Here is a 54,559-nt window from a genome sequence, read left to right as displayed (position 1 = left end):
GCCCTATGTTGTCCGGCATGGTGCCCGTGGCGTATGCCGGGTACCGAGACTGTCCGCGCAGCGGTGCGCACGAACCCTTGAGGAAGCCTGATGATCGCGATCCGCGCCGCCGCCATCACGCCGCGTGTCCGCCCCGCTTTGCTCCTGCTCCTGTTCTCCCTGCTGACGACCTTGGGCGGCTGTGCCAGCCGGCCGGCGGCCTCGGTGCTCGATCCCGTATCCCTTTCTCGAGGCACGCCGGGGGATGCGGCGGCGTCCGGCGGCAATGCGCTTACGCTCTTTGCCGTCACCAATCGCGAGCGGGACGGGGACGGCTTCGACAGCGGTCGTGCCCGTACTTTGACCTATGAGCGCTACAGGCTGTCCATACCCGCAGCGCACAAGCCCGCGGCCATCGAGTACCCGTCGAAAAAGGCCGATCCGACACGGGCGATGACGGTGCGCGAACGTCGCGCGCTCGACCAGCGCAGCATGGTGGCCGCCATCGTCTCGCAGCCCGGCTTCGACGGGACGATCGGCCTGTTCGTGCATGGGTTCAACTATCGCTATCAGGAAGGCGTGTTCCGGCTGGCGCAGATGGCCGTGGATTCGCGCAGCAAGGCGACGCCGGTGCTGTTTTCCTGGCCGTCCGAAGGCGCGCTTTCGGGCTACCTCGCCGATCGCGATGCCGTGCTCTTCTCCCGCGATGACCTCGTGTCGCTGATGGCGGCGCTCGCCGAAACCCGCAAGGTCCGGCAGATCCTCGTGTTCGGCCACAGCATGGGCGGCTTCCTCATCATGGAATCGCTGCGCCAGCTGCGCCTGACGGATCGCGGCGATGTGCTCGACAAGCTGACGGTCATCCTTGCGGCACCCGATATCGACGCGGACCTTTTCCGCCGCCAGATGGACGTGGTCGGCCGCTTGCGCTCGCCGCTGGTGCTGCTCGTCTCGCCGAAGGACGAGGCGCTTGCGGCATCGAGCCTGCTCAGCGGTTCCCGGCCGCGTGTCGGTCGGCTGGATGTCGAGGATCCGAAGGTGCGGGAAACGGCAAAAGCCTATGGCGTCCTCGTGGTCGATATCACCTCGCTGAATGCGCCGGACGGGCTCGGCCATGATCGCTATGCGAGCCTTGCGGCCCTTGCGCCGCAAGTCAGCGCGCTCGGCCGGCCCGGCGCGGCGACACCTGGGGATGTCGGTGCCTTTATTCTCGATGCGGCGGGGCAGGTGGTGGCAAGCCCGTTCACGGTCGCCGGCCGCATTCTCGCGCCGAAATAGAGCAATTGCAGCAAAAGTGCGCAGCGGTTTTGCGTCCGGAATTGCGTTGAAACGCTCCGAAGTCGCCAGCCGCGCACCAAACACCACCGGCATCATCGCCCTGAAGAGGTTCACAGCATGCGACTTTTCACGACCCTTGCCACCGGCCTCCTTAGCGCGCTCTTTCTGCTCGTGGCCTTGCTGGCCACCGTGTGGACGGCGCTGGCACTGTGGTATCGCATTCCCGGCGATGGGCTGCTGCGCGGCTTGGCGGTGTTTCTCTGGGTCGTCTTCATCCTCGGCCTCATCGTGTTCGGCCGCCGCTATCCGCTGGCCGCCGCCAGCGTCTTCCTCGTGGGGCTCCTCGCCGTGGGCATTTGGTGGCAGACGATCCGCCCGCGGCTCGATCGCGATTGGGCGCCCGATGTTGCTCGCACTGTGACGGGGACGATCGGCAACGACAATGCGGGGGGCGGAGATGTGGTCACGCTCCGCAACGTGCGCAATTTCCGCTGGACGAGCGACCGGGATGCCGAGCCGCTGTGGGAAACCCGCCGCTACGATCTCGATACGATCACCGGCACGGATCTCGTCCTGTCCTACTGGGGCATGGATGCCATCGCCCATACGCTCGTCAGCTTCAGCTTTGCCGATGGCCAGCGCGTGACCTTCTCGGTCGAAATCCGGCGTGAGAAAACGGAAGAGTTCTCCTCCATCGCCGGCTTTTTCAAGAGCTACGAGCTCGCCTTCATCGCCGCCGACGAGAGCGACATCCTTTATCTCAGAACCAATATGCGCCGCGAGGATACCTATCTCTACCCGCTGGCACTGCCCCGGCAGGCGGCTGCCGCCCTGTTCCTCACTTATGTGCACGCCGCCAACGCGCGCGCCGAAACGCCGCAATTTTACGATACGCTGACCAGCAACTGCACGACCGTCATCTTCGATCTCGCCCGTCTGGTCACACCCGGCATCCCCATGGACTGGCGCATCCTCCTGTCCGGCTATCTCCCGAGCTACCTCCTCGATCAGGATGCGACGCTCTGGAAGCTCCCGGAAAAAGAGCTGCGCGCCAAAGCCGCCATCAGCGCCAAGGCCTTGGCGCAGCCCACCAACGGCCCGCAGTATTCCACGATCATCCGGGCGGAGACTGCGCCGTAAGGGGGCAGGGCCGTAGGCTTCGCCGACGCGTCGGAGAGGGCGGAATCACCGCCACAACCTGCCCGTATATGCTGCGTGATGGACCTTGTGATCTCACCTGCGTCAACATGGCTGATGTTGTACGCAGCGGCCTTGAGGTACTGCTCCCCCCACGCAATACCAGAATGGAATATCCGCAATGTGGGATTGGTTCCCTATCGTCTTTTTTCCGCTCAAGCTTCTCGTGCTGGGTACGGGCATGTTCTTCGCCATCAAGTGGCATCGCGATCAAGCCAAGAAAAAATGACGAAGCGGGATGGCCGTGAGCGGTGGCCGATGTGGTTTGTCACCGCTTTTTGCAATGACCCGGATGATCTGGGAAGCTGCGGGTATTTCGGGGAGGCCGTTGATAGATGACGGTTTTTGTGGTGATGTCTGGAAGACTTTTTGACAGCGTGCCGGCCAGGAAATCAGCCCGATACGGTGATTTTGCCAATTTTGCCGGAGTGGGGAATTGGCCGCTCTCACGCAATTTTAAGAAAGACGGTGCGTCCTCTCTTGGATTTATCACCTCTTTTCATGCGGTTACGCGGAAATCGGCCTAATCTAAGAAGGACGCTGCTTACATCCTGTACCCCGACTGGCGGGAGTTCCCGACCAGCTCCAATGAGCTGGCCGGTGTTGTGCCTTCTGATGCCGCATACAGCTACGCAAGTTCGGCGATGGTCTCCATCTCCTCGTCATTATCGAGCTGCTCTGCATGTAACAGTGCCATATTGATCAAGTAGCTTAACACCACGTCTCCGTTTTGTTTAGCCAAGCACTGCGCTGCTTCTAGTAATTGTGTTAAGTGAATGCGATCATTCATTTCTCTCGCTCCAGTAAACGGTTCTGTCGCGTTATACATCTACAAACTTGCCTGAAACTCACGTTTTTACAACCCCAATTATAGGGCTTGCAATCTCAAGTATCCCAAAAAATGTAGTTATATAATTCTGCTTCTGACTAGAATGCGGAGTTGATAAGCCGCCGGTACTCTTGTTCGGGCAATCCATAACTGCCAGCCGCAGTTTCAATTAGGCCTGCCCTGTTAAGAACAGTAATCGAGGCACGCTCCGCTTTGATCAGATGCTCGCCTTCTAGGATGTGAAGAGTGGTGGTGACACCGGGTCTGCGCACACCTAGCATGAGTGCGAGAAATTCGTGGGTCAGAGGCATCGTGTTACCCACTCGATCTTGGCACATGAGTATCCAGCGCGCCAAGCGCTGCTGCAGGGTAAAGCGCCCGTCAGCAAGAGCTGTCTGCGCGATCTGGGTCGTGAAGACATGGGAAAAGCGTAGCAGCATCCTTCTCAACGTTGCTCGCTGATCCACCAACTGGCGGAGTAGGTCCGAGCGGATGCGTAACGCTGTCCCGCGACCTTGCATGAATGCGTAGTGAGGAGAAGCCTCGACATCCAGAATAACGGAGTGTCCAGAAAAACCTTCACGTCCAACGCAGCCGACTTCGATTTGTGCCCTGCCGCTTCCTGCTATCTCGGATGACAGGCCGCTAAGGAAAAAATGTACGTACTCGATTGGCTCGTAGGAATTGAAGAGCGGTTGTTTTACGTCAAGCTCCACAAGCTCTAGGTGTGGATCAAGAGACGCTCGATCAGCTTCTGACAAAGCTGCCAACAATCCGTTCTCCATCATCCAAACTCCCCGAAAAAGCATACGGTGGTTGAGGTAACCCCTTTTTCTCATTCCTCAATTGTAAGAAGCGTACCGTTCTCAAGTTTTCAGAGCCACGCTCCCCACAGCCGGCCTTTACGTTACTGCAATCGCAACGCGTCACGAAAGAGAACAGTGCGCACGACATGTCCGTCGTCAGTTGTTATCTCAAAACTGGAACCGTCGATGATATCGTTTGCGTAGACCTTCTCTGCGAGGATCTCACGCGCAGCTTTGAAAGCCTCGTCTACGGCGTCATCAACGGTCGGGAAGTCCTCGCCTTCCGGGTCCTTTTCAAAGACGCCAGGTTTGCGGACATGAAAGAAAAATTTCGGCATCGACATCTCCTGACGGGTTCCCTTCGCGAACAGGCGAGTAGCTGCTCAGTTCCCAAGTCGGCTGTCGGCTTGTCAGTTGGTCCGTTCTCGACCCAATGATCTGACTTTTGACGCGACAACTTCCTGACAGTGAAGCTGTCCGTATTGGCCAATGCCAGCGTTCCATAACGGGGAGATATGCGATCCGAGGAGCACCGCACTCGGATCGTTGCTGGTTTCACCGGCGTTTAATCGCGGTCGGCTGATGGAAGCCAACCCCGCGCGAAGCCGACGCTCATCGTTGCGCGTGCGATCGACAGTTGGTCCCGAACATACCTGCAGTCGTTCAGGAGTGTGTCGATCGCGGCTTCGACATCGCCGCCGTGGTACGCAAGGACCTGTTCCAACTCTGACAGATCCGCCGTTTCAGCCTTCTCGGCCTCGATAGAGCAAGGCTTCATTTTACGCGGCCATCTCTTCTATTACGTTCTTTACCTGACCGAATTCCCTGATCAGCCGAGGACTTGTCATGTCGCCGGTTTCTTCATCGACGAGCACAGCAATGGCCGACGCCCCAAGATTGTAGCGGGCCATGCTTTCCGCGATGCGTTCGGCCGAAGCCTCACTGCTCGCTTGCCGTATCTCGCCGAGAATAATCGAGTTTTTCCGGCCTTTCCGGAACGGGATAACGATAAACCTCTCGACGATTTTCATGAAGAACTCCTAACTTTGCGTTGTAGATGTTCTTAGTTTGTTCTCGTAAATCTGGGGAGTCAATCTGCCCAAGAAAAGATTCCTAGTTTCTTTTCGGGAGCGCGATGATCATGCGCTCGACTTGGCCAACGACCTTCGCCGAATTGATCTCATCGTTTTCGAGCCGGATCGGCTGATAGCGCGGGTCGGTGTTGTCGGATTGCCATGTGAGCGAGCCATCATCGCCCCACTGAGCGCGTTTCACAAGCATCTCGCCGTTGATGGAGACGACATACAGCGTGTCGTCCTGGACGTCTCGACGTCTCGTGTTCGCAACGACCGTATCCCCAGACGCAAGGGTCGGAAACATGCTGTCACCGAGGATCTGAAACATTCGAAGCTCGTCAGGCCGTAGGCCCAGAATGCGTTCGGCAAACTCGTCGAGTTCCAGCTCCTCGCCCTCGGTTTCGTAGGGAGAGGTGTTGCCGCCACCCGCGGAGACGTAGTGGTCGGGGAACCACCGAAGGGTTTTCGGCGGGCGTGGCTCTGAGCGAGGAGGAGGGACGCGAGGTCGCCGAGCAGTCGCTTCAGCAATCTCCTCAACCGTATCGACGATGCGCTGCAAGGTATTCTGCTCCACCTCGACAGGAGGGGGGGCTGGGTCGTCTAGAGACTTCGGGCCCAAGCCGGTTAGCACCCAGCCGGGATTGATGCCCAGCTTCTCGAACTGAAGCAGCGTTTCACCGCTAGGCGTGCCTTCTCCCCTTTCGATCTTTTGCCAGCCTCGCAACGACATGCCGAGAACGTCAGCCATCTCTTGCTGCTGAAGCTTTCGCTCTACGCGCACCCCCTTCGCCCGCGATGCCAGATTTTTCGCAGTTTCACTACCCATAAGCGCCAACGGCACTTTTGTGCTTGTATAAGAGCACAATAGTGCTTATACCTTCCTGTGTTCACAGACTGCAACCAACCAAAAAAGAGGCCGGCCAGGGCCTCTCATCTGGATCAAGGATCTCTTATGCATCGCGCACCCAAAAGCGACAAGATCAGCCGCGCCGAGCGCCGCCGATTAGAGGAAGTCGCCCGGATAAAAGGGCGGCTCATTGTAGCCAAACTCACCCTTGCCGGTATCGACAAGGTTTACAATCTCCCGGCCGGCACGGCAGGGAATGCCGTTCACGAGCCGCACCTTGCCGGCGAACGTGCGATCGCTGCGGCGCTCAAGACGCGTCCGCACCTGCTTTGGCAGACCCGGTACTCCAGCGACGGCAGCCGCCTGAGCCCGCAGCCCTCTGAGAACTACCGTCATGCCCGTCGTAACTCCTCTGACATTCATGAGGCCGCGTGATGGTGGGCGCGAACGAACGACCGTCTGCTCTAGCCTACCGCGACATTTGCCGCAGGGACCCGAAGTCCCCGGCCGTCAGTCACGGCGCCGTTCGCGCCACGACTGAAGTCTCTCGCGTTTCCGCGCTCAAGCCTATGGCGAAAGTGACGCCTGAATTTGGCAGCAATCCGTTCATTCCGGCTCGCTCGTCGATTTGCCGGGCTGCCGACACGACCCTGATCTTTGGCGTCGTCGCCATGGGCCTCGTCGCTGTCATATTCAGCGTGGTGAGGGCCAGCCTGTGAGTCATCTCAATCCGTTTTCCGCTGAAGAGCGGCTGCAGGCGATGGTCGCAGCGGCCTTTCGCGCCAGCCGGTCGCATTTCAGCCACCTGCCACTCCGGTTCATCATCAATCCGCCCGTCGATATGCTGGACGCGGCGCTTGCTCGGCAGGTCGCAATCCATGTCCTCATGGTTCACTTCGGCATCCCGCGTCGCCGCGTGATGGTGCTGCTCGGTGTCGGTCGCACAATGGTTGGTCAGGCCGTGCGTACGGTCGATTACCGCTGCGACGAACCTGTGTTTGCGCGGACTTACCGGGCAATTGCTGCCCGCGCCAACGACCTGTTTACGACCGCCCTGCATGAAGCTGTTGAGGATGCCGCGTAATGGCTGAGTTCATCCGTGCACCCCTCTCAGACATCCACATCGGCGAACGTCTCCGCCCGATCGATCCCGCTTATGTCGAGATGATCGCCGCCTCGCTCACCGAGCGCGGGCAGATCAGCCCGATCATGATCCGCAGGACGCCTGCCAAGAACAAGGGCGCCACGCCTTTCACGCTTGTCGCTGGCGGCTATCGCACCTCCGCTGCCAAGCTGCTCGGTTGGACCGAGATCGACGCCATCATCGTCGAGGCAGATGCGCAGGAAGCGCAGCTGCTGGAGATCTCCGAGAACCTGTATCGCAATGAGCTGAACCCGCTCGATCGCGCGATCTTTGTCATGACGTATCGTGAGCTTTGGGAGGAGCAGCATGGCAAAGTAGGCCGAGGTGGCAATACGTTTGTTTCGGAGGCGAAAGAATCAAAGGGGCACGATGCACCTTTGGTCTTTGCAGCAGGCCGCGAACTTTCCAAACAGGTTCAGGAACGTCTGGGTATTGGTCAAGATACCTATAAGCGCGCGACACGTATAGGCCAAAACCTTCACCCGACCCTGCGCCAAGCCGTGCGTGGAACGGAAGCCGAAACCGACCAGTCCGCTCTTCTAAAGCTGGCGAAGCTCTCGGCCGACGATCAGCTGAAGGTTGCCGCTGCCCTGAAGGAAAGCCCCGATCTGAAGCCCGTTCTGCAGTGGCTGAAAGGCCCAAAGGCCGAGGCCGATCCGCAGCAGGGCATCTTCGACAAGATGGCGGCGCTCTGGAGCAAGGCCGACGAGGAAACGCAGCGCCGGTTCCTCGACCACGTCGGCTCGAAATCCGACTTCTCCTTTCTGGAGCGTGCAGCATGAAGCGCGATCCTCACCAGTTCGACTTCTTCGCCGAAGCCGTGTTCCCCGTGCGGCAGGCAGCCGAGCGGATCGACCTCGATCGTTTCCGCTCCCTGCTGAAGCGCGAGATGGCCCGCGCCATCCGCGAATGCCCGTACGATCGGCCCACGATCGCCACCCGCATGGCCCACTACCTCGGCCTATCGTCTGTGTCGAAAGGTGCGCTCGATGCCTACACGGCCGAGAGCAAGACGGCCCACGACATCAGCCTCGTGCGCTTCAAGGCGTTCGTTCGGGCAACCGGAGCCGTCTGGCTTTGGGATGTGGTGCTCAGCGAGGATGGCTTGATCCTGCTCGAAGGCGACGAGGCCCGGCTTGCCGAGATCGCACGCCTTCAGCAAGAGCAACGCGAGCTGGCAGCCGAGCTGAAGAGCCTTCAGGCGCGTCCCGTCACGATCAAGCGTCGGGGCCGCTGATGAAAGAGTGGTTCACCATCCCGGAACTCGCCGAGGCAAAGCTGCCGGGCCTGCCGACATCTGTCAGGCGGATCCACGACCACGCTGCGCGCGCGGGATGGGATCATCAGCCGGGTAAGGTACGCGCGATCGCCAAGCGCGGTGGCGGTCGTGAGTATCACTATTCTCTTCTGCCGCCTGAAGCGCGGCAGAAAATCGCCTTCCTCAACACGGACCTGACAGCAGCCGTCAAAGGCGTTTCGAAGCAGCTTTGGTCGCGTTTCGAAGCTCTGACCGACGAGCATAAGGCCATCTGCCGGAAGCGGCTCGATGTGTTGATCGCCGTTGACGACATGAAGGCGTCGGGCATTGCAGCCACAATTGCTGTTCAGCACTGCGCCCGTATGGCCGATATCGCCGTTACGACCTTGTATGGCTGGCGTCAGATGGTCGAAGGCCACGCGCGGGCGGATTGGCTTGCAGCGCTGGCGCCGGCCTTCTCGCCTGCGGTCAACGGCCTCGTTGCCGACCGGGCGGACTGCCATGCCGATGCCTGGGCCACACTGAAATCGGATTACCTCCGGCCGGAGAAGCCGAAGTTTTCGTCCTGCTTCCGCCGGATGATGACAGCCGCGAAGGCAAACGGCTGGTCGCCGATCCCCTCCGAGCGCTCCTTGCGGCGCCGCCTTGAGGCCGAGGTGCCAAAGGCGGTGCAGATCTTGGCACGGGACGGCAAGGAAGCCGCCGCCCGGCTATTCCCGGCGCAGACGCGCTCCGTCGCTCATCTGCATGCCATGCAGATGGTCAACACCGATGGGCACAAGCTCGATCTGTTCGTGCGTGTGCCCTGGAAGAAGGTGCCGGTGCGCGTCATCCTCATCGGGATCCAAGACATTTACTCCCGCAAGGTGCTGTCGTGGATCCTGTCCGAGGCCGAGACGTGGGAAGCGGTGCGCTCCTGCATCGGCGCAATGATCGAGAACGCCGATGGCGCGCTGCCCTACCACATCTACATGGACAACGGCCGCGCTTTTGCGTCGAAGAAGATCTCTGGTCAGGCGACATCGCGCAACCGGTTCAAGATCACGGAAGGCGAGGTCGCCGGCCTCCTGAAGACGCTCGATATCAACGCGCACTTCACCAAGCCCTATTCCGGTCGATCCAAGCCGATCGAGCGTGCATGGAGGGATTTGGCTGACGAGATCTCGCGGCACCCTGCGATGTCCGGCGCCTATACAGGGCCGAACGTTGACGAGAAGCCCGAGAACTACGGTCGCAGCGCCGTGAAGCTCGATGCGCTCCAGGAGCACGTCGCGGCCATGGTGGAAGAGCACAATGCTCGTGAAGGTCGCCGTACGGAAATGGCCGACGGTCGCAGCTTCAACGCGGTCTTTGCGGAGTCTGTCGCCGATCCCTCGACCATCCTGCGCTATTCCAGCACTGCCCAGCGGGCGCTCTGGATGCTCGCGGCCGAGAATGTCACGGCCCGCAAGCCGGACGGTGCGATCCATTATGCTGGCAACCGCTATTGGGCCCCGGTTCTCAACCAGTGGATCGGCAAGAAGCTGACCATCCGGTTCGATCCGGCCAACCTGCACGGTGCGATCAAGCTCTACGATGGTGCCGGCCGGTTCCTCGGCGATGCCGAGTGCATCCTTGCCCATGGCTTCGATTGCCAAGCAGCCGCCCGCCAGACGGCACGCAAAGCCTCGGATTATGCCAAAGCGCAGAAGTCGCTGCTCGAACTCAACCGCACGATCGAGGCCGACCAGTTGGCTGACCTGTACGCCAAGGCACGCAAGGCTGAGAAGCGTCCGGAAGCGCCGGCGCCACGTCCCGTCGTCACCCGCCTCATCACAGGCAGCAACCTTGCTCCGGCTGTCTCGGCCGAGGCAATCGGCGAGGGCGAATTTGAAAACAGTTTCTCGCGCGGACTTGCCCGGATCATGGGCGAGGGGAGCGCGATCATCCCATTCCCCACAGGGAAGACGGCGGCAGGGACAGTTAAGCCCAGCCGTAAGACCAGAGCCGAAAAGTAATGCGTACGGTTCCGACCAAAAAAATGGGCGCCACAGTGAAGGGGCGCCCGGAGTTACTTATGCAAGGAACCAAGTAGATGAAAAACACCACAGGCACAAGTAGCGGATGGGAACACCCGCAGCCGGTAGCCGAGTTTATTGCCAAGCACCCGGCGCAGGACGTCGAGATCTGGCGCACCCTGATTTCGCGCGTCATCGGCGTCGCCACGGCGAACGGCTGGAACAAGACTGCGATCGCACGCCGGACGAATATTCCGGACGGCACGTTCTCACAGTGGGCTTCGGGCAAGTATCTCGGCGTTCTCGTCAACCAGAACAATCAGGTCAGCAACTGGCTGGCGGCTCTCGAGGAAAGCTCGGGCCTTGCCTCCCGTGTTCCTGTCTCGCCTGTTTTCCAGCAGACGCTGGTTGCGCGCGAGATCCTCGAAACGCTCGCCTATGCGCAGGTGACGGCAGGCTTCGTCGCCATCACGCTCGATGCCGGCGTCGGCAAGACCACGGCGGCGCGTCATTTCTGCCTGACCCGGCCGCATGCCTACCTCGCCACGATCAGCCCGAACACAAAGACGGTGCACGGCATGCTCGTCGAGCTGGCCGCGGAACTGGATGTTTCGGAGCACAATCCGGCGCGCCTGGTGCGGGCCATCGGCCGGAAGCTGCAGCGGATCGGCGACGGTTCGATCCTGATCATCGACGAGGCCCAGAACCTCTTGCCGGATGCGATCAATCAGCTTCGACACTTCGTCGATATCAACAAGTGCGGTGTCGCGCTTCTCGGAAACGAGGACACGGCCGGGGACTTCATGAAGGAACGGTCGCGGTCGGTTTCCAGCCGTGCGCAGGTTCTCTCGCGCTTCGACAAGCGCCTGAAACGTGAGCCGAGCCGTGGCGACGATGCGCGTACGCTGATCGCGGCATGGGATGTCCAGGACGACGACATGATCCGGTTTCTGCTCGGCATCGCGCTCAAGCCGGGTGCTCTCCGGCAGATCGACCGCACTATGAAGCTCGCGACCATGGCCGCGATCGGCGACGGTGACGAGGTGACGCTCAAGCACCTCCAGATGGCCTGGAAGAACCGGGATCTGGGAGACATCGCATGAGGAGGGCGCTCGACCAGACCCTGAGCACGGAACTCGGCCAACTGCGTGACGGCGCCAAGAATGTGCTTGCTGGTTCCGTTTTCGCAGGCGTGCTGGATCACAAGCTTCGCATCCTCGAAAAGCTTGCGGCCAGCATGGAGCTTGAGCTTTCCATCCTTCGCGAGACCGAAGCCGGCCGCGAATATCGCACCCGCATCGAACAGACCGCCACGGACACCTTGGCCAATATGCTGCCCTCCGAGGGCACGGTCATCCGTCCAGATTTCGGGAGAAAGTCATGACCACCAGCGCTCTTGCATCTGATCACGCCGCTGTCATTCGCGATCGGCTGAAGGACTACGTCCATGGCGGCAAGCACTTCACCAGCGACGAGATCGCCGCGTGGATCCGCCGCATGAACACGGTCGTGTCGCTTGCCGAGGAGACGGAAGAGGAAAACCGCAGCCTCGGCCGGCAGCTTGCCATCGTGCGCCACAATGCTGGTCCGGCAGCTGTCGGCGGAAACGTTGTCGCCTTTCCGGCCCGCCATCCTTCGCAACCTTCGCGAAACGGAGGAGGCGATGCAGCATGAAAACCACACTGGACCTTGTCTTCACGCACCCGTTTCCGAAGGCTGAGCTTATCGCGCGGCTTCAGCCTGAGATCGACGACATCGTAAATCTGCGGCTGATCGAGGCCGGCAATCGCGATGAAGCAAATACGCGGAGCCGCCTCCGGGCGGTTCGCATCTCCATTGATCGGGTGAAACGAGCCGTCTCAAGGTTCGAGAACGCCCGGTACACCCCCGGCGAGAAGGCAGCTCGCGAATATCTCGTTGCCACCGCCAGAGATCTCAAGAACGCCGATGATGCGTTCAAAAAAGGACAATGAAATGGACGCTGTAATTCTCGAAGAGCGCAAAGACGGCGTGATCGCCATCAACGGTCGCGACTTTATGGTCGATGCGAAGGGCTCTTACGTCCCGCTCTCGATGGTCAAACCTCAGCATAAACTCGAGGATGAGACGGTTCGCAAAATCATGGGACACGCCGTTTCCCTCAACGAGCAGATCGGTCGCTTCCGTGGCCACACCATGACGGACCTCGGCGATTTCGATGCCCTGATTGCGCAGGAGTACAACGCGAAAATCGGCGGCGCAAAGGGCAACCGCACCTATCAGACGTTCGACGGGCTGATGAAGGTTCAGGTGCAAGTGCAGGAACTGATCGATTTCGGATCGGAGCTGCATATTGCCAAAAGCCTGATCGATGAGTGCCTGAACGAGTGGTCGAGCGATAGCCGGCCGGAGATCCAGTCGATTGTCACGCGTGCCTTCAACACCGACAGCGAGGGCAAGATCAATCGCTCGGAGATTTTCATGCTCATGCGGCATGAGATCGAGGATCCGCGCTGGAAGCGGGCGATGGATGCCATCCGGGACGCCATGCGGGTGACGGGATCGAAAGAGTATGTCCGGTTCTACCGGCGCGACGCGATTACAGATAGTTGGCAGGCCGTCACCATCGATATGGCAAAGGCGTAGGACCGAACGATGGGTTCGATCACCGCCATTAAAGTTGCGCAGAAGCAGCTTGGTCTCGACGATGATGTCTACCGAGCCAAACTCCAGCTCATTACGGGCAAATCGTCGGCCAAGGATATGACTGAGGAGGAGCGTCAAGCCGTCATTACGGAGTTTCGCCGGCTCGGGTTCAAGCCGATCGAGCGCCGCCAGAACGGTCGGCAGAAGTTGTCTGGCAAGTATGCCGGAAAGCTTCAGGCCCTCTGGATCGCCGGCTTCAACCTCGGCGTGGTTCGCGACCGTGACGACGCGGCGTTGATCGCTTTCGTCAAGGTGCAGACCGGGATCGATCACGTGCGCTGGCTTCAGGACGCTGAGGACGCACGCAAGGTGATCGAGGCTCTGAAAAAGTGGCTGAACCGCGAGGCCGGGGTGGATTGGAGCGTCCACTCCCGCCTTCAACCGTGGCAGCGTGCCGACGGGTACCGCATTGCCCAGGCGCAGTGGGTTATTCTGGTTGGCGCCGTGGAAGCGAAGATCCCGCGTGCCTTCTGGGATGCCGTGAAGGGCATTCTCGGCCAGCAGGTTTCCGGCCGAGCGCTGACCGCGGACGAATGGATCACGGTGATGAACGCCTTCGGCCGGCGCATCCGAGAAAAGAAGGTGCGATGACGTCTAGCGGGCATCCCTCTGATCGTGTCTGGCTCACGCCGCTTCTAAACCGCATCGCTAATGTTGCGGGTGAGGAAGCGGCTATTGCGCTTGGGCGTGCCCGGCCGGGGGAGCGTGTCTACGTTCCCGAGCACGTGACCGCCGATCATTGGCTTGTCCAGGTTGTCGGTCTGGAAGCGGCCGAGAAGATCGCTGCAGCCTATGGCTCCATGAGGATTGAGATCCCTCAGGCAATTGCCGGCGACAAGCGCCGGCGCGCCGCCGCCATTGCCGATCTTATCGAGAAGGGCTATTCAACCAACGAGATCGTCCGTGCCCTGGGCGTTTCGCAGAACACCGTCGCCGAGCACCGTCGCAAACGGCCGCAAGCTGACCCGCAGTTAAAGCTCCTTTAGTTCCGCGGATACCGCCTGCCTGCGATTTCGCATCCGCGACCCTATCTCCTCGATGTTTCAAGACAGTTCCATCGGTGCACGATTTCGCACCCGCGACAGGAACGTCTTTTCATGCATCTCCCAACTCTCGCTTCCTCGGTTGACGCCTCGTCGCTTTACGCCATCGTGCCGCGTTCGACGGGTCTGATCGGCCAGAAGCAGAAGGCCATCATCGCCGGCTTCGCCGCGATCCTCCCTGAAATGCTGATCGCGTTCGAGGTGACCTCGGCCCTGCGCATCGCGCACCTGCTCGCCCAGGTCGCGCATGAATGTGACGGGTTCTGCACGCTCGAGGAGTATGCATCCGGCGCGGCTTACGAGAGCCGCAAGGATCTCGGCAACGTCAAGGCTGGCGACGGCAAGCGCTACAAGGGTCGTTGCCCGTTGCAGCTCACCGGCCGCGACAACTATCGCCGCTTCACCATCTGGATGCGCGACATCAAGCCCAAGTGCCCGGATTTCGAGGCGCAGCCCGAGCTGGTCGCCGAGTTCCCTTGGGCGGCGTGGGCCGTGTTCTTCTTCTGGTCAACCAAGAAGCTCAATGCCATCGCCGATCGCGATGACCTGATCGCGGTGACGAAGGTCGTGAACGGAGGTCGCAATGGCCTCGGCGATCGCCGCCTGAAGCTCGGCAAGGCAAAGTCCGTTGTCACCGCGCTGCAGGTCAAGCTGATCGCAGCCAACCAGAACGTCCCAGCGGTGAAGATCCTGCGGCGCGGATCCGAGGGTCCGGCTGTCGAGCAGTTGCAGCGCGGCCTTGCGGCTGCCGGCTTCTACCTGCTGTCGATCGATGGCGACTTCGGTCCCGGCACAGAAGCGGCCGTCAAACTCCTTCAGCGCTCTCGCGGCCTCCTCGTTGACGGCATCGTCGGTGAGAAGACGGCCGCGATGATCCAGCCCTTTCTTACCAACGAGGATATCGCCGCATGAAAGAACTGATCATGTCGCAGCTGCTTCCGCAGGTGTTCGACTTTCTTATCCTTGGCCTTCTGGCCATGACTTCGCTGATGGCGAAGCGCTGGTTTGGCATCAATATCGAGGCCAAGCATCGGGACGCACTCCAGTCCGCACTGGCCAACGGCGCTCGCCTTCTCCTTCAGCCGGGCGGAACGCTCGATGACGCTGTGGATTATGTGCTGCGATCGGTGCCGGACGCGCTGAAGCGCTTCGGCAAGACCTCGCATGATGACATCCGCGAGCTGCTGGAGCCGCACGTTCTCAATCTGTCCGCGTTGCCGGGATCGAAGAATGCGGAGCAGGTGGCGAGGATCGACCGCATCGACAACGATCTGACCACGCTTTCGACTGAACTCACCGTGTTGCAGGCCAAACTCCTGCAGGTTGAAACGGAGCGGGATGGCCTGTCGATCGACGCTGCCAATATCAATTTCCCACATGAGGCGCAGGTGCCTTGATTGGTTCTGAAGCCGCTTTCGAGCTTGCCTCGGCAAGAACGGATCAGGAGCGCGATGCCGGTGTGAAAGCTGCTGGCATCGCGCTTTCTCAGCCCGGTACCGAGGACTGCATCGACTGCGATCGTCCTATCCCTGAAGCCCGCCGCCGCGTTTTTCCATCCGCCAGAAGGTGCATTGAATGTCAGACGCTGTCGGAAGCGGAGAAGTAGTCGCCATGAACGAGGTCAAGGAATGGCTGAGCCTGATCGCGATAGCGATTTCGCTTGCAACAGCGGTATGGGCGTGGATCTCGGCGCCGTCCAAGAAAACCGCCAGTGACCTTGATCTGTTTCGCAAGACGGCGACCGAGGAAATGAAGATCCTCATGGAGGCAGTAACCGAACTCGGGCGCCGGACCCAGACGCTGGAAGGCGAGCTGAAACACCTGCCGGATGCCAAGGCCTTCATGGACATGCGCCTCGCGATCGAGCAGCAGACCGGCAAGCTCGGCCGCATGGAAGAAAGCCTGACCTCCACATCCCGCACGGTCCTGCAGGTGCAGGACTATCTTCTGAAGAAGAGTAATGTTGCATGAGCTTCGACACACACCTGACCGAAGACGCCCGGCTCGTGATCCTGCGCGAGCTGGCCAAGCAGACCGACAACCGGTTGAACGAAACCATCCTGACCGCCGTCCTGGACACGTTCGGGCATCGTCGATCGCGTGAGTGGGTGCGCACACAATTGCGCGTGCTTGCCGATATCGGCGCTGTGACCATCACGGAGGTCGGCTCGATCATGATCGCTGAGCTGCGGCGCGCCGGGCAAGACCATGTTGATCGCCGCACCATCCTTGAGGGCGTTGCGCGTCCATCGTTGGTGGCCTAATGCGCGGGCGCTTGAACGGCATCGAGCTGCTGCCCGAAGAATGCGGGCCGATCATCGCCCAGGCGGCTGCGGCGCTGCAAAGCCGTGAAAAGACCCAGACCGAAATCTATCAGGAATTCTACGCGAGCCTTGAGGAGCTGAAGCGGGAGCATCGCGGCGAGTTGGATTTTGCGATCCCGTCGTTCTCGGCCTTCAACCGCTATTCAATCAAGCTGGCGACCATGTCCGGCCGCATCAACCAGACCCGCGAGATCGCCGGCGTTCTAGCCGAAAAGTTCGACGCTAAGGCGTCGGACGATCTCACGCTGATCGCGGCCGAAGCGATCAAGACGCTGATCTTCGAATTGCTGACCAATGCCGGCGAGGCGGGCCTTGATCCCAAGGGTGCCATGGCGCTGGCGAACGCGCTGCGCGCTGCCAGCCAGGCGCAGGGGGTGTCTACGGCTCGCCGCCAGAAGGTCGAAGAAGAGTTTAAGGCGCGGGCAACCGAAGCCGTCGAGACGATCGCACGCTCAAAGGGCATGACCGCCGAGACCACAGACGCTATCCTCGGCCAGATCCTCGGGGTGCAGAAATGAGCGCACCGTTCTCGAAGGAAGAATGGGCCGAGATCCGCCGCGCCTCGACGGCTCTGATGCCGGACGTCATCGGAATGGTTGGATTGCCGAAGGCGCTTCTGCCCTACCAGTCCCGCACGCTCACCAAGCTCGAAAGCTCGACGTGCCATGTTCTCTTCATCGAGAAGAGCCGACGCATCGGCCTGACATGGGGTTTCGCTTCCTATGCCGTGCTGCGCGCCGGCCGGGCGAAAGCCGCCGGCGGCATGGATGTCATGTACATCTCCTACAGCCAGGACATGACGCGCGAGTTCATCGACGCCTGCGCCATGTGGGCGAAAGCCTTTTCGGTCGCGGCAATGGAGATGGACGAGTTTCTATTCGAGGACAAAGACGACGAGGGCGTCCGGTCCATCCACGCATTCCGCATCCGCTTCGCTTCGGGCTTCGAAGTCATCGGCCTGTCGTCGGCGCCGCGCTCGCTGCGCGGTAAGCAGGGCGTCGTCATGATCGACGAGGCCGCGTTCGTCGATAACCTGAAGGAGCTGCTGAAGGCGGCTCTCGCCTTCCTCATGTGGGGCGGTCAGGTCGTGGTCTGCTCGACCCACAACGGGACCGAAAACGAGTTCAATGTCCAGATCCAGGACATTCTGTCCGGCCGATCAACCTACGACCACATGCACATCGATTTCGATGAGGCGCTGCAGGATGGCCTCTACCAGCGGATCTGCCTTGTTACCGGCAAGGCGTGGTCTCCGGAGGCGGAAGCAGACTGGCGCGAAGATATCATCGGCTTCTACGGCGAGGGTGCTGACGAAGAACTGTTCTGCATACCGACCATGGGCAGCGGCGCATGGTTGACCGGTCCCCTGATCGAAGCGCGGATGACATCGAGCGCACCGGTCCTTCCCCTCGATCTCCCGCGGGACTTCCTGCATCGATCCGAGCTTGAACGCGCCATCCTCATGGCCCCCTTCATGGCCGAGCTGGAGGCGGCGCTCGACGTCCTCGATCTCGACCTTCGCTATTCCTTCGGCTTCGACTTCGCACGCGTGGCCGACTTGTCCGTGGGCAAGCTGATGTCGATCGATAAGACGCTCAAGAGGGCGAGCGCGTTGACGTTCGAGCTTCGCGGCGTGCCCGGCGACGAGCAGAAGCTGATCACGCGAACCGTCCTGCAGAAGGTCCGGTCGCGTCTCGTTGGCGCTGCCTTCGACGCGACCGGCATGGGCTGGACGGTTGCCGAAGACATGGGCCGGATCTTTGGCCTGCGCGACAAGGACAATGAGGGTGGCCTCGTCCATGCAGTGAAGTTTTCGCAGGAGTGGTACCGGGTCAACATGCCGCCGCTGAAAGCGGCCTTCGAAGACGATGCGATCTCGATTTCGAAGAACGACGATCACCTGTCGGACCTGCGCCTGGTCAAAGTGATCCGGGGCATTCCCATGGTGCCGGCCGTGCGGACGGGCGAGGCCAACAAGCGCCGCCACGGCGACTATGCCATCGCCCTGGCGCTGGCCCACTTCGCCAGCCGTCAGCAGTGGCACGAATATGCCTACATCCCTGCCGGCCGCGCGGCGTCCAAGTTCGACGTCGTGTCTGGAGGAGACGATAGGTCGGCAGTGCGCCTCGGCAGCATGCGTCGATCGAGAGGAATTTATTGATGGCCAAGCTCATCGACCAATGGGGAAACCCGATCAGCACCGCGATGCTGAAAAAGGAACATGCCGCGCCGACGATGATGGGCGTGCGTCGGCCGAACACGGAGCACCAGGCGTCGGGTCTGACGCCGGCAAAGCTTGCTCGCCTTCTCCAATCGAGCATCAACGGTGATCCCGAGGCCTATCTCGCGCTGGCCGAAGACATGGAGGAGCGCGATCTGCACTACGCCGGCGTGCTTGGCTCCCGCAAGCTTCAGGTCGCCGGTCTGGACGTGACCGTTGATGCGGCCAGCGACAGCGCCGAGGACGTCGCCAACGCCGATATGATCCGCGCCTTCGTTGAGCGTGATTGCTTCGAGACAGAGATGGTCGATATCCTCGACGCGACCGGCAAGGGCTTTTCCTGCACGGAAATCATGTGGGACACGTCGGAAAGCCAGTGGCAGCCGGAGGCTCTGAAATGGCGCGATCCGCGTTGGTTTCGGTTCGCCGACCATGACGGTGAGACACCGCTCCTGCGGGATGTCACCGGCGACGTTCCGCTTGTGCCGTACAAATGGGTTTTCCATCAGGCCAAGGTCAAATCGGGCCTGCCGATCCGAGGCGGTATCGCGCGCGCCGTCTGCTGGACGTTCCTGTTTAAGAGCTTCACCCAGAAAGACTGGGCGATCTTCTGCGAGGCATACGGTCAGCCGCTTCGGCTCGGCAAGTGGGGCGAGGGTGCGTCCGAGGACGACAAGGAAACGCTTCTGCGGGCTGTGTCTAACATCGGCGTTGATTATTCCGCGATCGTACCGCAGTCGATGACGGTAGAGTTCGTGAAGGCCGATATCTCTGGCAGCCATGAACTCTACCTGAAGCGCTGCGACTGGCTCGACCAGCAGGTTTCGAAAGTCGTCCTCGGCCAGACCGGCACGACGGATGCCATCGCCGGCGGATACTCGGTTGGCAAAGTCCACGACGGCGTCAAAGCTGACATTGAGCGCTCGGATGCAAAGCAGCTCGCAGCCACTCTCAACCGCGATCTCGTTCGGCCTTACATCGATCTGAACAAAGGGCCACAGAAGGCCTATCCGAAAATCAAGATCGGCCGTCCGGACGAGATCGACGTCACAGCTTGGATGAGCAACGTCAAGACCTTCGTCGATATGGGCGGCAAGGTCGGGATGTCGGTTGTCCGTGACAAGCTCGGCATCGAGGATCCCGGCAACGACGAGGAGCTGCTCGGCGCGCCGGCCAAGCCTGCTGACGAAGGGAAGGACAAGCCCACTCTTCCAGTTAAAGGGAAAACGCCGATCGCGGCCCAGCGCGTGGCGCCGCCGGCGCATAAGGATGCGATCGACGCCTCGATCGAGGAGCTGCTCGGCGATGACGGCTGGGAGCCGTTGGTGGCGCCGATCGTCCTCGGGCTTGAAGAGCAGATCGCCGGCGCGACGTCGCTCGACGATGTGCGCGCGATCCTTGCCGATCGGTTCAAGACGATGGACGTCAGCGCCATGACCGACATGTTGGCGCGCGCGGCCTTCTCCTCCCGTCTCGCCGGTCTCGGCAATGACGATCTGAGTGAAGAGGTCTGATGTGCTTGCCGAACTGAAGCCGCTTCCGCCGCTCGAGGCCATTGCGGCGTTCGAGAAGCGCGCGCCGAACCTTGTCGAGACCTTCTCCTGGCAGGACGCGTGGCAGGAAGAACATGCCACCATGTTCACGGTAGCGAAGTCCGCTGGCTTCGACATCCTGCAGGACATTCAAACTGCCTTCGAAAAGGCCTTGAAGGAAGGGCAGACGCCGCAACAGTTCGCGCGCCAGCTCACGCCGATCCTCCAGCAGAAAGGCTGGTGGGGCAAAAAGCTGGTGACCGATCCACAAACGGGCGAGGCCGTTGCAGCGCAGCTCGGAAGCCCGCGCCGTCTTCAAACAATCTTCGACGCCAACATGCGCGTCTCCTATGCGGCTGGGCACTGGGCGAATTTCGAGCGCAACAAGAAGACACGGCCATTCCTGCGCTACGTCACAATGGACGACGATCATGTCCGGCCGCAGCACGCACGCCGGCACAACCTCGTGCTCCCCGTCGATCATCTTTACTGGAACCGCTGGGCAGCACCTTGTGGATGGCGATGCCGTTGCACGATGCAGTCGCTGTCCCAGCGCGAGGTCGATCAGCTGATTGCCGAGGGCGAAAAGCTGCACTTCGAACCTCCGGCGGAAACGTTTCGCAGCTTCACCAACAAGCGGACGGGCGAGATCGTACGGGTGCCGGACGGCATCGATCCCGGCTGGGCCTACAATCCCGGTAAGGCGGGATACGAGGCGCGCGTCAATCAGGCAATCGCTGAAAAGGTGGCCGACGCATCCCCGCAGATGGTCAGGGCGGCTGTCGATGACCGGGTGTCGAGCAGTGCCTTCGAGCGTTTCGTGCGCGATCCGCAGGGCAGCATGCCGGTCATGGCCATCCCGGCCGTATTGCGCGATGCCGTGCAAGAGGACGTCCAGGTCGCGGTCCTGTCTGCCGAGACGATGGAGAAGCAGCTGCGCAGGCATCCCGAACTCACGATCGATGATTATCGCGCGCTCCCGTCGATCGGCGCCGATCCGACCATGGTGTTCCAGGACGGTGAGCAGACCTTCGTCCTGGTCAAGCTGAACGACGGTCGCTGGCGCTACGCTGCGCTGAAAGTAACAGCGAGCCGCAAGGCGGCATTCGTGACGTCGTTCCGGTACGCCAGCGACGAGAACATTGCCCGGATGCTGACCCGTGTCGGCGTCAAGCTGCTCATCGATCGAAGAGGTGAGTGATGCGCGGTGAGGCCTCCCAAGAACCTCACATTGCGATCCTGTCAGAAGACAGTCCTACGGCAGGGAGAATGGCACCGTGTCACGCGCACCAGGGCAATATAGTCCACTTGGAACGAAGCCGCAATAAACGCCCCTAGAAGGCGTGAGGAAGGGTGCGGATGACCGGTTGCCGCGCTCAGACCCTAAACGCGCGTCCAAGGGCTTTGAAAGGGCTTTGAAAACGGTCCTTGTCCCATATCGTCCCCGTGATATGTCTCTGACAAGCGCATAGACCGGGATCGGTCCTTCGGTGTGCGATTTCGCGGTCCCGACAGCTCGGGAACATAATCGCTAGATGCGACTATGAAAACCGCCATCGCCGCTCTTCTCGCAGCATCCCTTGTTACCGCACATACCGCCGATCTTCCGGCTACGGCTGCCGATCACCCGTGGGTGCTCCTCATCCCGGCTGGCAAGTTCTCGGGCCGTGACGGTCGCGGTCCCTATGATGCCGGCGACAAGGCCAAGCTCGAGCAGATCGCCGAGATGACCCGGCGCTACGCCGGAAACACCGATATCCTCGTCGATTACGAGCATCAGAGCATTCACGCTCTGACGAACGGTCAGCCCGCGCCGGCGGCGGGATGGATCAAGGAAGTCCAGGCACGCGACGACGGCCTCTACGGTCGTGTCGAATGGACGGCGAACGCGGCGTCCGCGATCAAGGGCCGCGAATATCGCTACCTCTCGCCGGTCTACTTCCACACCAAGGATGGAGACGTCCTGGCGCTACAGACGGTCGCGCTCACCAACGTGCCGAACCTCGACATGATCGAGGTCTCCGCTCACTCGGTTTTCAACCTTCAGCCCCCCAAAACAGAGGTTCCCATGAAAAGAGTGCTCGCTGCCCTCGGCTTGGCCGATGGCACCAGCGAGGATGACGTGCTGACCGCCGTCAACTCGCTGCTCACCAGCTCGACGGCGATCGCCACGGCTGCCGGCCTGACGAAGGACGCAAAGTCCGAACAGGTCATGACCGCCGTGCAATCCGCCTTCGCCGATCGCAAGAAGATTGCGATCGCCGCCGGTCAGCCCGAGAACGCTCCGGTCGATGCGATCGTCGGCGCCTTTGCGGCAGCGCATTCCGCCGGTGCGGCCGATCCGACCAAGTTCGTGCCGATCGCCGCCTTCCAGGAGATGCGCGACAAGGTGGACAGTCTCGTCTCGCACAAGGTCGAGAACGACGCCGAGACCGCGGTCGCGGCCGCCATGCGCGCCGGCAAGATCACGCCGGCCCAGAAAGACTGGGCGATCTCGCTGCACAAGGCCAACCTCGCCATGTTCAACGACTTCCTCGGCAAGGCGCCGGTGCTCACGTCAGCCCAGCGCTCCACCGCTCTGCCGCCGTCTGGCGGCTCTTCGGCAGCCGCAGGCCTTGATGACGCGGATCTCGCCGTCATGCGCCAGATGAACATCAGCGCCGAGGACATGCTCAAGTCCAAGACAGCCATGGAGGCCGGCCGATGACGGCTCTTTCCGCCGATCGCACGACGCCGCGCCGCGAGCGTCACAAGCGCCATGTCCCCGTTGGCGGCGCCGTCAAGCTCTACGCCGGCGCAATGGTCGGCATCAACGCCGCCGGCTTCCTTGTCCCGGTCACGGCCGTGGCGACGCTCAAGGCCGTCGCCCGTAACGAGCGGACCGTGGACAACCTGCTCGGCGCCAACGGCGCCCAGGTCGCCGAAACCTCGCTCGGCACCTTCCGCTACGAGAACTCGGCCTCGGCCGACCTCATCACCCGCGCCGATATCGGTTCCGATGCCTACGGCGTCGATGACCAGACCGTCGCGAAAACCAGCGCTACCAACACGCGCTCGGTTGTTGGGAAAATTCACGACGTGGACGACCAGGGCGTCTGGGTCACGTTCGCTTAAGGGGCAACACATGGAAATCAACAACGCGACCCTCAAGTCCGCCGGCGTCGGCTTCAATGCCGCCTTCGCCCGCGGACTGGCGTCTTCCTCGGCGCTGAAGGACCGGATCGCAACGACCGTCCTTTCGACCACGAAGACGAACGAATACGGCTGGCTCGGCAAGGCGCCGCGCTTCCGCGAATGGCTCGGCGACCGCGTCATCAACGCCATCGCGAAGCATGGCTACACGCTGACGAACCGTTCGTTCGAAAACACGATCGGCGTCGATCGCGACGACTTCGACGATGACAACCTCGGGATCTATGGGCCGCTGTTCGAAGAACTCGGCAATGCCGCCCAGACCTTCCCCGACGAGCTGATCTTCGAGCTGCTGAAGCTGGGCTTCTCCAGCCTCTGCTACGACGGCCAGTATTTCTTCGACACCGACCATGTCGTGCTCGATGCGCTCGGCAAGCCGACGTCCGTTGCCAATACCGATGGCGGCTCGGGCCTGCCGTGGTTCCTCATGGACGTATCGCGTCCGCTGAAGCCGCTGATCTTTCAGAGCCGCAAGCCGTTCACGAACCTCATCCGCAAGGACAAGGAAGACGACGACAACGCGTTTTTCCGGAAGGAATACATCTACGGCATCGACGGCCGGTGCCAAGTCGGGTTCGGCTTCTGGCAGCAGGCCTGGGGTTCCAAACAGACGCTCAACGCCGCCAACTACGAGACCGCCCGCGTGGCAATCAGCAGCATGAAGGCCGACTACGGCCGGCCGCTGAACCTCAATCCGCGTCTTCTGGTCGTGCCGCCGGCACTGGAAGGTGTCGCCAACGGCATCATCAAGAGCGCGCTGGTCAACGGCGGTGAGACCAACAAGTGGGCCGGTACCGCCGAAGTCATGGTCGTTCCTCTGCTCGCCTGATCCTCCCAGAGCAGGGAATGCCGCCGGCCACTCCTCTTGGCCGGCGGATTTTTCGGAGGGGACCGGTGCTCGATCCTCTCCGCAAGATCCGAAGGGAAAGCAAAAATGCCTCCGAAGAACCTGAAGACTGGTACCGCGCTCACCACGGCCCCGGCCGCTGTCATCCTGCCGGCGGCGACCGGCGATGGCGTCAGCCGCGAGGCCAGCGCAGCCGATGCGCTGCGCCTCGGTGAGAACGTGAACAACGACGCGCCCGGCGATCTTGCGGCCGATCTGGTGACGCGCCCGATTGTTGCCGCAGCGCCCGTGGTCGAACCGGCCAATGCCGGCCTTGGCGAACATCCGGCGCTCGATGGCGATCAGGCCGGTGATGCGGCCATTGCCCATGTCGCGGCCGGTACCCCTTCCATCGTGGACGGAACCATTCTGGCAGAGAACATCACTGCCGGAGCGGTCACGGCGACAAGCAGCCGCCTCTTCGATCCGAAAACGGATGACTTCGATACGGATCGGGCCGCCGTCGGGGCAGATGATGGAGCAACCGACTTCGTCGTGTTCGACCTGTCTCGTCCCGCGACCGAAGAGGAGCGTGCCAACCTGCAGCTCGTGCTCGACCATATCCAGGCACAGTTCCCGGACTTCACGCTTCCGGGCGATGCTCGGCCGGTGTTCGCCGAGCCGGAGCCGATCGTGGACTATTCGGTCGGCGGTGTGGATTTCGCTTATGGCGAGAAGGCCGAGCCGGTGGACATGGAGGGTCTGGAACTGTCGCTTTCCTTCGGCGTGCGTCGTGTCTCGGTGACGTCCAAGGTTCCCGGCTTCCGGCGTGGCGGCCGTGCGCATCCGACCGAGAAGGTCACATACCCGGTCGAGGCGTTCACCCGCGAGCAGCTCCTTTCGGTCCTCAACGAGCCGATGCTCATCGCCGAACTCGACTGACCGGAAGCACCATGAGCTACGTCACCAAGCAAGGGCTGGTTGAGCGGTTCGGCGAAGTCGAGCTGGTCCAGCTCACCGACCGCACCAACATCCCGGTGTCCACGATCGACGATGCCGTTGTCGGCCGCGCGATCGACGACGCCTCGGCCCTTGCTGATGGCTACATCGGAAAGGCGATCGCGCTTCCGCTCGCTGTCGCGCCGCCGGCGCTGGCAAAGGCCGTGGCCGATATTGCCCGCTACTACCTTCACGGCTCCTCGGCCGACAAGGATGCCCAGGTGACGCGCGCCTACAATGAGGCCGTGTCGTTCCTGCGCGATGTCGCCAAGGGCGTCGTGCAGCTGGGCGACGGCATCACGACGCCGGCGCCGGCCGGCGGCGGTCAGGTCCGCGCCTCGGCGCCGGCCCGCGTCTTCACCCGCGACAGCTTGAGGCACTTTTGATGACCGGCTCGAAAATTGTTCTGGATGATAAGGCGACATCCGCGCTCGTGCGCCTGGTCGAGGCGGTGCGCCATCCGGGCCAGCTGATGTCGAACTTCGCGGCGATCATGCTGACGTCCACCCAGCGCCGTTTCGAGCGGCAGATCGGACCCGACAACGTCGCGTGGAAGCCGCTGGCGAAGCGCACCGCACAGCGCAAAATCAACGGCCGTCGTCGCGGTACCAAGACGATCCTGCGGCTTTCCACCCGGCTCTATCAGAGCCTGATCACGGCATCGGACGAACGCTCGGCTGAGGTGGGCACCAACGTCGAATATGCCGGCATCCACCAGTTCGGCGGCACAATCGAACATTTCGCGCGGTCACAGACGATGTCGCTGAAGAAGATCCGCAAGCGCATCCGTTTCGTGCCGCACGGCACCAAGGGCGCCGAGCTGCGCCGCGTGACCATCAGCGAGCACGGCGTGACCATCCCCGCCCGGCCATACCTCGGCTTTTCCGAGCAGGACATCGCCGCATTGAACGCCGAGGGCGTCGAGTATCTCCGGAAGGAACTGGCCGAATGATCGCTGCAATTCTCGCGCGCCTCATGGAAGAGGGCACGCCGTTCCGCATCTCGGGCGGCGCCGGCGCGCTGGCCGACGTCAAGGATACGCCGGCGGCGACCCCGGCCGTCTTCGCCTTCGTGTCCGAGGAGCGCTCGGCTCCGAGCGAAACCTTCGGCCGCACGTTGCAGCGCACTGCCGCGTCGATCGCCGTCGTCATGGTCTCGAAGAACCTGTCCCAGGCGAACAATGCCGCCGCCGTCGAGGACATCGATGTCCTCAAAGCCTACTGCCGGCGCAAGCTGATCGGCTGGGCGCCGGAGCCCGACGCGGAGCCGATGGAACACGCGGCCGGCGAACTGCAACAGGCCTTCGGCGGGACCGTCTGGTTCGAGGACGCCTACACCACTGCCTTTTACCAACAGGAGACCGAATGATGCCCGGCGGTTCTTACATCGTGAATGAGAAGGGCGAGGAAGTCCTCGTCGAGCGCACTTTGAGCGTCGAAGAGGCGGCAGAGATCGCAGCGGCCGAGACGGCTGCAGCGGAACGTGCATCGCCCGAACCGGCCACCACGGACGGCCCGGCCGCGCCTGAGGCATCGCCCGTGACCGAAGCCCCGGCTGAGCCGGAAGCGTCCACGCGTCGCGGCAAGAGGGAGGCCGTCTGATGCCCCGCTATTCCCGCAATCTCGCCATAGCCGTGAAGGCCGAGACGATCTACGGCCAGAACGCCGCGCCGACGGCTGCACTCAATGCTGTGCTTGCAGCCAATGTCGATTTCCAGCCGTCCGTTGGGGACGCGCCCGAACGCGAGCTGGTCACCGCGCAGATGGGCCATCAGGGCGTCATCATGGTGGGCACGTACGCGACCCTTGCCTTCGATTTCGAGATGGCCGGCTCGGGCACAGCCGGAACAGCGCCAGCGTGCAGCCCGATCCTGCGCGCTTGCGCTTTGAAAGAGGTCATCACCGCCGGACAGGATGTGAAATACTCGCCGATATCGTCCCAGCAGGAAGCGGCCAGCATCCTCTTCAACGATGACGGTGTGAACCACATCCTTCTCGGCGCACGCGGCAACCTCAGCGGCGCCCTGACACCCAAGGGCATTCCGCGTTTCCGGGCGACGATGACGGGCCTCCTTGGCACGATCACGGATGCAGTCCGGCAGACGCCAGTGTTCACCTCCTGGAAGAAGCCGGTTCCGGTCAGCAAAGCGAACACGACGCTCTCCCTGCATGACTACACGGGGCCGTGCGAAAACTTCACGTTCGATCTCGGCAACGACATTCAGCCACGCTTTCTCATCGGCTCGGAGAGCATCGAGCACGTCGATCGCAAGATGACGGGAACAGCGCTCCTTGAGGCTGTGCTTCTGGCGACGAAGAACTGGTTCGCGACGTCCGAGGGTAACGTGCTTGGCACGCTCAACGCTGAACACGGGAAGACCGCCGGCAACATCATCGGGTTCACGGCCGACGCCCTCCAGATCGGCCGGCCCACGCGTGGCGAAAGTCAGAAGATCCTCAACAACAGCCTGCCGCTGATGATGACGAACCTCGGCGCCAACGAGTTCACCATCACTTTCAAATGACGTGAAGTCGGTTTGACCGGCCTTCAAACGCTCTTCAATGCCTCGGGGGAATACGATGTTTCGCATGGTCAAGACGCTCACGACCTGGTGGCCGGTCACGGTGTACGAGCCCAGCCCGGAAAAGCCGGGCACTTTTGCCGAATACGAATTCGAGGTCGAGATGGAGATCCTCGATCGGGACGCGGTGAAGGCGAACACCGACAAACGCGATGCCATTCTTGCGGAAGCCATTAACGATCCAAGCGCCGAAAACGTGAAGAAGGTCAATCACAGGCTCGCAGATCAGGAGCTGTCGGTTCTTCAGCGTGTCGTTCGCAACTGGCGGCAGGTCGAGGATGACGATGGCAATGCCTTACTCTTCACTCCGGATGCCTTCCTGCAGGCCATGAAGCGCGACCACATCCGTCAGGGCATCAACGTCGCTTACGCCGAGGCGATCGATACGGGGAAGGCGCGCGAGGGAAACTCCAAAGCGCGGCCGTAGCCTGGGCTTATGCCCGGCGCGGTCGCGCGGACACATCGCGCCCTTCTACCCTTACCGACACCACACGCGAGCAGTTCCGAAAACTCGGATTTGTGGTCGTAGCGCACGACGACGATGAGACAGACGACGACGGGGATCTCGACATCATGGAATGCAACTGGCCGGCTTTGATTGCATTTCGCGCCTGCTCGACCCAGTGGCGCGTTGTCGGCCTGCAGTTCTGCCTCGTCTTCGTTGGCCTGGACTATGCGGCCTGCGATGTCGTGTTGCGCCAGATCGACACCTCCGTCGAGCTGCTCGCCGATATCCGCGTGATGGAAGAAGCTGCCCTTGAAATACTGAACGAGGCTGAGTGATGGCTGCACCTCTTCGCATTTCAGGACGGATCGACCTCGATGCCAGCCCGGCCATTCAGGCCGGCGAGGCGACGGTCAACGCGCTGAGCGGCGTCGGCAAAGCAGCCGACCAGACCTCGAACAAGCTAGATCGGCTTGAGCAGGCAGCGGCCGGTCTTGGCACGGCGGCGGATCGAGATGCCTATTCCCAGCGGATCAAGGCGCTCGGAGACGAAGGCAAGGCGCTCGACGATCTGCGCGCGCGCTACAATCCCCTCTACGCGACGATGCGGTCCTACAAGCAGGAAGTTGCCTCGATCGAGCTGGCGCATGCAGCCGGCGTCATTTCGACAAAGGAAATGACAGCCGCGATCGAGCAGCAGCGGCAAACCGCGCTCCGGTCCGTTGATGCCCTGCGCACGCGCAATACTGAGCTGAAGGCAGCGGCAGCAAACCAGAATGGTGCGCAGAACTTCAACACCGCGAACCTTGCCGCGCAGGGACAGGACGTCGTCGTCACCGCCTTCATGGGCATGGACCCGTTGATGATTGGCCTGCAGCAGGGAACGCAGGTCGCATCCGTTATCGCCACGATGGAAAAGCCAGTCGCGGGCCTTGCCGCAGCCTTCATGTCTCTGGTTTCGCCAGTGTCGCTCGTCACCGTCGGCTTGGTAGCCGGTACCGCCGCGCTGATCCAGTATTTCACGACGTCCGACGAAGGCACGGGTGGGATGTCGGCCGATCTGGCGAAGCAGGCCGACCTCATCGGCAATCTGGCCAAGCAGTGGGGCGAGGCCATACCCGCGCTGAAAGCTTACGCGGATGAACTCGGCCGCGCCAAGGACGCTGCGGAGCTTTCCGCAGGCATCGAACTTTTGAACAAGGATACTCTAAAAGACGTGGCGTCAGGAGTGTCAGACGCCCGCATCTCAATCAGCGAACTGGTGACCCAGCTTCAAGCCGCCGGTGCTGAGAACGAGGTGATTATCAACCTCCAGAACGCTTTTGACACCTTTGCTAATGCCGCAGCGGACGGCTCTCTGAAGCTTGAAGACGTCACTACAGTGCAGAATGCGCTGATCGCCGCAACAAACGACAGCGGCATTCCAGCAATCGCTGCCTTCACCACCATGTTCGAAAAACTGTCGACTGCCGCCATGGGCGCAGCCGGCAGCGTTCAATCCGTCAATGAACAGGCAATCGCAGCCGCCGCTATCACGTCGAGGTATCCTTCCCAGGGCGCTTATGACGGGTTAATCCGCAGCCCCGAATTCACGCCGGGTGGGAGTGGGACAATCCTGCCTGATAATGGCCCGACGCCTCGGCCACGCCCCAGCGAACTTGACGGAGATCCCGACGAGGGGGACAGCCGTGTTTTGAACAGCGACGGCTATCTCGTTGACGTTCCCGTTCCAAAGCGCCGCCCCAACGATTTCGAGCGAGACGAGGGCAACGCATCGACGGCCCGTTCTCAGGAGCAGCGCGCACGCTCGCTGGATACGCTTCTCGAAAAGCAGCGGCTTGAACTTGACCTCGTTGGTAAGTCGGCGGTCGAACAAGAGCGGCTGCGCATGCAGTTTCAGCTCACGACGCAGCTTAAGGAGGAGGCCGCGCGCACGGGGCTTCCAATCGATCAGGCCGAATTGGCACGGATCGGCGAGAAGTCGGCCGCCTATGCCGAGCTGGCGCAGAAGATCGCGGCCCAGAAGGCGATCGCTACGCAGGACACCGAAATCGAACGGCTCCGGGCTGAGATCGATCTCGTCGGCCAGAGCACCAGCGCGCGCGCTGACAACCTCCGGATCCTCGATACCGAGCGCAAGATCCGGGATCTTGGCATTGAGCGCAACAGCGTAGAAGCCGAGCAGATGCGGGAGAAGGCTCGTCTCACGGGCGAGCTGACCACTGAGCTTAATCGGCAAAAAGAAGCGTGGGACATGGTGCGCTCGGCCAGCGACAGCGCAATCGACAACATGTTCGGTTCGCTCATCAAAGGCGACTTTAAAGGGGCCTTAAAGGGGCTTCTCGGCGACGTCGGAAAGTTCTTCCAGGAGCTGGGGACGAACTCGATCAAGAACATGGTTCTCGGCGGCGATCGCACGGAGCTTTCCGATGTGATCGCCCGGTTTACGAGGTCAGCGCCAGTCGCCGCCAACCAGAACACGCCGTCAGCCGGTTTTCCGTCTTACGCCGCTCCAGTCGGCGCCGTCACCCGCTCGGCGCTTCCAACAAGCGGAACCGGAAACGCTGTCGATTTGGCATCGAACCTTCTGGGCTTTTCCGAAACCGGACAGCGCGGAAACATCAACAGTTTCCTTCGTGCGGGCGGCGTCAACATTGACGCGGCGCAGACGGCTTGGTGTGCGGGTTTCGTCAACTCCTCCCTGGAACAGATCGGCGTGAAGGGATCGGGTTCCCTGACCGCCAATTCGTTCCAGAACTGGGGTCAGCGGGTCGATCTCGCGTCGGTGCTGAAGGGTGACGTGCTTGTTGATACGAACGGCTATGGCGCAAACCAGCCGGGAGGGCATGTCGGCTTCGCCACCGGTGCCAGCCGGATGGGCGCGAGCGGACTTCAGCTTGAAATGCTGTCTGGCAACAGCTCCAACCAGGTCAATAAGACTTGGGTCAACGCGATGGAGCTGCAAGCGCGGCGCGCGACGGAAGCTGCGACAAATGTCGGTAGCTTGGCCAACGCATCGACAACGGCCGTCCAAGGGCTTGGCAATCTCGGGAATGGTCTCGGGCAGTTCAGCCAGCAGCTTTTATCAGCGTCTTCCGGCGCAAACAGCCCTTCCAGCCTTCTCGGAAGTCTTGGCAGCTTGCTGGGCGGTATCAATCCGACCAGCATGTTCTGGGCACCCAATACGACGCTAGGGAGTTTCTTGACGAACGGCTACGACGTCGGCGGTCACACCGGAAACGGGCCGCGCGACAGTATCGCCGGTTTCGTCCACGGTCAGGAATTTGTGGTCAAGGCGAGCGTGGTCGCGCAGCCCGGCGTTCGCCGCCTTCTGGAGGGTCTGAACTCCGGTAGTGGCTACGACCAGGGCGGCTTCGTGACCCGCATCGGCGCGCCGGCGTCGATCTATCCGTCCCAGGCACAGGAGCGGCAAGCGGCTGTCGCCAACGACCGGGCAGGCTCCGGCAAGTCGGAGATCAACGTCTACGTCGATAATCCGCGCGGCGATCGCGACATTGAGGACGCTGTCGATCGCGGCGTGGCCAAGGGCCTTCGCGCCTACGACAAGAACCTGCCGGCCCGCTTCGATCAGATCAAGAAGCGCCCGTACGTGAGGGGCCAATGACCCTTAGCTTCCCTTATAGCCTTCCGACGTTCGCCGATCGGCTGCCCATCTCCAGCGTCGAGTGGGGCGTGAAGCGGCGTGACAGCCTGTCAGGACAGGGCAGCGGTCGCATCTGGCAGACCGAAATGGCCGACCCGCTCTGGCGCGCCGTGGTGGAACTTGATCGCCGCTCGAGCGCCGAGATGAAACAGTACGCCGCCCAGATCCGCGCCCTTCGAGGCGCCCAGGAGGCATTCTGGCTGTTCGACCCGCTGTCGCCTTATCCGGCCATGGATCCTCGTGGCACCATCCTTGGCAGTCGTGTCATCCAGATCGCCACGATCGGGGCGGACCGCCGCTCGATGAGCTTCAAGGGCTTTCCGGCAGGCTACGTCCTGACGATCGCCGACAAGTTTCAGGTGTCGTGGGGCAGCAATCCCGTTCAGTACGCCTTCCTCGAGATATCCGAGCGCGGCCTTGCAGGCAGCGACGGCGTGACGCCGGTCCTCAGCATTTTCCCGAATGTGCCGGATGGCCTGGCTGTCAACGCCACCACGATCTTCGCCCGGCCAGCCTGCCGCATGGTCATCATGCCGGACAGCCACATGCCGGGCCGCGCGCGCCGTCACCTGACAGAGGGCGCCGGTTTCACCGCGATCGAAAAACCATGAAGACAGTCGATCCCGCCTTCTCCGCGCTGCTGCAGAACGCGCCTTACGACGGCATCATTCCGCGTTGGTTCGTATCCGTGATCGCGCGCACCTATCCCGACGCGAACGGTAACACCACGCTGCAGACGAAGAACTTCTGGTCCGGCGACCGGCCGGTGACGGTCGAGGTTCGATCGCTGATCGACGGCGCGGTCTATGCCCGCACGTTCCAGGGTCAGGTTGACCTCGACACCGGGGAGAGTGTCAGCACCTCGACGCTCGAGGTCAACACGCGCAACGTCTCGATGACGATGCTCAACCCGGCCGTCGAGGATATGGCGCGCGGGCTCGACTGCCGCGCGGGCTCTCTCGAGATCTGGCTCGGGCTTCTCGATCCCAAGACCCGTCTCCTCTCGTCGATGCCCGAGAACGACTACCTCGGCGTCATCGACGGCGCGAGCGTGCAGCGGGCCGCGGAAGATGGCGGCGGCGAAGTGCTGGAGATCCGCCTCGTCAACGACGCCATGGTCAACCTGACCCGGCCGAACCCCGCCAAGTCCAGCGCCGAAGAGCAGAAGAAACGGAAGGGGCCGAACGGCGAGGTCGATAACTTCGGAAAATATGCCGGCTCCGTCGCCAACTGGATCGAACCCTGGGGCGAAGAATGATCGAGCTGAAGCGCCGGGAACTCTGGATCGGACCCTTCTGCGATGTCTTCGATGACATTCGCCGCAAGCCATTTGCATGGGCGCAGAACGACTGCGGACAGCTTGCCATCGCGTCCGTGAGCGCCATCACCGGCGCCGAGCTGCCCGTGCCCGATCAGGGCGACTATCACGATGCGGCCTCAGCCTACCGCCTGATGCGCGCGGCCGGCTTTGAGGATCTGGCCGACTTCGCCGCCTCGCTCCTTCCCGAACATGAGCATCCGGTTGATGCGCAGACGGGCGACATCGCCGCCATTCCCACGGATACGCAGTTCCGCCACGTGCTTGGTGTCTTCGATTTCGATCGGATCTGGGTGATGGGCGAAGGCGGCTTGGCGACGGTCGATCGAGAGAAGGCTGTACGCGCCTTTCGGGTGGGCTGATGTTCAAGAAATACGCTCTTGCCACAACCGCGCTGACGTTCTTCCTGCTTCAGCCCGACCCCGCCGCCGCCGGCCCGCTGATCGGTGCCATTGCCGGCGTCTTCAGTGCCGTTATCAGTGGCTCCGGTATCGTCAATGCCGTGGTCAGTCTGGCGCTGGCTGCAGCAACGACGCTCTATTCAATGGCCACCGCGCCGGACGCGCCACCACCAGTGGGCGCCAAAATCCAGGCGGATGTTGGCGATGACAAGCCGGTCTCGACGACGATCGGCCAGTTCGCCACGCGCGGGAAGCGCAAATATTACGGCACATGGGGTAACTACGACGGCGACACGCCGAACACATATTTCACGGAAGTCATTGAGCTGGGCAACCTCCCGCTTCCCGGTCTCGATGGCATCTGGATCGAGGGCGAGAAATGCACGATCCTCTGGAATGAGCCCGACGCTGTTTTCGGGCGCGGCTATCCGCTGAAAGAGTTCCGCGACACCGAAGGGACCGTTCACGACTACTGCTGGGTGAAGTTCTACGACGGCTTGCAGACCGTCGCTGACCCCTTCCTGGTCGAGACATTCGGTGAAGACGACGATCGGCCGTGGGATGCGACCATGATCGGTCGCGGCATTCCCTATGCCATCATGACCTATCGCTGGGAGCGCGATTACTTCAAGGGTCAGCCGAAGGTGCTGTTCGAACCGGCGCCTCTGCCGCTTTACGACATCCGAAAGGACAGCACGAACGGCGGTAACGGCACCCATCGATGGGATGATCCGAGCACCTATGAGCCGTCCTATAACCTCGCGGTCATGACCTACAATGTCCTACGGGGCCTGCGCTACAAGGGCGAATGGTTCTACGGCGGGCAGAAGGTCAACGCGCTGCGGCTGCCATCCTCAAACTGGATTGCGGCATGTCAGGAGGCCGGCCGACTGGTCGAGCGGGCGGACGGATCGACGGAACCGCAGTGGCGCGGCGGCTACGAGATCACTGGCGACATGGTGCCGCTCACCGTCGTCGAGGAGCTTCGCAAGGCTCAGAATGGCCGACTGACCGACCAGTGCGGCGTCTTCAAGATGAAGAACGGTATCTTCGGCGGGGCCGTCTTCGGCTTCTCCGACGCCGATACCCTCATCACAGACCCGGCCGGCTTCGATCCGTTCCCCTCTGTCGATCTCACCATCAACGGCGTGACGGGCAAGTATCCGAACCCGGAAGAGGCGTGGGTCGCCAAGGATGCGCCGGTCGTGCGCAGCGATGCGTTCGAAGCCCTGGACGGCAAGCGCAATCTCGCCGACATCTCCTTCGGTGCCACGTCACACGATCGGCAGGTCCAGCAGCTCATGCGCGCGATCCTTACCGAGGCGCGCCGCTTCCGTCGTCACCAGCTGCCCCTGCCGCCGATGGCCTATGTTCTGGAAGCCGGCATCGATGTCGTCTCCTGGACGTCGCCGCACAATGGCTATGTGAACAAGCGCTTCCTCGTCACGGAGCGCCGTGGCCAGATGGGCATGAACCAGATCGTCACCTTGCAAGAGATCGACCCGGCTGATTACGATTGGGTGCGCACCATGCAGGAGGTCGTATCCAGCGGCTGGATCGGCCGCATCGAGGTGCCGACGCAGCCGATGACCGGCTGGGGTGCCCGCGCCGATGTTCTGACGGACCCGGACGGCCGGAGCCGCCGGCCGGTCATCATCGTGTCCTGCGCCACCAACCTCGCCGATGTTGCGCGCGTCCTGGTCCGCGTTCGGCTGAAGGCGACGGGTGTCGTCGTCTTCGAGAGCGACCACTTCCCCTACGGCCCGACATCGAGCGAATGGCCCTTGAGCGGCATGTGGCTCTTGCCGGCGACCGAGTACGAGGTGCAGGGAAAGCTCGTCCCTTACTCGCCGCGCAAGACGGAGGACTCGGCCTGGATCTCGCTGACGACGGCGAATATCGGGTTCTCGTCGGCCGACGTCCTCGACGGCGCCATCGTCACCAGCAAGATCGGCAACGCTGCGGTTTCGGCCAACAAGATCATGGACGCGGCTGTCACTGGTCTGAAGCTCGCAGATGCTGCCGTCTCGACTGCGAAGCTTGAGGTAGCGGCCGTCACGGCACAGATCCTGGCCGATCGCGCTGTGATCACGGCCAAGCTGGCTGACGCTGCGGTCTCTGTCAGCAAGATCATGGACGGTGCGGTCATCGCCGCGAAGATCGCCGACGCGGCGATCGAGCGCGACAAGCTGGCGGCGCAGGCCGTCGATGCAACGAAGTTTGCCTCCGGGATCGCGCCGGTCGGTGTCATCTCTGGCACTGTCGTCCCGACCACGAAGACGCAGGACGTGATCACCGTCAACGGCAAGCTCTACCGCTGGAACGGCTCCGCCTACACGGCATCTGTGCCGACGGTGGACCTAACGGGCACGATCGTCGGCACGCAAATCAGCGACGCCGCCATCACAGCCGGCAAGCTTGCCGATGCAGCCGTGACGGCGGCAAAGTTCGCTACCGGCTTGCGCCCGGTGGAAGTCGTCTCCGCGCTGCCGACAACCGGCAACACCGCCGGCCGCATGGCGTACCTGACCACAGACTTTAAGGTCTATCGGTTCGATGGAACGAGGTGGATCTCGACGGTCGCCGGCGCCGACATCGATGGCGCGATCGCTGAGGCGAACATCGCAAGCTTGGCAGCGTCGAAAATCACCGGTCAGCTGACGGATGCGCAGATTGCGGCCGTCGCTGCCGCCAAAGTCGCCGGCCAGCTGGTTGGCTCTCAGATCGCTGATCTCGCGATTACGAATGGCAAGCTCGCTGCACTGGCTGTCGATGCGGGCAAGCTGGCCGATGGGTCCGTCATCGCGGCAAAGATCGCGGACTCGGCCGTCACCGTCACGAAGTTCGCAAGCGGGCTCCGGCCGATCGAGGTTGTGACCTCGCTCCCGACGTCCGGCAACACCGAAGGTCGGATCGTCTTTCTGACCACGGACGACAAGCTCTACCGGTATGACGGCACGAGGTTTGTCGCCACGACTGCAGCGGGCGACATCACCGGCACATTGCTGGACGCCCAGCTGGCCGCACTCTCCGCGTCCAAGGTCACCGGCCAGTTGACCGATACGCAGATTGCAGCCGTCGGCGCTGCCAAGGTCACAGGCACGCTGGTCTCCAGCCAGATAGCCGATGCCGCCATCACGGCTGCGAAGTTCGGCAATGGCTTGAAGCCCGTTGAAACGGTTGGCTCGCTCCCGACGTCAGGCAACGCTGCCGGCCGTATCGTGTTTCTGAGCACCGACAGCAAGATCTATCGGTTCGATGGAGTGACGTGGATTTCGGGCGTTGCAGCTCCGGACATCAGCGGCACGATCGCCGACACACAAATCGCAGCGATCGCGGCGGGCAAGGTCACGGGCCAGCTGACGGATGCGCAGATCGCCGCCGTTGCCGCTGCCAAGGTTTCCGGCCAGCTTGTCGGAACGCAGATCGCCGATCTCGCCATCACAAACGCCAAGCTTGCGGCGCTCGCGGTCGATGCGGCAAAGCTCGCCTCGAACGCGGTGACGAACACGAAGATCGCCGACGACGCGATCTCGACGCCGAAGCTTCAGGCCAGCGCCATCGTCGCGGACAAGATTGCCGTCAACGCGATCACGGCATCCAAGATGTCGATCGCCGCGAACGCTGTAGGCGCGAGCCTCATTCTTGACCGGTTCTACGGAGATCCGGGCTATTGGTCGCCGAATGCTCCTTACGTGACGTTCGTCTCCAGCGCGGATGCCCAGGTTGCGGCGATGCGCGTCTCTGGCGCCATGAAGTTCAACGCGGCGCTGGCTGCGGCGAGTGCCGGCCCGCGCATCCACGGCTGGATCGCCCGCGGCTTTCCCCTGACGCCGGACACTTGGTACCGCGCGTCGGCCATCGTGAAGAACGTGGGCTGCAACAAGAACTTCAATGCCCTCGTCATCAACGACATGTCGATTTCGGCGTCGGACGGGAGCGTGATCGCTTCGGCGACGGACACCGGGTACCAGGCAGCTGCCGGTAAGACGATCGAATGGCGGTTCAAGACGGACAGCTCCAGGACGCAGACGGCAACGCCTGTTCCCTACATGGACACCGGCACGGACGCCGCAGGCTATTGGCTGATCTCTGACATCCAGCTTGTCGAGATGGCGGAAGCATCCCTGATCGTCGATGGCGCGATCATCGCGCGACATGTTTCGGCTGCTGCGATCACGGCCAACGCCATTGCCGCAAACGCTGTGACGGCCGACGCGATCGCTGCGAATGCGATCACCGCTGTCAAGATCGCCGCCGGCGCCATCGAGACGGCCAAGCTTGCCGCCGGCGCGGTGACGGCCGGCACGATCGGGGCGAACGCTGTTATCGCTGGCAAGATCGCGACCAACGCCGTGACGGCCGGCACGATCGCGGCCGGCGCCGTCACGGCCGGTACCGTGGCTGCGAATGCCATCACGGCTGGCACCATTGCAGCGAGTGCAGTCTCTGCCGCGAACCTCGCTGCAGGGATCATCACCGCAGAGAAGTTGGCCGTCGGCAAGGGCGTCAACTGGGTCTCGAACTCGAACGCTCAGGCCGACCTGACAAACTGGGGCATCAAGTTCCGGTCGGGGGGGACTTGGGACTTTGGAAAGGCGAACAACAACTACTCACCCATCGATGGCTGCTTCTACGTTCTTCAGAGCGGCGCACGGCTCGATGGAGCCTTCGTAGACGTTAACCCTCGAAGCCCGTTCGACAACAACTACGCTATGCGCTGGCCTGTTGCGCAGCTGTCGTGGCTGGAAGCGTCCGTCTATGTTTTCGGGCACCGTTCGAACGGCGTTCAGCTCTATATCGAATGCTTCAATAACGGCGGTAACTCGCTCGGCTTCATCATGGACGCCAAGCCGACAAACCAGAACTCGGACCCTGGAAGCCAGCTTTCAGCCTATCAGCGGGTTTGGGCAAAGGGTCAGGCGCCGGCAGGCACAACGCATGTCGAAATCTTTCTGCGCTGCTTTGGTCACAGTGCCGCAAATGGCACCGACTCCTACACATGGTTCTCTCGCTTCTATGTAGGGGAAGCAACGCAGTACCAGTCCGAGCCTACTCCGTGGAGCGAAGGTTCGATCACCCTCATTACCGAGGGCAACATCGTCACCAATGCGATCACCGCGAACAAGATCGCTGCCGGTGCCATCGTAGCCGGCAAGATCGCCGCCAATGCTGTCACGGCCAATGAGATCGCGGCGAATGCCATCACGGCTGCGAAGATCGCGGCCGGTGCGATCGAGACGGCCAAGCTCGCTGCTGGCGCCGTCACCGCCGGTACGATTGCGTCGGGTGCCATCACCACCGCAAAGCTCGATGCCTTGGCTGTTACCGCCGACAAGCTGGCTGTGAACTCGGTTATTGCCGGGAAGATCGCCGCTGGCGTGATCTCGGCAACGGAGCTGGCTGCCAACTCCGTCACAACCGCCAAGATCGCAACTGGAGCTGTCACGGCCAACGAGATTGCAGCCAGTGCCATCGTGGCAGGCAAGATCGCGGCTGACGCGATCATCGCCAACAACATCGCGGCGAACGCGATCACGGCGAAGCAGCTTCTCTTGGCCGACTTCGAAAACTTCATTCCCGACGGTCAGTTCGAACAAGGCGCGCTCACATCCGTCTGGGACGCCAACTATCCCATCTACAACGGGGCCGGTGCGGGCGGGGCCAATATCTGGCTCTGGGTCGGTGATGCACAGACGGGTCGGTGGTCGCTTGTTCTGGAAAACGGCGTCAACGGCGGGTCCGGTGGCTCCATCTCCATGAACATGGTCACGAAGGACTTCATCCCCGTCACGTCCGGTGACTGGCTGGCGTGGGACGCATCTGTTCGTACGACTGACGGTTCATCGAGCTACGGCTTCTATTATCGCATCCTGTGGTTCGACCGTAATAAGACAGCGCTTTCGTCGCCGCAGTACACTGATGTGCAGGGCAACGCGTCCATTCCCGCCGCTTGGGATAAGCGCTCCGGCAAGACGCAGGTTCCGGGTGCTGCCACCTATTGCAAGGTGCAGATCTACCACCACAGCCCGTCAACGACGCGCTACTTGATCATCGATCGCATCTCTCTGCGAAAGGCTGAGGGTGCCGAGCTGGTCGTGGATGGCTCGATCTCGACCATCCACCTCGCGGCGGACTCGATCACCACGGCGAAGATCGCAGCCAATGCCGTTACCGCAAGCGAGATTGCAGCGAACGCAGTCACCGCCGGGAAAATAAGCGCCGGCGCCGTGGAAGCGGCCAGCATTGCCTCCGGCGCTGTTGTCGCGGGCAGGATCGCGGCAAATGCAGTAACGGCCGGCACGGTTGCCGCAAACGCGATCACGGCCGGCACGATTGCGGCCAATGCGGTTACGACCGGCACCATTGCGGCCGGCGCCGTCACGGCGGGGCAGATCGCCGCTGGAGCGGTCATTGCCGACAAGATCGCTGCGGGCTCCATCTATGCCGACAAGCTTGCAGTCGGCAAAGGGACGAACTGGATCCCGAACTCAAATGCCCAGGCCGACATCACCAACTGGAGGATCTATGCGTCCAGCGCGAACTGGTCGTTCATCAAGCGCAACGACAACTACACGCCCATCGACGGCGCATTTCAGGTTCTGCAGGAGGGCGCGCAAAACAACGGCCAGTTTGCCGACCTGTCTCCGCGAAATCCCGCAGACAACAACATCCCTATGCGTTGGCCGGTTGCGCAGGGCTCATGGCTGGAAGCGTCTGTCTATGTCTATGGGCACCGGTCTGATTATGCTCGCCTTCACATCGAGTACGTCAACAACGGTGGCGTGACGATTGGCTATACGTTCGCGGACAAGCCAACGCACCAGAATGGCGATCCGGGCAGCCAGTTGGCCAGCTATGAGCGGATCTGGGTGAAAGGACAGGCTCCGGCCGGAACCACGCACGTCCAGCTCTTTCTGCGGTGCATGGGGCACAGTGCGGCATGGGGCAACAACTCCTACACCTGGGCGTCCAAATTCTATCTGGGCGAAGCGACGGCCAACCAGCTGGAGGCATCGCCTTGGAGCGAGGGCGGAACGACAGTCATCTCCGAAGGCAACATCGTTACCAACGCGATTACGGCCAACAAGATCGCGGCAAATGCGATCACGGCCGGGAAGATCGCAGCGAACGCGGTGACAGCAGGCACGATCGCCGCAAACGCCGTGACGGCCGGGACAATCGCCGCTAACGCCGTGACCGCAGCGACGATCGCTGCCGGCGCCGTATCGACCAACCAGCTGGCGGCCAACGCCATCACGGCGGCGAAGATCGCCGGTGGCACGATTACCGGTGACAAGATTGCGGTCCGGACCATCTCGGCTGACAGCTTCATCGCTGCGACGATCACCGGCTACGAGATCAATGCGCGCACGATCGGCGCCGGTCACATCGCGGTCGGCACGATCAGCGCCACCGAAATTGCGACGGATGCGATCACTGCCGACAAAATCAAGGCCTTTGCCGTTAGCGCTGACAAAATCGGAGCACTGGCTGTTGTTGCAGGGAAAATAGCGGCCAATGCCATTGTGGCCGACAACATCCAAGCACGGACCATCACTGGCAATAAGCTGCAGGCGGGAACGATTGGCGCCACTGAAATTGCCGCGCAGGCGATCACCGCTGTAAAGATGGTGATCACCGACTTCAACAACCTTGTTCCAGACAACCAGATGACGTCCACGGACTCATGGGTCGGCACCATTCCGGGGTGGATCGTCTGGGGGGATCACGGTCTTTTCCAGTCCTACAACGGAATGTGTTTTCAGGCTGGTCCATGGGGGTCTGGCGGCTACACGAACTGCCAGAGCAGGTCATTCCCGGTCAAGGGCGGCACGGCCTATCGCTTCACCGGCGCCATTTACTCGAACAACAACTTCAACGGAATGATCCGGGTTCTCTGGCTGAACGCTAGCGGGAACATCGCGAGCTTCTACGACTACATCAACACCGGCAGCCGAGGATCCGGCGGCACTGGCACGCTGGCCGTCAACCTTGTCTCACCGGGAGAAGCAGCTTCCGCCATCATCGAGCTGTTCGTGCAGCGGGACGCAACGGGCGGAAACGTCTACTTCGGTTCCGTAGGTTGCTTCGAGCGAAACGGCGGCGATCTGATCGTCGATGGCGCTCTGACGGCCGGCATGATCGCTGCGAACGCGATCACGGCAGACAAGATTGCCGCCAACGCCGTCACCGCCGAGAAAATCAATGTCGCGAACCTGTCGGCGCTGAACATCAAGGTTTCGAACATCGACATCAACGATGCCACCTTGAACGGTGAGAAGCTGGTCAACGGCGCCATCTCGAATGTCTACTACAACACGAGCGGAGGCACCGTTTCGAAGTCGGCGACGACGACAGTGCTGACGCGCACTCTGACCCTCGCACCGGAAGAGCGGCTCGTCATCAACGCCTTCTGGAACCTTCGCGGCTCCATGACCGGGGTCAACGCCGAGGTGTTCTACGCCGGTGACGTGCAGCTGAAAATCAACAGCACGGTGCTCGATACCATCAAAATCACGGGTCCGGCCATCGACACCTACGGCTGCTCCAGCCAGTCGATCTCCGGCAGCTTCACCAACGGCGGCACCGCGCAGAGCGTCACGATCACCCTCGTCTTCGTCATGGGGTCGGGCGGCGCGATGCGAACGAACAACAAGGACATGGGGTACTTCGGCAGCAGCACCGGCATGACGAACGACGGCACCTCCTGGACGGTTACGAGGTTGAAAAAATGAAATCACCTGAAAACATTGGACCGGAAGCGCTCCAGAGCGGGGAGCAGGAACTGTGGTTCGTCATCTATGACCCGGTCACGGGCATCATCTCGGACCACGGCAATGCCTTCGGTCGCGCTGAATACGACGCTGAGACAGGCCGCTATGCCAACCCCAGCCTTCGTGTTCCCGAGAGGCTGCTTTCTGTCACCGACATTCGCGTCGATCCGCGAACGCTTGAGATTGTGCCGGTCGAGCCGGACGTCGCTCAAGTCAGCCCCGATCAGCAAATTCTGGATGCTCTGCCGTGGAAATCACCACGGCGGTCCCGATGACGTGCCTACCTGAAACCACCAAGAGGAAAAGCAATGTACAATATCGATAGCATGTACGAGTCCATGGCCGACGGCGTCGTCGATAGCCTGAAACAGAAGAAGGCCTCCCGCTGGGCCGTTGCCGCCGCCATCTGGCTCGGCCGACAGCAGATCCTCAGCGCACCTCAGTTCTGGTACCAGACGGCGGGCAAGATGCTGGCCGAGCTGTCCGGCCCGGATGCCGACGCCTTGCGCGGCCAGTTGACCAAGGCCGAGGACGCTCTCTTTGACGGCTTCACCAACGATTGGCCGGCGATCCCGGACGGCCTGAAAACCTACATCGACCAGTGGAGCCCGGCCCCCGTGGAAGTCGATCTCGACGCGCTTCGGGCTGAGGCCGTGGTGAAGATCGACCGTGCGGCCGAGGCATACCGGATGCAGTTCATCACGCCGGGCTTCGGTCAGATCATGGCCTATCAGCAGAAGCTCGATGAGGCTCGCGCCAAGGTCGCTTTCGCCGGCGTGCCTGACGCGGATATCCCTCACATCGTTGCTGAGGCTGAAGCCGACGGGATGACCAAGGCTGAGAAGGCGCAGCAGATCCTCGATACCTTCACGGGATGGCAGCACATCTCGGCCGGCGTCGAGGCCAAGCGCATGGCCGCGAAAAAGGCGATTGCGGCTGCGGAAACCGCACAGGCCATCACCGCAGCCGCCGAGGTCAACTGGTCGGCCGAATGACCCGCCGATCCCGACTTTCCATCCACAACAACCTCACAAGGAAACTCAGCATGCACATGATGATCAACTCGATGAAGCGTCGGAACGAAGCCCTGCAAAACGAGTGCGATACGCTCGCCCAGGGCTTTGACACGATCTCGGCCCAGCTGACGGAAGCATATGCCCTGCTCCAGAAGTACGAGCCCGATTACGTCGATCGCAAGCTCAACCCGAACCGGCCGGAAGCGCCGGTCGCGGCCGAGCCTGTCGTGGAAGAGACCGCGGAAAAGACGATCAACTGATCCAACAGCGACACGGCTTGCGGAGATCTCAGATGGTCTCCGTGAGCCAAGCACCAGGTGCCGGAGGCAAGCCTCCGAGGACGGCCACGTTTGCAGACAAAACCGTCCGACAGCCATACGGAATAACTGTCACACCCGGACCTCTTTCGAGGCATCCCGGTTTGGCATGATTCTGAGAACCATTTAAATGCCCTTTGAAGACGGCTTTAGAGACGTAGTTAATACACAGCCACCAGCCGCATGGATCGGTGGGAAACGGACCTTGGCTCCGCGCTTGGTCAAGATGATCGCGGAGATCCCGCACACTACTTACGCAGAGCCATTCGTCGGCATGGGCGGCGTGTTCTTCCGTCGCCGATCGGCGCCTCGGCATGAGGTCATCAACGACAGAAACGGGGACGTCGTGAACCTGTTTCGCATCCTTCAGCGGCACTATCCGCAGTTCATGGATTGCCTCAAATTCCAGATCACCAGCCGGCGTGAGTTCGAGCGCTTGAAGGCGTGCGACCCCTCTACGCTGACGGACCTCGAACGCGCAGCGCGCTTCATCTATCTCCAGAAGCTCGCCTTTGGCGGCAAGGTATCCGGTCAGACGTTCGGGGTGGTGCACGAGGGCGGCTCTCGGTTCAATCTCACGCGCCTCGCGCCTCTCCTCGAGGACGTGCACGAGCGGCTCGCGGGGGTCGTGATTGAGAACCTCGACTGGCTGGCGTTCATCGATCGGTATGATCGGCCGGGCGCGCTCTTCTACCTCGACCCGCCATACTTCGGCAGCGAGGGGGACTACGGTGCGGCCCTGTTCGGTCGTGATCAGTTTGAGGTGATGGCCGAACGGCTCGGTAGGTTGAAGGGGAATTTCGTCCTATCGATCAACGACGTCCCACTGATGCGCGAGATCTTCAGCACCTTTCGCATCGCGAATGCAGAGGTGCTTTACTCGATATCTGGTGGAAAGGGTGTGCAGGCCCAAGAACTGATCATCAGCTCCCGAAACTAGTTATCAGCCAAATCTGCCAGCTTCACTGCCGTACCGCTGGCGGTCACACACAAAATGCCGCCGCCGGAACCGTTTGTAGAAAGCTGGCTGTATGAGATGTTGACCGCAATTACAGCATCAGCACAAAGTTCGGCAGCTCGGAGCTTTAGTTGGTCGAGACAGGCTTCTCGGGCTTGGCGAAGGGCATTCTGCGAAGTGTTGGAGCGGCCGCCGACGAAGTCGCGCCAGCTATTGGCGATATCCTGAAGGACGTTCATAGCCAACGCGGTTTCGCTTGCAACAATCGAGATTATTGAGTTGGTCTTTCGGTTTGGAACCTCAAGGGAGGTCGCTAGGACCATCGCCGCTGCTCTGGCTTCGAGATCCTTTTTAGCGGCAGCTTCCTTGCAGTCGTCACAGACGGTTCCCCGCATGAGGAAGAAGTCGTTATGGCACACAGTGCATTGGGGCAAGGAAGCCTCCTTCAAACAGATTTTACAGAAGCTATGAAGTCTGTTTGAAGGTATCTGACAAGTGATCTGGAAAAGTAAAAATTCCGATTTCTCGTGTCTGAGAGCGGCGGTGCAAAATTAGACCACGGTAGCGGCGGGATTGTCCCGCTTCGGGCGGCGTAAAAGTCGGCCACCTATTTCTCTTCTGCAATGAGCGCAGGAGGGCCTGGGGATCTATACCGTGGAATTATATCTGAAGGTTCGACTGGCTTGCTCGGAAGGCATGAGCCGGCGTCAGGCTGCAAAGCATTTCAACATATCGCGCGACAGCGTTTCCAAGATGCTGTCCTATTCGACGCCACCTGGCTATCAGCGACAATCACCGATCCGGCGGCCCAAGCTGGATGCGTTTGTCTCGACGATCGATCACTGGCTGGACGAAGACAGACAAGTGCCGCGCAAGCAGCGCCATACGGCCAAGCGGGTGTTTGACCGGCTTCGAGACGAATGCGGGTTCACTGGCGGCTATACGATCATCAAGGATTACATGCGCGAGCGGGATCAGCGCCGCCAGGAAGTGTTCGTGCCGCTGTCGCATCCGCCCGGCCATGCGCAGGCCGATTTCGGTGAGGCGATGGTGGTCATCGGCGGTGTCGAGCAGAAGGCGCATTTCTTCGTGCTCGACCTTCCGCACAGCGACGGCTGCTACGTGCGGGCCTATCCGGCGGCAGTGGCCGAGGCCTGGGTCGATGGCCATGTCCATGCGTTCGCTTTCTTCGGCGCCGTGCCGCAATCGATCGTCTACGACAACGACCGTTGCCTGGTGGCGAAGATTTTGCCTGACGGCACCCGCAAGCGCGCGACGTTGTTCAGCGGCTTCCTGTCCCACTACCTTATCCGGGATCGCTATGGCCGTCCCGGCAAGGGCAACGACAAGGGGAACGTCGAGGGTCTCGTCGGCTATGCCCGGCGCAACTTCATGGTACCGATCCCGCAGTTTGCGACATGGGAGGCGTTCAACACCTTTCTGGAGGAGCAGTGCCGGAAGCGCCAGCGCGACAGGCTGCGCGGCGAGAGCGAGACGATCGGCGAGCGCTTGCGGCGCGATCTGGCTGCCATGCGCGCCTTGCCAGCCTCGCCATTTGATGCCTGCGACCAGGCAAGTGCCAAGGTGACGGCGCAGTCGCTGGTGCGCTACAAGACCAACGACTATTCCGTCCCGGTCGCCTATGGCCATCAGGATGTGTGGGTGCGCGGCTATGTCAACGAAGTGGTCATTGGTGGCCGTGGCGAGATCATCGCCCGCCATCCTCGGTGCTGGGAACGGGAAGACGTCGTCTTCGATCCTGTCCATTACCTGCCGCTGATCGAGCAGAAGATCAATTCGCTGGATCAGGCAGCGCCCCTCCAGGGCTGGGACTTGCCGCAAGAGTTCGCTACGCTGCGCCGGTTGATGGAAGGCCGCATGGCCAAACACGGCCGGCGTGAGTACGTGCAGGTCCTCCGCCTGCTGGAGAGCTTCGAACTCGCCGATCTGCATGCGGCGGTGAAGCAGGCGATCCAGCTTGGCGCCATTGGCTTTGACGCCGTCAAGCATCTGATCCTGTGCCGGGTGGAACGCCGGCCGCCCAGACTGGACCTGTCCATCTACCCGTATTTGCCGAGGGCGACGGTCGAGACGACATCGGCGAAGGCGTATATGCGTCTCCTGTCGTCGGATGCGGGAGAAGTCGCATGAACACCCAAGCACCCGAGATCCTTCTCACCCATTATCTCAAAACCCTGAAGCTGCCGAGTTTCCAGCGCGAGTACCAGAAGCTGGCCCGGCTGTGCGCCACCGAAGGCGTCGATCATGTCGGATACCTCACCCGGCTTGCCGAGCGGGAGATGATCGAACGGGACCGTCGCAAGGTCGAGCGTCGCATCAAGGCGGCCAGGTTCCCGGTCGTCAAAAGCCTCGACAGTTTCGACTTCGCCGCCATCCCAAAGCTGAACAGGATGCAGGTGCTGGAACTGGCGCGCTGCGAATGGATCGAGCGCAGGGAGAACGTTATCGCTCTCGGCCCCAGCGGCACGGGCAAGACCCATGTGGCGCTCGGCCTCGGCCTGGCCGCCTGCCAGAAGGGCCTGTCCGTTGGGTTCACGACAGCGGCCGCACTGGTCAGCGAGATGATGGAGGCGCGCGACGAGCGGCGTCTCATCCGGTTCCAGAAGCAGATGGCCGCCTACCAGCTGTTGATCATCGATGAACTGGGCTTCGTGCCGCTGTCAAAGACCGGCGCGGAATTGCTGTTCGAGCTGATCTCGCAACGATACGAGCGAGGCGCGACCCTGATCACCAGCAACCTTCCTTTTGACGAATGGACGGAAACCTTGGGGTCCGAGCGCCTGACCGGCGCTTTGCTCGACCGCATCACCCATCACGTCAGCATCCTCGAGATGAACGGCGACAGCTATCGTCTCGCCCAAAGCCGCGCCCGAAAGGCCGGCTGACGCCCTTCGAAAATCGCAACGCGCGCATGAGACCCCCGCTCGGGCCTAAGCCCTCCCGGCGGTCTCATGCGCGCGCCACAAGTGGCCGACTTTTGCGCCGCCGCGTGGCAGGATTTTACTCCGCCGTTGACAATTTTCGTCGATGGACGAAAAGCTGAAGCCGATCCAGGCGATCGGCGAGCGGCTGAACGACGTGTTGATTGATCAGATGAAGAAGGCCAGTTGATGATCCCGATCGGAGTCGACTACGACAAAGTCATGCGCGAAGATGCGCGTCTCATTATATTGCGAGCCCTCTCCGAACAGGTAAATGAGAGCCTGTCGAGCAGCACGATTGAACTTGTGTTGCAGACGTTCGTCATCCGCCAGCCTCGGTCGTGGATCCACGGCGAGATGGATTATCTCCGCATGATGGGCGCCATCACGATCGTTGATGCCGGCTCGGTCAAGATCGGGACGCTGACCGATCTCGGCTGGCGCCACCTTCTTCGTGAGACGATCATCGAGGGCGTGAAGCGTCCGTCACGTGCCGTCATCCCGCCGGCCGGTAGCTCGCATGCGTAGTCGGCTCTCCGGTATCGAGCTTCTGCCGGAAGAGTGCGCATCGATCGTTGCAAAGGCAGCGGCCGATCTGCAGGACCGTGACCGGACGCAGATCGATATCTATCAGGACTTCTTCGCCGAGCTGGAGGCCCTGAAGCGGGAGCATCGCGGCGAGCTGGAGTTCACGATCCCGTCGTTCTCGGCCTTCAATCGCTATTCGATCAAGCTTGCCACGCTCTCCAACCGGCTCAATCAGACGCGCGAGATCGCTGCGACGATTGCCGAGAAGTGGGATGCGAAATCCTCCGACGATCTGACGCTGATTGCGGCCGAAGCGATCAAGACGCTGATCTTCGAACTGCTGACCAATGCCGGCGAGGCGGGCCTCGATCCGAAGGGCGCCATGGCGCTGGCGAATGCGCTGCGCGCTGCCAGCCAAGCGCAGGGCGTCTCGACAGCCAGGCGCCAGAAGGTCGAGGCCGATTTTGCCTCCAAGGCTGAGGAAGCCGTCAAACTCGTCCAGCGCTCGAAGGGCCTGTCTGACGAAACGGCCAGTGAGATCCTTGATCAGATTCTTGGCGTGGGGACGAAATGAGCGGCCCTATCAGCAAAGAGCAATGGGCCGAGGCGCGCCGCATCTCGACCGATGCCGTCATCAACCGGATCGGCGCCCGCAAGGCGCTGTTGCCGTACCAGCAGCAGACGCTCGCCCTCCTCGAGACAACGGCCTGCCGCGTTCTCTTCGTCGAGAAGTCGCGCCGTATCGGCCTGACATGGGCGTGCGCAGCCTATGCCGTCCTGCGCGCAGCGCGTGCCCGCGAAGCCGGCGGCATGGACTTCATGTACATCTCCTATAGCCAGGAGATGACGCGCGAGTTCATCGACGCCTGCGCCATGTGGGCCCGCGCCTTCAGCCAAGCCGCGCTGGAGATGCAGGAATTCATCTGGGACGACTCGGACAAGGATGGCGAGCGCGCCATTCAGGCATTCCGGATCAAGTTCTCGTCGGGCTTCGAAATCGTCGGCCTGTCATCGGCGCCGCGCACCCTGCGCGGTAAGCAGGGCGTCGTCATGATCGACGAAGCGGCCTTCGTTGACAGCCTCGAAGAACTGCTAAAGGCGGCGCTCGCGTTCCTAATGTGGGGCGGACAGGTCATCGTCTGCTCCACGCATGATGGCTTTGACAACCACTTCAACGAACAGATCCAAGAGATCCCTGCCGGCCGGCAGAGCTACAAGCATCTGCGCATCGATTTCGACACGGCGCTGCAGCAGGGGCTCTACGAGCGGATCGCCTATGTGACCGGCAAGCCGTGGTCGGCCGAGGCGGAGGCCGACTGGCGCCAGGACATCATCAAGTTCTATGGCGCCGGCGCTGACGAGGAGCTGTTCTGCATCCCATCGATGTCGTCGGGCGCGTTCCTTACCCGATCACTGATCATGTCGCGGATGAAGGAAGACATTCCGGTTATTCGCTGGGCGTCGCCGGAAGGCTTTGTCGATTGGCCGAAAGAGCTTCGAGATGCGGAGATCGCGGACTTCTGCACCGAGCAGCTCCTGCCGCATCTGAAGCGTCTCGATCCGACGATGCGGTCCGGCTTCGGCCAGGACTTCGGCCGATCGGGCGACTTGTCCGTGATCCATCCGTTTCAGGTGCGTCTCGACACCAGCCTGCGCACGCCGTTCCTCCTCGAGCTGCGCAACGTGCCGTTCGAGAGCCAGCGCCAGATCATCCTCTTCCTGCGAAAGCATTTGCCGCGCTTCTTCCACGCGGCTTTTGACGCTACCGGCAACGGTGCGGCGCATGCCGAGGCGGCACGGCAGGCGTTCGGCGCGTCGTTCGTCTCGGAGATCAAGCTCTCGCAGCAATGGTACATGCTCAACATGCCGAAGCTGAAAGCCGGCTTCGAAGACGGCACGTTTGAGCTGCCGCTCGATGACGACGTGCTCGGCGATTACCGTCTGCTGAAGATGACCAAGGGCATTGCCAAGGTGCCGGACGATGCTCGCACGCAAGGGGCAGACGGTTTCGCGCGCCATGGCGACAGTGCCGTCGCCGGAGCGTTGGCAGTTTATGCCAGTGAGCAGGAAGGCGGCGAAGTTGGCGCCGGCGTGACAGGGGATGACCGTCCGACAGCCGGCCAGTTCACGGACGCGACCGGAGCTTACGGCGCCGTAGCCGCCCGATCCGATCTTTCCGCATTTACGGGGTACTGAGATGGCTGAAACCACCATGGAGATCGCAACGATCCGGACGGACCCGTTCGTCCCGGAGTTCGCCGGCGTCATGCAGCCGACAGACGAGATCCTGCGCACGCGTGGCCTTGGCAAGAGCCATCAGCTCTATGACGAGATCCGGCGCGATCCGCATGCCTTCGCCATCCTGCAAAAGCGAAAGCTGGAAGTGGTCAGCCGCGAATGGAGTGTCTTCGAGGCATCGGAAAGCGATCTCGACAAGCGCGCGGCCGAGGAAGTCAAGCGCCAGCTGAAGGCGATCGACTTCGACAAGCTGACACGCGGCATGCTGGGCGCCGTCCTGAAGGGCTTCTCCGTTGCCGAGGTTCTCTGGGCCAATGTCGCCGGCGTCTGGACGCTACAGGCCGTTAAGGTCAAGAAGCAGCGCCGGTTCCGGTTCGACATGGACGGCAAACTCCGGCTCCTGACGCGCGCTGCCATGATCGAGGGTGTGCCGGTTCCCGATCGGAAGTTCGTGGTTCACAGGCATTCGATCGACGACGATGAAGACGATCCATATGGCGTCGGCATAGGGCAAGTCCTCTACTGGCCCGCATGGATGAAGCGCAACGCACTGGCACAGTGGCTGCGCGCCGTCGAGAAACACGGCACGCCGACGACGAAGATCACGTATCCCGGTGGCTACGACAAGCAACGCCAGGACGAGATGCTGGCCGCGATCCGGCAGCTGGCGAACGACACCGGCATTGCGGTACCGGAAAACGTCATCGTAGAGCTGCTGGAGGCGAAGGCCGGCGGCGGCGACGTGTTTGAGAAGCTGAACCGATACCTCGACGAACTTATGAGCGAGGCGGTGCTCGGTGAGACGTTGACCACGAACTCCGGCGAGCGCGGCGCGCGATCGCTCGGCGAAGTCCACAACGAGGTGCGCGTTGCGATCGCCAAGGCGGATGCCGATCTGATCTCCGCCACCATCAAGGACACCATCGCCCGGTGGATCGTCGAGCTGAACTTTCCCGGCGCCGGCATCCCCGACGTCTGGCGCGATTTCGCCGAGGCCGAGGATCTCAACGAGAAGATCAAGCGCGACGAGACGATCTACAAGATGGGCTATCGTCCGAAGGACCCGCAGTACATCGACGACACCTATGGCGGCGAATGGATTGAGAAGCCGGCGCCGGAGACCAAACCGGGCAAGCCCGGCGTTGCGGCCAAGGGCGCGCTCGATAATCTGGATTTCGCAGACCCGCCGGCACGTTCCAACAGCGAGCGTGTCGTGGCCAACCTGACCGACCAGCTGGAGACCGCCGGCGCCGGCGTGTTCGACAGCATGATCGGACAGATCCGCACCGAGTTCGCCGAGGCGCGCGATTATGACGATCTGACGCTACGGCTGGCACGGCTGTCGTCGGAGATGGGCGTAGACGATCTGGCTCAGCTCCTCGAGCAGGCCGCGCTGCTCGCCCAGCTCGAAGGCGTGGCATCCGTCGATGGCCGGTGAGCAGATCCCGTTTCAGGAGGCAATCGACTTCGTCGCCGGCAAGGTCAACCTGCCCACCAGGCGCTATGACGATCTGAAGCATGGAGCCCATGTCCGCGGCTTTTCTGTCGCCGGCGTCACGCGGGATGACATGCTGGGAGATTTCCGGGCGGCGATCGAGAAAGCGCGTGTCCAGGGAACGGGCTTCAAAGAGTTTCAAAAGGACTTTGACGCCATCGTCGATCGCACGGGCTGGCTCTTTAATGCGCGTGGATCGACGGATGGCGAGCGGCGCGCATGGCGCGCGCGGATCATCTACACGACGAACATGCGCACCAGCTACATGGCCGGGCGATACAAGCAGCTCACAGATCCTGATGTCCTGAAGTATCGGCCCTACTGGCAGTACGTCCATTCCGGCGCGCTGCATCCGCGCCTTCAGCACCTCGCCTGGGACGGCAAGGTCTGGGCAGCAAACGATCCGATCTGGGACCGCATCTACCCGCCGAATGGCTGGGGATGCGGTTGCGATGTCGAGGCTTTGTCCCGGCGCGAGATGCAGGCGCTCGGCAAGGATGCGCCAGATGAGGCGCCCGAGCTGGTCCGATATGACGGTATCGATCCTCGCACCGGCGAGAAGGAAGAGCGGATCGGCGGCATCGGTCGCGGCTGGGAATACAACGTCGGCAAGGAATGGCTTGACGGTGTCGTGCCGACCGAGCTGCGCGAGCCGCTGCCAGCGTATCAGCCAGATGCGCCGGCGCCGGCCAACCTGCCGGATCTTCCCGCGCCGGCCGTCGCCAAGAGCCGCGACCTCATGCCGGAGGGCCTGGAGCCGAAAGCCTATGTCGAAGGCTTCCTGAAGCGGTTCGACCTGAAGAAGGGCGAAGGCCCGTTCCGCGATAAGTCCGGCGGGCTCATCACCATTAGCCGGTCGCTCTTCGAGCAGCGCATGCCGGACGGGACCGTCGTCGGCCTGAAGAGCGACAAACGCGGCCGGGGCCAGTACGCCAAGCTGCTGGCCGATACCATCATCGCGCCAGACGAAATCTGGGTGGACTGGGCGGCCATGAAAAGCGGCGTGGTCTTGCGCCGTGCCTACCTCAAGCGGATCATCCTGCCCGATGGCCGTGCCCTGTTCGTGCGCTTCGAATGGACCAACAGGGGCTGGGTGGCCGTGACCGGCTTCGACACGAAGGACGATTACCTTCGGAATTATCGTCGTGGAGCGTTGCTCTACCGCCGACCGGAATAGAAAAAGCGCGCCTGCCGGGGCGCGCTTTGCGTCAGAAGATCTACGGAGGGCTCCGGCGCCTCGATCAACCGACAGCCAGAATATAGCACTGGCTGTCGAGCAGAACAACGGGACGACGCAATGGCCGCTGCGACAATCACGATCGACGATGCCTCCATCAACGATGCGCTGGCGCGCCTTCTGGCAGCGGCCGGCAACATCAAGCCAGCGCTGAAGAACATCGGCGAGTTCGAAGCCAAGGTCACCCGGCGCCGCTTCGTCGATCAGAAGGATCCAGACGGCGCGCCGTGGGTCGCGCTCAATCCGCTCTATGCCAAGACGAAGAAGGGCCCAGGCATCCTGCGCGGAGAGACCCGGAGCCTTTCCCAAATCGTCTGGCAGCTCGCCGGCGACGGCGTCGAAATCGGATCGAACGAAGTCTATGCGCGGATCCACAATGAGGGCGGAACGATCCGACCGAAGACGGCCGAGGCGCTCGTGTTCTCCATGGGCGGACAGACGTTCAAGGTTCAGAGCGTGAAAATCCCCAAGCGGCAATTCCTCGGGTTCAATGACGCGTCGATTACGGCTATCCTCGACATCGTCAAGGATCACTTCGTTGAGGCGATTGAGCAGAAATAGCCTGCTTGCAAAAGGGCTTCAGGAGGCCAATGGTGCGCTTGAAGGCCCGGTGATGGCGCACAGGTCGGTCAAACGCGCCAGAGGGCTTTGAAACGGCTTTGAAAACGATCTGAAGATCGTGTCCGGCATGCGCCGCTGCCCTCCCGTCCGGATTTCCAGCCTTTGTTCCTCGGTGTGCGATTTCGCGGTCCCGACGACGGGGCACGCCTTGGCTTAGATGCCGGGCATGAAACCGTTCGAAATCTTCAAAAACCGGCAGCCATGTTTCGACGCAGGGGAAGGCGATCACCTTCTCCGACGCCGATGTTGCGGCGATCGCCTCCTCTTACGATCCCGGCCAACCATCAGGCGCCGATCGTTGTCGGTCATCCGAAGACGAACGCGCCGGCATTCGGCTGGGTGAAGGCGCTGTCGGTGAAAGACGGGCGCCTCGTCGCCGAGCCTGATCGCCTCGACCCGTCCTTTTCTGAGATGGTGCGCGACGGCAAGTTCCTGAAGGTCTCGGCCGCGCTCTACGATCCAGCCGCACCCGGAAACCCGACGCCCGGCTCCTACCATCTTCGTCATGTCGGCTTCCTCGGCGCCGAGCCACCGGCCGTCAAAGGTTTGGCCGGGATCGAATTCGCTGAAGCGACGGACCTTATTCTGGAGTTTGGCCGAGACGCCTTGGCGCACCGCTTGGACGATGGACAGCATCGGCCGGCTCTTCCGGGGCATGCGCGACTACTTCATCGAGACGGCCGACATCGCGACGGCCGATCGGATCATCCCGCAATACGAGATCGACCAGATCACGGACAACGCTGCCTCCATGCGTGCTGAAGCGCGTGAGGAAGAGGTGCGGCCGA

General features: G+C 61.8%; 60 protein-coding genes. 52 read left to right on the top strand and 8 right to left on the bottom strand.

Features of this window, described 5'->3' with window-relative positions; translation table 11 throughout:
• Positions 1 to 90: 90 nt before the first annotated feature.
• Both GA0004734_RS00320 and GA0004734_RS00315 read left to right on the top strand, forming a co-directional pair.
• A complete protein-coding gene (locus GA0004734_RS00320) occupies positions 91 to 1,257 on the top strand; it encodes an alpha/beta hydrolase (RefSeq protein WP_092930177.1) in 1,167 nt (388 codons plus the stop codon).
• A 117-nt stretch (positions 1,258 to 1,374) separates the two neighbouring features.
• Complete coding sequence (locus tag GA0004734_RS00315; protein WP_092930174.1) at positions 1,375 to 2,397, top strand: Lnb N-terminal periplasmic domain-containing protein; 1,023 nt, start codon at positions 1,375 to 1,377, stop codon at positions 2,395 to 2,397.
• 685 nt (positions 2,398 to 3,082) lie between these two features.
• Here the strand turns inward: GA0004734_RS00315 and GA0004734_RS00300 are convergent.
• From GA0004734_RS00300 to GA0004734_RS00275, 5 genes are all read right to left on the bottom strand, one after another.
• Entirely contained in the window at positions 3,083 to 3,283 is a 201-nt protein-coding gene (locus GA0004734_RS00300; RefSeq protein ID WP_139056211.1) for a hypothetical protein, read from the bottom strand.
• Positions 3,284 to 3,381: 98 nt separating this feature from the next.
• Positions 3,382 to 4,071, bottom strand: coding sequence for a Crp/Fnr family transcriptional regulator (locus GA0004734_RS00295; RefSeq protein WP_245292299.1), 690 nt, complete (start codon positions 4,069 to 4,071; stop codon positions 3,382 to 3,384).
• A 119-nt stretch (positions 4,072 to 4,190) separates the two neighbouring features.
• Positions 4,191 to 4,427, bottom strand: a complete 237-nt coding sequence (locus tag GA0004734_RS00290; RefSeq protein WP_092930168.1) for a DUF6894 family protein — start codon at positions 4,425 to 4,427, stop codon at positions 4,191 to 4,193.
• A 441-nt stretch (positions 4,428 to 4,868) separates the two neighbouring features.
• Positions 4,869 to 5,120: a hypothetical protein gene (locus GA0004734_RS00280; protein ID WP_092930163.1), complete on the bottom strand. Its 252-nt coding sequence runs from the start codon at positions 5,118 to 5,120 to the stop codon at positions 4,869 to 4,871.
• 82 nt (positions 5,121 to 5,202) lie between these two features.
• Positions 5,203 to 5,991, bottom strand: a complete 789-nt coding sequence (locus GA0004734_RS00275; protein ID WP_139056210.1) for an XRE family transcriptional regulator — start codon at positions 5,989 to 5,991, stop codon at positions 5,203 to 5,205.
• A gap of 126 nt (positions 5,992 to 6,117) precedes the next feature.
• On the opposite strand from GA0004734_RS00275, the gene GA0004734_RS00270 reads away from it, so the two are divergent.
• The 33 genes from GA0004734_RS00270 to GA0004734_RS00110 all read left to right on the top strand — a co-directional run bounded on the left by GA0004734_RS00270 (position 6,118) and on the right by GA0004734_RS00110 (position 28,597).
• Positions 6,118 to 6,447 carry a helix-turn-helix domain-containing protein gene (locus GA0004734_RS00270; RefSeq protein ID WP_092930157.1) on the top strand — a complete coding sequence of 110 codons (330 nt, stop codon included), beginning with the start codon at positions 6,118 to 6,120 and terminating at the stop codon, positions 6,445 to 6,447.
• Positions 6,447 to 6,731, top strand: coding sequence for a hypothetical protein (locus GA0004734_RS00265; RefSeq protein ID WP_139056209.1), 285 nt, complete (start codon positions 6,447 to 6,449; stop codon positions 6,729 to 6,731). The genes GA0004734_RS00270 and GA0004734_RS00265 overlap by 1 nt, the downstream gene beginning before the upstream one ends.
• Positions 6,728 to 7,096, top strand: a complete 369-nt coding sequence (locus GA0004734_RS00260) for a hypothetical protein (RefSeq protein WP_245292298.1) — start codon at positions 6,728 to 6,730, stop codon at positions 7,094 to 7,096. The genes GA0004734_RS00265 and GA0004734_RS00260 overlap by 4 nt, the downstream gene beginning before the upstream one ends.
• A complete protein-coding gene (locus GA0004734_RS00255) occupies positions 7,096 to 7,938 on the top strand; it encodes a ParB N-terminal domain-containing protein (protein ID WP_092930154.1) in 843 nt (280 codons plus the stop codon). The genes GA0004734_RS00260 and GA0004734_RS00255 overlap by 1 nt, the downstream gene beginning before the upstream one ends.
• Entirely contained in the window at positions 7,935 to 8,393 is a 459-nt protein-coding gene (locus GA0004734_RS00250) for a hypothetical protein (protein ID WP_092930151.1), read from the top strand. Before GA0004734_RS00255 ends, GA0004734_RS00250 begins: the two co-directional genes overlap by 4 nt.
• Entirely contained in the window at positions 8,393 to 10,411 is a 2,019-nt protein-coding gene (locus GA0004734_RS00245; protein WP_092930147.1) for a transposase domain-containing protein, read from the top strand. Before GA0004734_RS00250 ends, GA0004734_RS00245 begins: the two co-directional genes overlap by 1 nt.
• Before the next feature lie 77 nt (positions 10,412 to 10,488).
• Positions 10,489 to 11,514 carry an AAA family ATPase gene (locus GA0004734_RS00240; protein ID WP_092930144.1) on the top strand — a complete coding sequence of 342 codons (1,026 nt, stop codon included), beginning with the start codon at positions 10,489 to 10,491 and terminating at the stop codon, positions 11,512 to 11,514.
• Positions 11,511 to 11,795, top strand: coding sequence for a hypothetical protein (locus GA0004734_RS00235; RefSeq protein ID WP_092930141.1), 285 nt, complete (start codon positions 11,511 to 11,513; stop codon positions 11,793 to 11,795). The genes GA0004734_RS00240 and GA0004734_RS00235 overlap by 4 nt, the downstream gene beginning before the upstream one ends.
• Entirely contained in the window at positions 11,792 to 12,085 is a 294-nt protein-coding gene (locus GA0004734_RS00230) for a hypothetical protein (RefSeq protein ID WP_092930138.1), read from the top strand. Before GA0004734_RS00235 ends, GA0004734_RS00230 begins: the two co-directional genes overlap by 4 nt.
• On the top strand, positions 12,082 to 12,384 hold the full coding sequence (locus GA0004734_RS00225; protein ID WP_092930135.1) for a hypothetical protein: 303 nt from the start codon (positions 12,082 to 12,084) through the stop codon (positions 12,382 to 12,384). The genes GA0004734_RS00230 and GA0004734_RS00225 overlap by 4 nt, the downstream gene beginning before the upstream one ends.
• Before the next feature lies 1 nt (position 12,385).
• Complete coding sequence (locus tag GA0004734_RS00220; protein WP_092930132.1) at positions 12,386 to 13,036, top strand: DUF3164 family protein; 651 nt, start codon at positions 12,386 to 12,388, stop codon at positions 13,034 to 13,036.
• Positions 13,037 to 13,045: 9 nt separating this feature from the next.
• A complete protein-coding gene (locus GA0004734_RS00215) occupies positions 13,046 to 13,687 on the top strand; it encodes a gp16 family protein (protein WP_092930129.1) in 642 nt (213 codons plus the stop codon).
• The gene (locus GA0004734_RS00210) at positions 13,684 to 14,082 is read left to right on the top strand and encodes a helix-turn-helix domain-containing protein (RefSeq protein ID WP_092930125.1); all 399 of its coding nucleotides are present in this window, start codon (positions 13,684 to 13,686) and stop codon (positions 14,080 to 14,082) included. Before GA0004734_RS00215 ends, GA0004734_RS00210 begins: the two co-directional genes overlap by 4 nt.
• 111 nt (positions 14,083 to 14,193) lie before the next feature.
• Entirely contained in the window at positions 14,194 to 15,051 is an 858-nt protein-coding gene (locus tag GA0004734_RS00205; RefSeq protein ID WP_092930122.1) for a peptidoglycan-binding protein, read from the top strand.
• On the top strand, positions 15,048 to 15,536 hold the full coding sequence (locus tag GA0004734_RS00200; RefSeq protein WP_092930119.1) for a hypothetical protein: 489 nt from the start codon (positions 15,048 to 15,050) through the stop codon (positions 15,534 to 15,536). Before GA0004734_RS00205 ends, GA0004734_RS00200 begins: the two co-directional genes overlap by 4 nt.
• A 62-nt stretch (positions 15,537 to 15,598) precedes the next feature.
• The gene (locus GA0004734_RS00195; RefSeq protein ID WP_348626094.1) at positions 15,599 to 15,745 is read left to right on the top strand and encodes a TraR/DksA C4-type zinc finger protein; all 147 of its coding nucleotides are present in this window, start codon (positions 15,599 to 15,601) and stop codon (positions 15,743 to 15,745) included.
• 5 nt (positions 15,746 to 15,750) lie between these two features.
• Complete coding sequence (locus GA0004734_RS00190) at positions 15,751 to 16,110, top strand: hypothetical protein (RefSeq protein ID WP_092930113.1); 360 nt, start codon at positions 15,751 to 15,753, stop codon at positions 16,108 to 16,110.
• The gene (locus tag GA0004734_RS00185; protein ID WP_092930110.1) at positions 16,107 to 16,403 is read left to right on the top strand and encodes a VpaChn25_0724 family phage protein; all 297 of its coding nucleotides are present in this window, start codon (positions 16,107 to 16,109) and stop codon (positions 16,401 to 16,403) included. Before GA0004734_RS00190 ends, GA0004734_RS00185 begins: the two co-directional genes overlap by 4 nt.
• Complete coding sequence (locus tag GA0004734_RS00180) at positions 16,403 to 16,981, top strand: DUF3486 family protein (RefSeq protein ID WP_092930107.1); 579 nt, start codon at positions 16,403 to 16,405, stop codon at positions 16,979 to 16,981. The genes GA0004734_RS00185 and GA0004734_RS00180 overlap by 1 nt, the downstream gene beginning before the upstream one ends.
• Complete coding sequence (locus GA0004734_RS00175; RefSeq protein WP_245292297.1) at positions 16,978 to 18,624, top strand: terminase large subunit domain-containing protein; 1,647 nt, start codon at positions 16,978 to 16,980, stop codon at positions 18,622 to 18,624. Before GA0004734_RS00180 ends, GA0004734_RS00175 begins: the two co-directional genes overlap by 4 nt.
• Positions 18,624 to 20,198 carry a DUF935 domain-containing protein gene (locus GA0004734_RS00170; RefSeq protein ID WP_092930104.1) on the top strand — a complete coding sequence of 525 codons (1,575 nt, stop codon included), beginning with the start codon at positions 18,624 to 18,626 and terminating at the stop codon, positions 20,196 to 20,198. Before GA0004734_RS00175 ends, GA0004734_RS00170 begins: the two co-directional genes overlap by 1 nt.
• Complete coding sequence (locus tag GA0004734_RS00165; RefSeq protein ID WP_139056208.1) at positions 20,185 to 21,417, top strand: phage head morphogenesis protein; 1,233 nt, start codon at positions 20,185 to 20,187, stop codon at positions 21,415 to 21,417. Before GA0004734_RS00170 ends, GA0004734_RS00165 begins: the two co-directional genes overlap by 14 nt.
• 342 nt (positions 21,418 to 21,759) lie before the next feature.
• Positions 21,760 to 22,923 (top strand): phage protease, encoded by a 1,164-nt coding sequence (locus tag GA0004734_RS00160; protein WP_092930098.1) that lies wholly within the window; start codon positions 21,760 to 21,762, stop codon positions 22,921 to 22,923.
• Entirely contained in the window at positions 22,920 to 23,330 is a 411-nt protein-coding gene (locus GA0004734_RS00155) for a hypothetical protein (protein WP_092930095.1), read from the top strand. Before GA0004734_RS00160 ends, GA0004734_RS00155 begins: the two co-directional genes overlap by 4 nt.
• A gap of 10 nt (positions 23,331 to 23,340) precedes the next feature.
• A complete protein-coding gene (locus GA0004734_RS00150; protein WP_092930092.1) occupies positions 23,341 to 24,237 on the top strand; it encodes a Mu-like prophage major head subunit gpT family protein in 897 nt (298 codons plus the stop codon).
• A gap of 105 nt (positions 24,238 to 24,342) precedes the next feature.
• Entirely contained in the window at positions 24,343 to 25,176 is an 834-nt protein-coding gene (locus GA0004734_RS00145; RefSeq protein ID WP_092930089.1) for a hypothetical protein, read from the top strand.
• 11 nt (positions 25,177 to 25,187) lie between these two features.
• A complete protein-coding gene (locus tag GA0004734_RS00140; protein ID WP_092930086.1) occupies positions 25,188 to 25,619 on the top strand; it encodes a gp436 family protein in 432 nt (143 codons plus the stop codon).
• On the top strand, positions 25,619 to 26,185 hold the full coding sequence (locus tag GA0004734_RS00135) for a phage virion morphogenesis protein (RefSeq protein WP_092930083.1): 567 nt from the start codon (positions 25,619 to 25,621) through the stop codon (positions 26,183 to 26,185). Before GA0004734_RS00140 ends, GA0004734_RS00135 begins: the two co-directional genes overlap by 1 nt.
• Positions 26,182 to 26,601: a phage tail terminator protein gene (locus tag GA0004734_RS00130; protein ID WP_092930080.1), complete on the top strand. Its 420-nt coding sequence runs from the start codon at positions 26,182 to 26,184 to the stop codon at positions 26,599 to 26,601. Before GA0004734_RS00135 ends, GA0004734_RS00130 begins: the two co-directional genes overlap by 4 nt.
• Complete coding sequence (locus tag GA0004734_RS00125) at positions 26,598 to 26,834, top strand: hypothetical protein (RefSeq protein ID WP_092930077.1); 237 nt, start codon at positions 26,598 to 26,600, stop codon at positions 26,832 to 26,834. The genes GA0004734_RS00130 and GA0004734_RS00125 overlap by 4 nt, the downstream gene beginning before the upstream one ends.
• Positions 26,834 to 27,757 (top strand): phage tail tube protein, encoded by a 924-nt coding sequence (locus tag GA0004734_RS00120; protein ID WP_175386139.1) that lies wholly within the window; start codon positions 26,834 to 26,836, stop codon positions 27,755 to 27,757. The genes GA0004734_RS00125 and GA0004734_RS00120 overlap by 1 nt, the downstream gene beginning before the upstream one ends.
• A gap of 64 nt (positions 27,758 to 27,821) precedes the next feature.
• Positions 27,822 to 28,241 carry a hypothetical protein gene (locus tag GA0004734_RS00115; RefSeq protein ID WP_092930071.1) on the top strand — a complete coding sequence of 140 codons (420 nt, stop codon included), beginning with the start codon at positions 27,822 to 27,824 and terminating at the stop codon, positions 28,239 to 28,241.
• Positions 28,242 to 28,333: 92 nt separating this feature from the next.
• Positions 28,334 to 28,597, top strand: coding sequence for a DUF1799 domain-containing protein (locus GA0004734_RS00110; RefSeq protein WP_092930069.1), 264 nt, complete (start codon positions 28,334 to 28,336; stop codon positions 28,595 to 28,597).
• A gap of 125 nt (positions 28,598 to 28,722) precedes the next feature.
• On the opposite strand, the gene GA0004734_RS25820 is transcribed toward GA0004734_RS00110, so the two are convergent.
• Positions 28,723 to 28,908, bottom strand: coding sequence for a hypothetical protein (locus GA0004734_RS25820; protein WP_175386136.1), 186 nt, complete (start codon positions 28,906 to 28,908; stop codon positions 28,723 to 28,725).
• A gap of 27 nt (positions 28,909 to 28,935) precedes the next feature.
• Here GA0004734_RS25820 and GA0004734_RS00105 point away from each other — a divergent pair, with 27 nt between their 5' ends.
• The 9 genes from GA0004734_RS00105 to GA0004734_RS00065 all read left to right on the top strand — a co-directional run bounded on the left by GA0004734_RS00105 (position 28,936) and on the right by GA0004734_RS00065 (position 44,692).
• Complete coding sequence (locus GA0004734_RS00105) at positions 28,936 to 31,884, top strand: phage tail length tape measure family protein (protein ID WP_175386134.1); 2,949 nt, start codon at positions 28,936 to 28,938, stop codon at positions 31,882 to 31,884.
• Entirely contained in the window at positions 31,881 to 32,534 is a 654-nt protein-coding gene (locus tag GA0004734_RS00100) for a hypothetical protein (protein WP_092930063.1), read from the top strand. Before GA0004734_RS00105 ends, GA0004734_RS00100 begins: the two co-directional genes overlap by 4 nt.
• Complete coding sequence (locus GA0004734_RS00095) at positions 32,531 to 33,181, top strand: hypothetical protein (protein ID WP_092930060.1); 651 nt, start codon at positions 32,531 to 32,533, stop codon at positions 33,179 to 33,181. The genes GA0004734_RS00100 and GA0004734_RS00095 overlap by 4 nt, the downstream gene beginning before the upstream one ends.
• Positions 33,178 to 33,603 carry a DUF6950 family protein gene (locus GA0004734_RS00090; protein ID WP_092930057.1) on the top strand — a complete coding sequence of 142 codons (426 nt, stop codon included), beginning with the start codon at positions 33,178 to 33,180 and terminating at the stop codon, positions 33,601 to 33,603. Before GA0004734_RS00095 ends, GA0004734_RS00090 begins: the two co-directional genes overlap by 4 nt.
• Positions 33,603 to 42,380, top strand: a complete 8,778-nt coding sequence (locus GA0004734_RS00085; protein ID WP_092930054.1) for a hypothetical protein — start codon at positions 33,603 to 33,605, stop codon at positions 42,378 to 42,380. Before GA0004734_RS00090 ends, GA0004734_RS00085 begins: the two co-directional genes overlap by 1 nt.
• Entirely contained in the window at positions 42,377 to 42,694 is a 318-nt protein-coding gene (locus GA0004734_RS00080; protein WP_092930051.1) for a hypothetical protein, read from the top strand. The genes GA0004734_RS00085 and GA0004734_RS00080 overlap by 4 nt, the downstream gene beginning before the upstream one ends.
• Positions 42,695 to 42,727: 33 nt before the next feature.
• The gene (locus tag GA0004734_RS00075) at positions 42,728 to 43,414 is read left to right on the top strand and encodes a hypothetical protein (protein WP_092930048.1); all 687 of its coding nucleotides are present in this window, start codon (positions 42,728 to 42,730) and stop codon (positions 43,412 to 43,414) included.
• Positions 43,415 to 43,464: 50 nt separating this feature from the next.
• Positions 43,465 to 43,695, top strand: coding sequence for a hypothetical protein (locus GA0004734_RS00070; RefSeq protein WP_092930045.1), 231 nt, complete (start codon positions 43,465 to 43,467; stop codon positions 43,693 to 43,695).
• A 187-nt stretch (positions 43,696 to 43,882) separates the two neighbouring features.
• Complete coding sequence (locus tag GA0004734_RS00065) at positions 43,883 to 44,692, top strand: DNA adenine methylase (protein ID WP_092930042.1); 810 nt, start codon at positions 43,883 to 43,885, stop codon at positions 44,690 to 44,692.
• Here the strand turns inward: GA0004734_RS00065 and GA0004734_RS00060 are convergent.
• On the bottom strand, positions 44,689 to 45,105 hold the full coding sequence (locus tag GA0004734_RS00060; RefSeq protein ID WP_092935680.1) for a YbjQ family protein: 417 nt from the start codon (positions 45,103 to 45,105) through the stop codon (positions 44,689 to 44,691). The genes GA0004734_RS00065 and GA0004734_RS00060 overlap by 4 nt on opposite strands.
• A gap of 259 nt (positions 45,106 to 45,364) precedes the next feature.
• On the opposite strand from GA0004734_RS00060, the gene istA reads away from it, so the two are divergent.
• From istA to GA0004734_RS00015, 8 genes are all read left to right on the top strand, one after another.
• A complete protein-coding gene (gene istA, locus GA0004734_RS00055) occupies positions 45,365 to 46,861 on the top strand; it encodes an IS21 family transposase (RefSeq protein WP_139056207.1) in 1,497 nt (498 codons plus the stop codon).
• Positions 46,858 to 47,616, top strand: coding sequence for an IS21-like element helper ATPase IstB (gene istB, locus GA0004734_RS00050; protein ID WP_092930036.1), 759 nt, complete (start codon positions 46,858 to 46,860; stop codon positions 47,614 to 47,616). The genes istA and istB overlap by 4 nt, the downstream gene beginning before the upstream one ends.
• Positions 47,617 to 47,841: 225 nt before the next feature.
• A complete protein-coding gene (locus GA0004734_RS00040; protein WP_245292296.1) occupies positions 47,842 to 48,180 on the top strand; it encodes a VpaChn25_0724 family phage protein in 339 nt (112 codons plus the stop codon).
• Entirely contained in the window at positions 48,173 to 48,754 is a 582-nt protein-coding gene (locus GA0004734_RS00035; RefSeq protein ID WP_092930025.1) for a DUF3486 family protein, read from the top strand. The genes GA0004734_RS00040 and GA0004734_RS00035 overlap by 8 nt, the downstream gene beginning before the upstream one ends.
• Positions 48,751 to 50,376: a hypothetical protein gene (locus GA0004734_RS00030; RefSeq protein ID WP_175386132.1), complete on the top strand. Its 1,626-nt coding sequence runs from the start codon at positions 48,751 to 48,753 to the stop codon at positions 50,374 to 50,376. The genes GA0004734_RS00035 and GA0004734_RS00030 overlap by 4 nt, the downstream gene beginning before the upstream one ends.
• Before the next feature lies 1 nt (position 50,377).
• A complete protein-coding gene (locus tag GA0004734_RS00025; RefSeq protein ID WP_092930022.1) occupies positions 50,378 to 51,856 on the top strand; it encodes a DUF935 domain-containing protein in 1,479 nt (492 codons plus the stop codon).
• On the top strand, positions 51,846 to 53,090 hold the full coding sequence (locus GA0004734_RS00020; protein ID WP_092930019.1) for a PBECR2 nuclease fold domain-containing protein: 1,245 nt from the start codon (positions 51,846 to 51,848) through the stop codon (positions 53,088 to 53,090). The genes GA0004734_RS00025 and GA0004734_RS00020 overlap by 11 nt, the downstream gene beginning before the upstream one ends.
• A gap of 120 nt (positions 53,091 to 53,210) precedes the next feature.
• Positions 53,211 to 53,711, top strand: coding sequence for a phage virion morphogenesis protein (locus GA0004734_RS00015; RefSeq protein ID WP_092930016.1), 501 nt, complete (start codon positions 53,211 to 53,213; stop codon positions 53,709 to 53,711).
• Between the two features lie 285 nt (positions 53,712 to 53,996).
• On the opposite strand, the gene GA0004734_RS00010 is transcribed toward GA0004734_RS00015, so the two are convergent.
• The gene (locus tag GA0004734_RS00010) at positions 53,997 to 54,407 is read right to left on the bottom strand and encodes a hypothetical protein (RefSeq protein ID WP_139056206.1); all 411 of its coding nucleotides are present in this window, start codon (positions 54,405 to 54,407) and stop codon (positions 53,997 to 53,999) included.
• Positions 54,408 to 54,559 lie beyond the last annotated feature (152 nt).

This window comes from Rhizobium sp. 9140 (assembly GCF_900067135.1).
Taxonomy (GTDB): domain Bacteria; phylum Pseudomonadota; class Alphaproteobacteria; order Rhizobiales; family Rhizobiaceae; genus Ferranicluibacter.
Note: the sequence above shows the minus strand (reverse complement) of the source record. Positions and strands in the feature narration are given on the sequence as shown.

What these genes read in the sequence shown, in the direction of transcription:
- GA0004734_RS00180 (WP_092930107.1), top strand. Translation starts at nt 16,403, where the DNA reads ATGCGCGGGCGCTTGAACGGCATCGAGCTGCTGCCCGAAGAATGCGGG.
- GA0004734_RS00020 (WP_092930019.1), top strand. Translation starts at nt 51,846, where the DNA reads ATGGCCGGTGAGCAGATCCCGTTTCAGGAGGCAATCGACTTCGTCGCC.
- GA0004734_RS00125 (WP_092930077.1), top strand. Translation starts at nt 26,598, where the DNA reads ATGATGCCCGGCGGTTCTTACATCGTGAATGAGAAGGGCGAGGAAGTC.
- GA0004734_RS00040 (WP_245292296.1), top strand. Translation starts at nt 47,842, where the DNA reads ATGATCCCGATCGGAGTCGACTACGACAAAGTCATGCGCGAAGATGCG.
- GA0004734_RS00315 (WP_092930174.1), top strand. Translation starts at nt 1,375, where the DNA reads ATGCGACTTTTCACGACCCTTGCCACCGGCCTCCTTAGCGCGCTCTTT.
- GA0004734_RS00015 (WP_092930016.1), top strand. Translation starts at nt 53,211, where the DNA reads ATGGCCGCTGCGACAATCACGATCGACGATGCCTCCATCAACGATGCG.
- GA0004734_RS00115 (WP_092930071.1), top strand. Translation starts at nt 27,822, where the DNA reads ATGGTCAAGACGCTCACGACCTGGTGGCCGGTCACGGTGTACGAGCCC.
- GA0004734_RS00215 (WP_092930129.1), top strand. Translation starts at nt 13,046, where the DNA reads ATGGGTTCGATCACCGCCATTAAAGTTGCGCAGAAGCAGCTTGGTCTC.
- GA0004734_RS00275 (WP_139056210.1), bottom strand. Translation starts at nt 5,991, where the DNA reads ATGGGTAGTGAAACTGCGAAAAATCTGGCATCGCGGGCGAAGGGGGTG.
- GA0004734_RS00135 (WP_092930083.1), top strand. Translation starts at nt 25,619, where the DNA reads ATGACCGGCTCGAAAATTGTTCTGGATGATAAGGCGACATCCGCGCTC.
- GA0004734_RS00010 (WP_139056206.1), bottom strand. Translation starts at nt 54,407, where the DNA reads ATGCTGTCCATCGTCCAAGCGGTGCGCCAAGGCGTCTCGGCCAAACTC.
- GA0004734_RS00295 (WP_245292299.1), bottom strand. Translation starts at nt 4,071, where the DNA reads ATGATGGAGAACGGATTGTTGGCAGCTTTGTCAGAAGCTGATCGAGCG.
- GA0004734_RS00160 (WP_092930098.1), top strand. Translation starts at nt 21,760, where the DNA reads ATGAAAACCGCCATCGCCGCTCTTCTCGCAGCATCCCTTGTTACCGCA.
- GA0004734_RS00270 (WP_092930157.1), top strand. Translation starts at nt 6,118, where the DNA reads ATGCATCGCGCACCCAAAAGCGACAAGATCAGCCGCGCCGAGCGCCGC.
- GA0004734_RS00075 (WP_092930048.1), top strand. Translation starts at nt 42,728, where the DNA reads ATGTACAATATCGATAGCATGTACGAGTCCATGGCCGACGGCGTCGTC.
- GA0004734_RS00200 (WP_092930119.1), top strand. Translation starts at nt 15,048, where the DNA reads ATGAAAGAACTGATCATGTCGCAGCTGCTTCCGCAGGTGTTCGACTTT.
- GA0004734_RS00145 (WP_092930089.1), top strand. Translation starts at nt 24,343, where the DNA reads ATGCCTCCGAAGAACCTGAAGACTGGTACCGCGCTCACCACGGCCCCG.
- GA0004734_RS00205 (WP_092930122.1), top strand. Translation starts at nt 14,194, where the DNA reads ATGCATCTCCCAACTCTCGCTTCCTCGGTTGACGCCTCGTCGCTTTAC.
- GA0004734_RS00100 (WP_092930063.1), top strand. Translation starts at nt 31,881, where the DNA reads ATGACCCTTAGCTTCCCTTATAGCCTTCCGACGTTCGCCGATCGGCTG.
- GA0004734_RS00250 (WP_092930151.1), top strand. Translation starts at nt 7,935, where the DNA reads ATGAAGCGCGATCCTCACCAGTTCGACTTCTTCGCCGAAGCCGTGTTC.
- GA0004734_RS00030 (WP_175386132.1), top strand. Translation starts at nt 48,751, where the DNA reads ATGAGCGGCCCTATCAGCAAAGAGCAATGGGCCGAGGCGCGCCGCATC.
- GA0004734_RS00130 (WP_092930080.1), top strand. Translation starts at nt 26,182, where the DNA reads ATGATCGCTGCAATTCTCGCGCGCCTCATGGAAGAGGGCACGCCGTTC.
- GA0004734_RS00060 (WP_092935680.1), bottom strand. Translation starts at nt 45,105, where the DNA reads ATGCGGGGAACCGTCTGTGACGACTGCAAGGAAGCTGCCGCTAAAAAG.
- GA0004734_RS00185 (WP_092930110.1), top strand. Translation starts at nt 16,107, where the DNA reads ATGAGCTTCGACACACACCTGACCGAAGACGCCCGGCTCGTGATCCTG.
- GA0004734_RS00230 (WP_092930138.1), top strand. Translation starts at nt 11,792, where the DNA reads ATGACCACCAGCGCTCTTGCATCTGATCACGCCGCTGTCATTCGCGAT.
- GA0004734_RS00255 (WP_092930154.1), top strand. Translation starts at nt 7,096, where the DNA reads ATGGCTGAGTTCATCCGTGCACCCCTCTCAGACATCCACATCGGCGAA.
- GA0004734_RS00300 (WP_139056211.1), bottom strand. Translation starts at nt 3,283, where the DNA reads ATGTATAACGCGACAGAACCGTTTACTGGAGCGAGAGAAATGAATGAT.
- GA0004734_RS00265 (WP_139056209.1), top strand. Translation starts at nt 6,447, where the DNA reads ATGGTGGGCGCGAACGAACGACCGTCTGCTCTAGCCTACCGCGACATT.
- GA0004734_RS00105 (WP_175386134.1), top strand. Translation starts at nt 28,936, where the DNA reads ATGACAGCCGCGATCGAGCAGCAGCGGCAAACCGCGCTCCGGTCCGTT.
- GA0004734_RS00290 (WP_092930168.1), bottom strand. Translation starts at nt 4,427, where the DNA reads ATGCCGAAATTTTTCTTTCATGTCCGCAAACCTGGCGTCTTTGAAAAG.
- GA0004734_RS00320 (WP_092930177.1), top strand. Translation starts at nt 91, where the DNA reads ATGATCGCGATCCGCGCCGCCGCCATCACGCCGCGTGTCCGCCCCGCT.
- GA0004734_RS00220 (WP_092930132.1), top strand. Translation starts at nt 12,386, where the DNA reads ATGGACGCTGTAATTCTCGAAGAGCGCAAAGACGGCGTGATCGCCATC.
- GA0004734_RS00140 (WP_092930086.1), top strand. Translation starts at nt 25,188, where the DNA reads ATGAGCTACGTCACCAAGCAAGGGCTGGTTGAGCGGTTCGGCGAAGTC.
- GA0004734_RS00080 (WP_092930051.1), top strand. Translation starts at nt 42,377, where the DNA reads ATGAAATCACCTGAAAACATTGGACCGGAAGCGCTCCAGAGCGGGGAG.
- GA0004734_RS00070 (WP_092930045.1), top strand. Translation starts at nt 43,465, where the DNA reads ATGCACATGATGATCAACTCGATGAAGCGTCGGAACGAAGCCCTGCAA.
- GA0004734_RS00155 (WP_092930095.1), top strand. Translation starts at nt 22,920, where the DNA reads ATGACGGCTCTTTCCGCCGATCGCACGACGCCGCGCCGCGAGCGTCAC.
- GA0004734_RS00280 (WP_092930163.1), bottom strand. Translation starts at nt 5,120, where the DNA reads ATGAAAATCGTCGAGAGGTTTATCGTTATCCCGTTCCGGAAAGGCCGG.
- GA0004734_RS00245 (WP_092930147.1), top strand. Translation starts at nt 8,393, where the DNA reads ATGAAAGAGTGGTTCACCATCCCGGAACTCGCCGAGGCAAAGCTGCCG.
- GA0004734_RS00175 (WP_245292297.1), top strand. Translation starts at nt 16,978, where the DNA reads ATGAGCGCACCGTTCTCGAAGGAAGAATGGGCCGAGATCCGCCGCGCC.
- GA0004734_RS25820 (WP_175386136.1), bottom strand. Translation starts at nt 28,908, where the DNA reads ATGCGCCAGCTCGATCGAGGCAACTTCCTGCTTGTAGGACCGCATCGT.
- istB (WP_092930036.1), top strand. Translation starts at nt 46,858, where the DNA reads ATGAACACCCAAGCACCCGAGATCCTTCTCACCCATTATCTCAAAACC.
- GA0004734_RS00090 (WP_092930057.1), top strand. Translation starts at nt 33,178, where the DNA reads ATGATCGAGCTGAAGCGCCGGGAACTCTGGATCGGACCCTTCTGCGAT.
- GA0004734_RS00240 (WP_092930144.1), top strand. Translation starts at nt 10,489, where the DNA reads ATGAAAAACACCACAGGCACAAGTAGCGGATGGGAACACCCGCAGCCG.
- GA0004734_RS00035 (WP_092930025.1), top strand. Translation starts at nt 48,173, where the DNA reads ATGCGTAGTCGGCTCTCCGGTATCGAGCTTCTGCCGGAAGAGTGCGCA.
- GA0004734_RS00225 (WP_092930135.1), top strand. Translation starts at nt 12,082, where the DNA reads ATGAAAACCACACTGGACCTTGTCTTCACGCACCCGTTTCCGAAGGCT.
- GA0004734_RS00095 (WP_092930060.1), top strand. Translation starts at nt 32,531, where the DNA reads ATGAAGACAGTCGATCCCGCCTTCTCCGCGCTGCTGCAGAACGCGCCT.
- GA0004734_RS00150 (WP_092930092.1), top strand. Translation starts at nt 23,341, where the DNA reads ATGGAAATCAACAACGCGACCCTCAAGTCCGCCGGCGTCGGCTTCAAT.
- GA0004734_RS00085 (WP_092930054.1), top strand. Translation starts at nt 33,603, where the DNA reads ATGTTCAAGAAATACGCTCTTGCCACAACCGCGCTGACGTTCTTCCTG.
- GA0004734_RS00235 (WP_092930141.1), top strand. Translation starts at nt 11,511, where the DNA reads ATGAGGAGGGCGCTCGACCAGACCCTGAGCACGGAACTCGGCCAACTG.
- GA0004734_RS00120 (WP_175386139.1), top strand. Translation starts at nt 26,834, where the DNA reads ATGCCCCGCTATTCCCGCAATCTCGCCATAGCCGTGAAGGCCGAGACG.
- GA0004734_RS00210 (WP_092930125.1), top strand. Translation starts at nt 13,684, where the DNA reads ATGACGTCTAGCGGGCATCCCTCTGATCGTGTCTGGCTCACGCCGCTT.
- GA0004734_RS00025 (WP_092930022.1), top strand. Translation starts at nt 50,378, where the DNA reads ATGGCTGAAACCACCATGGAGATCGCAACGATCCGGACGGACCCGTTC.
- GA0004734_RS00170 (WP_092930104.1), top strand. Translation starts at nt 18,624, where the DNA reads ATGGCCAAGCTCATCGACCAATGGGGAAACCCGATCAGCACCGCGATG.
- GA0004734_RS00065 (WP_092930042.1), top strand. Translation starts at nt 43,883, where the DNA reads ATGCCCTTTGAAGACGGCTTTAGAGACGTAGTTAATACACAGCCACCA.
- GA0004734_RS00190 (WP_092930113.1), top strand. Translation starts at nt 15,751, where the DNA reads ATGAACGAGGTCAAGGAATGGCTGAGCCTGATCGCGATAGCGATTTCG.